This is a genomic window from Salmonella sp. 741265116_PST (assembly GCF_046567715.1).
GTDB classification, from domain to species: domain Bacteria; phylum Pseudomonadota; class Gammaproteobacteria; order Enterobacterales; family Enterobacteriaceae; genus Salmonella; species Salmonella enterica.
This window is the reverse complement of sequence record NZ_JBKFPH010000015.1, coordinates 56318-113114: the sequence shown is the minus strand read 5'-3', so window position 1 is coordinate 113114 and position 56797 is coordinate 56318. Positions and strand designations below refer to the sequence as shown.

Annotated in this window: 53 protein-coding genes and 3 pseudogenes; 28 read left to right on the top strand and 28 right to left on the bottom strand. The window is 50.8% G+C overall.

Going from position 1 to position 56797, the window contains the following annotated elements; all coding sequences use genetic code 11:
* Positions 1–8: 8 nt before the first annotated feature.
* Positions 9–494 (top strand): ricin-type beta-trefoil lectin domain protein, encoded by a 486-nt coding sequence (locus ACLD11_RS12790; RefSeq protein ID WP_411014976.1) that lies wholly within the window; start codon positions 9–11, stop codon positions 492–494.
* Between the two features lie 190 nt (positions 495–684).
* Positions 685–924 carry a virulence protein MsgA gene (msgA, locus tag ACLD11_RS12785; RefSeq protein WP_000497451.1) on the top strand — a complete coding sequence of 80 codons (240 nt, stop codon included), beginning with the start codon at positions 685–687 and terminating at the stop codon, positions 922–924.
* Positions 925–1147: 223 nt separating this feature from the next.
* Here the strand turns inward: msgA and ACLD11_RS12780 are convergent, their stop codons facing one another.
* On the bottom strand, positions 1148–1312 hold the full coding sequence (locus ACLD11_RS12780) for a hypothetical protein (protein WP_411014977.1): 165 nt from the start codon (positions 1310–1312) through the stop codon (positions 1148–1150).
* Positions 1313–1752: 440 nt separating this feature from the next.
* Between ACLD11_RS12780 and ACLD11_RS12775 the strand changes: the two genes are divergently transcribed.
* Both ACLD11_RS12775 and ACLD11_RS12770 read left to right on the top strand, forming a co-directional pair.
* On the top strand, positions 1753–2562 hold the full coding sequence (locus ACLD11_RS12775) for a cytolethal distending toxin subunit B family protein (RefSeq protein WP_411014975.1): 810 nt from the start codon (positions 1753–1755) through the stop codon (positions 2560–2562).
* A gap of 72 nt (positions 2563–2634) precedes the next feature.
* Positions 2635–3012, top strand: a complete 378-nt coding sequence (locus tag ACLD11_RS12770; protein WP_076935134.1) for a DUF1353 domain-containing protein — start codon at positions 2635–2637, stop codon at positions 3010–3012.
* Between the two features lie 147 nt (positions 3013–3159).
* Here ACLD11_RS12770 and ACLD11_RS12765 read toward each other — a convergent pair whose 3' ends face one another.
* The 3 genes and pseudogenes from ACLD11_RS12765 to ACLD11_RS12755 all read right to left on the bottom strand — a co-directional run bounded on the left by ACLD11_RS12765 (position 3160) and on the right by ACLD11_RS12755 (position 4485).
* Positions 3160–3702, bottom strand: coding sequence for a glycoside hydrolase family 108 protein (locus ACLD11_RS12765; protein ID WP_411011671.1), 543 nt, complete (start codon positions 3700–3702; stop codon positions 3160–3162).
* 68 nt (positions 3703–3770) lie between these two features.
* Positions 3771–4055 (bottom strand): annotated as a pseudogene (locus ACLD11_RS12760) (pertussis toxin-like subunit ArtA); the annotation flags it as partial.
* Between the two features lie 16 nt (positions 4056–4071).
* Positions 4072–4485 (bottom strand): annotated as a pseudogene (locus tag ACLD11_RS12755) (subtilase cytotoxin subunit B).
* A 613-nt stretch (positions 4486–5098) separates the two neighbouring features.
* Here ACLD11_RS12755 and ACLD11_RS12750 point away from each other — a divergent pair.
* Positions 5099–5244 (top strand): annotated as a pseudogene (locus tag ACLD11_RS12750) (hypothetical protein); the annotation flags it as partial.
* Between the two features lie 286 nt (positions 5245–5530).
* Here the strand turns inward: ACLD11_RS12750 and sopF are convergent.
* Together sopF and icd are read right to left on the bottom strand one after the other, a co-directional pair.
* On the bottom strand, positions 5531–6655 hold the full coding sequence (gene sopF, locus ACLD11_RS12745) for a type III secretion system effector SopF (RefSeq protein ID WP_411014974.1): 1125 nt from the start codon (positions 6653–6655) through the stop codon (positions 5531–5533).
* Between the two features lie 458 nt (positions 6656–7113).
* On the bottom strand, positions 7114–8364 hold the full coding sequence (gene icd, locus ACLD11_RS12740) for an NADP-dependent isocitrate dehydrogenase (RefSeq protein WP_000444508.1): 1251 nt from the start codon (positions 8362–8364) through the stop codon (positions 7114–7116).
* 171 nt (positions 8365–8535) lie between these two features.
* Here icd and rluE point away from each other — a divergent pair, with 171 nt between their 5' ends.
* From rluE to ACLD11_RS12695, 9 genes are all read left to right on the top strand, one after another.
* Positions 8536–9201, top strand: a complete 666-nt coding sequence (gene rluE / locus ACLD11_RS12735) for a 23S rRNA pseudouridine(2457) synthase RluE (protein WP_001249415.1) — start codon at positions 8536–8538, stop codon at positions 9199–9201.
* A complete protein-coding gene (locus ACLD11_RS12730; protein ID WP_000825956.1) occupies positions 9198–9527 on the top strand; it encodes a lysozyme inhibitor LprI family protein in 330 nt (109 codons plus the stop codon). Before rluE ends, ACLD11_RS12730 begins: the two co-directional genes overlap by 4 nt.
* An 11-nt stretch (positions 9528–9538) precedes the next feature.
* Positions 9539–10000 (top strand): NUDIX hydrolase, encoded by a 462-nt coding sequence (locus ACLD11_RS12725; protein WP_000476066.1) that lies wholly within the window; start codon positions 9539–9541, stop codon positions 9998–10000.
* Positions 10001–10053: 53 nt separating this feature from the next.
* Positions 10054–11160: a tRNA 2-thiouridine(34) synthase MnmA gene (gene mnmA, locus ACLD11_RS12720; protein WP_411011668.1), complete on the top strand. Its 1107-nt coding sequence runs from the start codon at positions 10054–10056 to the stop codon at positions 11158–11160.
* A gap of 86 nt (positions 11161–11246) precedes the next feature.
* On the top strand, positions 11247–11888 hold the full coding sequence (gene hflD, locus ACLD11_RS12715; protein WP_001519653.1) for a high frequency lysogenization protein HflD: 642 nt from the start codon (positions 11247–11249) through the stop codon (positions 11886–11888).
* Positions 11889–11891: 3 nt separating this feature from the next.
* The gene (gene purB / locus ACLD11_RS12710) at positions 11892–13262 is read left to right on the top strand and encodes an adenylosuccinate lyase (RefSeq protein ID WP_000423763.1); all 1371 of its coding nucleotides are present in this window, start codon (positions 11892–11894) and stop codon (positions 13260–13262) included.
* 126 nt (positions 13263–13388) lie between these two features.
* A complete protein-coding gene (gene phoP / locus ACLD11_RS12705) occupies positions 13389–14060 on the top strand; it encodes a two-component system response regulator PhoP (protein ID WP_183060587.1) in 672 nt (223 codons plus the stop codon).
* A complete protein-coding gene (gene phoQ / locus ACLD11_RS12700; RefSeq protein WP_411014973.1) occupies positions 14060–15523 on the top strand; it encodes a two-component system sensor histidine kinase PhoQ in 1464 nt (487 codons plus the stop codon). Before phoP ends, phoQ begins: the two co-directional genes overlap by 1 nt.
* A gap of 80 nt (positions 15524–15603) precedes the next feature.
* Positions 15604–16725, top strand: coding sequence for a cupin domain-containing protein (locus ACLD11_RS12695; RefSeq protein WP_183060517.1), 1122 nt, complete (start codon positions 15604–15606; stop codon positions 16723–16725).
* A gap of 39 nt (positions 16726–16764) precedes the next feature.
* Here ACLD11_RS12695 and ACLD11_RS12690 read toward each other — a convergent pair whose 3' ends face one another.
* Both ACLD11_RS12690 and pepT read right to left on the bottom strand, forming a co-directional pair.
* On the bottom strand, positions 16765–18099 hold the full coding sequence (locus ACLD11_RS12690) for a hypothetical protein (protein WP_411014972.1): 1335 nt from the start codon (positions 18097–18099) through the stop codon (positions 16765–16767).
* A 3-nt stretch (positions 18100–18102) separates the two neighbouring features.
* Positions 18103–19332, bottom strand: coding sequence for a peptidase T (pepT, locus tag ACLD11_RS12685; RefSeq protein WP_000359410.1), 1230 nt, complete (start codon positions 19330–19332; stop codon positions 18103–18105).
* A gap of 250 nt (positions 19333–19582) precedes the next feature.
* On the opposite strand from pepT, the gene potA reads away from it, so the two are divergent.
* The 5 genes from potA to potD all read left to right on the top strand — a co-directional run bounded on the left by potA (position 19583) and on the right by potD (position 25071).
* A complete protein-coding gene (gene potA, locus ACLD11_RS12680) occupies positions 19583–20719 on the top strand; it encodes a spermidine/putrescine ABC transporter ATP-binding protein PotA (RefSeq protein WP_000531607.1) in 1137 nt (378 codons plus the stop codon).
* Entirely contained in the window at positions 20703–21566 is an 864-nt protein-coding gene (gene potB, locus ACLD11_RS12675; protein WP_183060521.1) for a spermidine/putrescine ABC transporter permease PotB, read from the top strand. Before potA ends, potB begins: the two co-directional genes overlap by 17 nt.
* 328 nt (positions 21567–21894) lie before the next feature.
* Positions 21895–22905, top strand: coding sequence for an SPI-2 type III secretion system effector SifA (gene sifA / locus ACLD11_RS12670; protein ID WP_411014971.1), 1011 nt, complete (start codon positions 21895–21897; stop codon positions 22903–22905).
* A gap of 315 nt (positions 22906–23220) precedes the next feature.
* Positions 23221–24000 (top strand): spermidine/putrescine ABC transporter permease PotC, encoded by a 780-nt coding sequence (gene potC / locus ACLD11_RS12665; RefSeq protein WP_342180933.1) that lies wholly within the window; start codon positions 23221–23223, stop codon positions 23998–24000.
* A 24-nt stretch (positions 24001–24024) separates the two neighbouring features.
* Entirely contained in the window at positions 24025–25071 is a 1047-nt protein-coding gene (gene potD, locus ACLD11_RS12660; RefSeq protein WP_000759329.1) for a spermidine/putrescine ABC transporter substrate-binding protein PotD, read from the top strand.
* Between the two features lie 81 nt (positions 25072–25152).
* Here the strand turns inward: potD and cobB are convergent, their stop codons facing one another.
* Genes cobB through lolC form a run of 5 tightly spaced genes read right to left on the bottom strand, consistent with a single transcriptional unit; the run spans position 25153 to position 30070 of the window.
* A complete protein-coding gene (gene cobB / locus ACLD11_RS12655) occupies positions 25153–25974 on the bottom strand; it encodes a Sir2 family NAD+-dependent deacetylase (RefSeq protein ID WP_001191856.1) in 822 nt (273 codons plus the stop codon).
* Positions 25975–25992: 18 nt separating this feature from the next.
* Entirely contained in the window at positions 25993–26904 is a 912-nt protein-coding gene (nagK, locus tag ACLD11_RS12650) for an N-acetylglucosamine kinase (protein WP_000291338.1), read from the bottom strand.
* Between the two features lie 28 nt (positions 26905–26932).
* On the bottom strand, positions 26933–28177 hold the full coding sequence (gene lolE, locus ACLD11_RS12645; protein WP_411014970.1) for a lipoprotein-releasing ABC transporter permease subunit LolE: 1245 nt from the start codon (positions 28175–28177) through the stop codon (positions 26933–26935).
* Positions 28177–28878, bottom strand: a complete 702-nt coding sequence (gene lolD / locus ACLD11_RS12640) for a lipoprotein-releasing ABC transporter ATP-binding protein LolD (RefSeq protein ID WP_001033714.1) — start codon at positions 28876–28878, stop codon at positions 28177–28179. Before lolD ends, lolE begins: the two co-directional genes overlap by 1 nt.
* Positions 28871–30070, bottom strand: coding sequence for a lipoprotein-releasing ABC transporter permease subunit LolC (gene lolC / locus ACLD11_RS12635; RefSeq protein WP_001518787.1), 1200 nt, complete (start codon positions 30068–30070; stop codon positions 28871–28873). Before lolC ends, lolD begins: the two co-directional genes overlap by 8 nt.
* 337 nt (positions 30071–30407) lie before the next feature.
* Between lolC and mfd the strand changes: the two genes are divergently transcribed.
* Together mfd and ACLD11_RS12625 are read left to right on the top strand one after the other, a co-directional pair.
* On the top strand, positions 30408–33854 hold the full coding sequence (gene mfd / locus ACLD11_RS12630; protein WP_411014969.1) for a transcription-repair coupling factor: 3447 nt from the start codon (positions 30408–30410) through the stop codon (positions 33852–33854).
* Between the two features lie 147 nt (positions 33855–34001).
* Positions 34002–34967, top strand: coding sequence for a L,D-transpeptidase family protein (locus ACLD11_RS12625; RefSeq protein WP_183060531.1), 966 nt, complete (start codon positions 34002–34004; stop codon positions 34965–34967).
* A gap of 96 nt (positions 34968–35063) precedes the next feature.
* Here the strand turns inward: ACLD11_RS12625 and bhsA are convergent, their stop codons facing one another.
* Positions 35064–35321, bottom strand: a complete 258-nt coding sequence (bhsA, locus tag ACLD11_RS12620; RefSeq protein WP_000800161.1) for a multiple stress resistance protein BhsA — start codon at positions 35319–35321, stop codon at positions 35064–35066.
* A gap of 241 nt (positions 35322–35562) precedes the next feature.
* On the opposite strand from bhsA, the gene comR reads away from it, so the two are divergent.
* Positions 35563–36198 (top strand): TetR family copper-responsive transcriptional repressor ComR, encoded by a 636-nt coding sequence (gene comR / locus ACLD11_RS12615; protein ID WP_411011661.1) that lies wholly within the window; start codon positions 35563–35565, stop codon positions 36196–36198.
* Between the two features lie 74 nt (positions 36199–36272).
* On the opposite strand, the gene ACLD11_RS12610 is transcribed toward comR, so the two are convergent.
* From ACLD11_RS12610 to hinT, 8 genes are all read right to left on the bottom strand, one after another.
* Positions 36273–36812 carry a glycine zipper 2TM domain-containing protein gene (locus ACLD11_RS12610; protein ID WP_183060533.1) on the bottom strand — a complete coding sequence of 180 codons (540 nt, stop codon included), beginning with the start codon at positions 36810–36812 and terminating at the stop codon, positions 36273–36275.
* A gap of 178 nt (positions 36813–36990) precedes the next feature.
* Entirely contained in the window at positions 36991–38295 is a 1305-nt protein-coding gene (gene ndh / locus ACLD11_RS12605; RefSeq protein ID WP_000211060.1) for an NADH-quinone dehydrogenase, read from the bottom strand.
* A gap of 254 nt (positions 38296–38549) precedes the next feature.
* Positions 38550–39092, bottom strand: a complete 543-nt coding sequence (gene ycfP / locus ACLD11_RS12600) for an alpha/beta hydrolase YcfP (RefSeq protein ID WP_021000185.1) — start codon at positions 39090–39092, stop codon at positions 38550–38552.
* Between the two features lie 24 nt (positions 39093–39116).
* Positions 39117–40142 carry a beta-N-acetylhexosaminidase gene (gene nagZ, locus ACLD11_RS12595; RefSeq protein WP_411011660.1) on the bottom strand — a complete coding sequence of 342 codons (1026 nt, stop codon included), beginning with the start codon at positions 40140–40142 and terminating at the stop codon, positions 39117–39119.
* Between the two features lie 10 nt (positions 40143–40152).
* Entirely contained in the window at positions 40153–40977 is an 825-nt protein-coding gene (thiK, locus tag ACLD11_RS12590) for a thiamine kinase (RefSeq protein ID WP_076935123.1), read from the bottom strand.
* Positions 40958–41596 carry a penicillin-binding protein activator LpoB gene (lpoB, locus tag ACLD11_RS12585; protein WP_000164359.1) on the bottom strand — a complete coding sequence of 213 codons (639 nt, stop codon included), beginning with the start codon at positions 41594–41596 and terminating at the stop codon, positions 40958–40960. The genes thiK and lpoB overlap by 20 nt, the downstream gene beginning before the upstream one ends.
* A 13-nt stretch (positions 41597–41609) precedes the next feature.
* Entirely contained in the window at positions 41610–41984 is a 375-nt protein-coding gene (locus tag ACLD11_RS12580; protein WP_183060537.1) for a YcfL family protein, read from the bottom strand.
* 2 nt (positions 41985–41986) lie between these two features.
* Positions 41987–42346 (bottom strand): purine nucleoside phosphoramidase, encoded by a 360-nt coding sequence (hinT, locus tag ACLD11_RS12575; protein ID WP_001532068.1) that lies wholly within the window; start codon positions 42344–42346, stop codon positions 41987–41989.
* Positions 42347–42687: 341 nt separating this feature from the next.
* Between hinT and fhuE the strand changes: the two genes are divergently transcribed.
* The gene (gene fhuE / locus ACLD11_RS12570) at positions 42688–44862 is read left to right on the top strand and encodes a ferric-rhodotorulic acid/ferric-coprogen receptor FhuE (protein ID WP_411014968.1); all 2175 of its coding nucleotides are present in this window, start codon (positions 42688–42690) and stop codon (positions 44860–44862) included.
* Positions 44863–44946: 84 nt separating this feature from the next.
* Here the strand turns inward: fhuE and ptsG are convergent, their stop codons facing one another.
* From ptsG to pabC, 6 genes are all read right to left on the bottom strand, one after another.
* Positions 44947–46380, bottom strand: a complete 1434-nt coding sequence (gene ptsG / locus ACLD11_RS12565; protein WP_000475708.1) for a PTS glucose transporter subunit IIBC — start codon at positions 46378–46380, stop codon at positions 44947–44949.
* Positions 46381–46674: 294 nt separating this feature from the next.
* Complete coding sequence (locus tag ACLD11_RS12560) at positions 46675–47472, bottom strand: metal-dependent hydrolase (RefSeq protein ID WP_183060541.1); 798 nt, start codon at positions 47470–47472, stop codon at positions 46675–46677.
* A gap of 10 nt (positions 47473–47482) precedes the next feature.
* The gene (gene holB / locus ACLD11_RS12555; protein WP_000872453.1) at positions 47483–48487 is read right to left on the bottom strand and encodes a DNA polymerase III subunit delta'; all 1005 of its coding nucleotides are present in this window, start codon (positions 48485–48487) and stop codon (positions 47483–47485) included.
* Positions 48484–49125 carry a dTMP kinase gene (gene tmk / locus ACLD11_RS12550; protein WP_000535399.1) on the bottom strand — a complete coding sequence of 214 codons (642 nt, stop codon included), beginning with the start codon at positions 49123–49125 and terminating at the stop codon, positions 48484–48486. The genes holB and tmk overlap by 4 nt, the downstream gene beginning before the upstream one ends.
* Positions 49115–50137 carry a cell division protein YceG gene (yceG, locus tag ACLD11_RS12545; protein WP_350379136.1) on the bottom strand — a complete coding sequence of 341 codons (1023 nt, stop codon included), beginning with the start codon at positions 50135–50137 and terminating at the stop codon, positions 49115–49117. Before yceG ends, tmk begins: the two co-directional genes overlap by 11 nt.
* Before the next feature lie 2 nt (positions 50138–50139).
* On the bottom strand, positions 50140–50949 hold the full coding sequence (gene pabC / locus ACLD11_RS12540; protein ID WP_183060546.1) for an aminodeoxychorismate lyase: 810 nt from the start codon (positions 50947–50949) through the stop codon (positions 50140–50142).
* A gap of 403 nt (positions 50950–51352) precedes the next feature.
* Here pabC and ACLD11_RS12535 point away from each other — a divergent pair, with 403 nt between their 5' ends.
* The 5 genes from ACLD11_RS12535 to ACLD11_RS12515 all read left to right on the top strand — a co-directional run bounded on the left by ACLD11_RS12535 (position 51353) and on the right by ACLD11_RS12515 (position 56797).
* The gene (locus ACLD11_RS12535; protein ID WP_411011656.1) at positions 51353–51895 is read left to right on the top strand and encodes a fimbrial protein; all 543 of its coding nucleotides are present in this window, start codon (positions 51353–51355) and stop codon (positions 51893–51895) included.
* Positions 51896–51970: 75 nt separating this feature from the next.
* Entirely contained in the window at positions 51971–52648 is a 678-nt protein-coding gene (locus ACLD11_RS12530; RefSeq protein WP_411011655.1) for a molecular chaperone, read from the top strand.
* A 23-nt stretch (positions 52649–52671) separates the two neighbouring features.
* Positions 52672–55227, top strand: a complete 2556-nt coding sequence (locus tag ACLD11_RS12525; protein WP_411011654.1) for a fimbria/pilus outer membrane usher protein — start codon at positions 52672–52674, stop codon at positions 55225–55227.
* Positions 55228–55264: 37 nt separating this feature from the next.
* Positions 55265–56263 carry a fimbrial protein gene (locus ACLD11_RS12520; protein ID WP_411014967.1) on the top strand — a complete coding sequence of 333 codons (999 nt, stop codon included), beginning with the start codon at positions 55265–55267 and terminating at the stop codon, positions 56261–56263.
* Between the two features lie 12 nt (positions 56264–56275).
* Positions 56276–56797, top strand: a complete 522-nt coding sequence (locus ACLD11_RS12515) for a fimbrial protein (RefSeq protein WP_411014966.1) — start codon at positions 56276–56278, stop codon at positions 56795–56797.

Genomic DNA, 56797 nt, shown 5'->3' with positions numbered 1-56797 from the left:
GCCCATGGATGGGCCGAGTAATCCGTAGCCAACACATAAGCAACTTGAAGTATGAAGGGTATAGTATTAATTTGTCGTTCCCGGTCATTACACAAAACCAAATTAATTCCGGTGGTTATTACATAAATGACGCGGAACAAATTCGGACAACTGATGGTCTGTGCCTTGATACAGGCTCAGATCAACAGAATCGTTTGACGCTGCGGGAGTGTAAGCATGTGCAATCTCAGCTTTTCTCATTTCACCGAGACAGAATCACGCAGGGTGAGAAATGTCTGGATGCTGCAGGACAGGGTACGAAAGAAGGCACGCCAATCATTCTTTATTCATGCACGGGTAATGATAACCAGCGCTGGCTCACTGATGATAACAAAATTAAGGGGAAACAGAGCCGAAAATGCCTGGGCACAAATAGCATTATTGTCAGAAAAGGCGACCCTGTTGTGTTGGCCGATTGCGATTTTAGTCGCGCCATGGAATTTACCATCAGGTAGCAGGACACCGCTGTGAAGAGAGAGCCGCTAACCTCATGACACGACAACAGGTTAGCGACCTTTACTTCCACGTGCGGTCAATTTACTTTACGTCCGCAACGTCAGGATGACAAAACGGCGGCTAAACCTTGACACCAGTTATATACCCAGCTTAAATACTGGTCATCCAACCAGTAAAAAGGAAATGGCGATGTTCGTCGAACTCGTTTATGACAAGCGAAATGTTGAAGGTTTGCCAGGCGCACGCGAAATCATCCTCAATGAACTCACAAAACGCGTACATCAACTTTTTCCCGATGCGCAAGTGAAAGTTAAGCCAATGCAGGCGAACGCATTAAACAGTGACTGTACAAAAACCGAGAAAGAACGGCTGCACCGTATGCTGGAAGAGATGTTTGAAGAGGCTGATATGTGGCTGGTCGCCGAATAACGTCCCCTCCTGCGAAAGCGACATATCCGATCGAAAACAGCGCCCTAAGGCGCTGTCTGTGACGATATAACGCAAACGCCACCACTCAGAACATGTAGCGGAAGTTGGCGTTTATCGCATGGTCAACATGCTATTTGCCAAATGCCGACTGCTCCAGCGCCAGCGCCAGTCCTTGCCACTGAACGTTTTGCCCAGTGCCACGCCTGTAAGCCCTATCAACGAATTATACGTTTTGCTGCGCATCGACACTATTGGTCACGGTTTTACAGTAAAAACGGTACCAGTTCTCAGGCTCTTCCGGCGTCAGTGCACCGGTATAATGGTGAGGTCTGACGCTGTTGTAGTCGTTCAAGATGTAACCATTAATTTGTCCGGTTTTCTTGTTCATTAAGTCACCTGTTTTGTGTTGAGGTGAGAATAGATGAAATGCTACCTTCAACACAGGGATATAATAATCCTGGTAATGAAAATTTATGTTTACTTATAAAGTACCAATGATATCGAATCTCTCTTTCCACAAATAAATCAACCCAATACAGTTACAATGAGTTAAGCGAATGGAATTTTAAATTCAGTTAGCTGTTTATCTATAGTTCTCTCTTTGGTCTTAACAATAATTAATTGTACTAAATAAACTATCATTTTGCCTCTGTAATAGACATCTATTTTAGTTTTATTGACGTTAGACTATGTATCTTACTACCTGCACAAGACATAGAACCAGAAACAAGTCAGGCGTTGCCAGAGTAAAATCAACGTTATGAAAAAATGGGTTATGAAAGCATATATCATTCAGATAAAGAAGTAATAATGGGGAGAGTAGATATCATGAAAAAACCTGCTTTTTTCCTTCTGACCATGATCATCTGCAGCTATATTTCTTTTGCCTGCGCTAATATCAGTGACTACAAAGTTATGACCTGGAATATTCAGAGTTCATCAGCCGCCACTGAAAGTAAATGGAACATCAATGTCAGTCGGCTTCTCAGTGGTAGTGACGGGGTAGATATTCTCATAGTTCAGGAGGCCGACGTTATACCTACCTCAGCGATTCCAACCGGGCGACATATTCAGCCCTTTGGAGTGGGTATTCCTGTCGAAGGATATACCTGGAATCCCGGAACTTCCAGTCATGAAGATATACGCTATATCTACTACTCACGTATTGATGTTGGAGCGCGTCGCGTTAATCTGGCCATTGTTCCCAGACAAAGAGCGGATACTGTTTATGTTTTGCGTCCGGTAACCGTCGCATCTCGCCCTATCATTGGCATCGGACTGGGTAATGATGTTTTTCTGACGACACATGCACTGGCCAGTGGAGGCCCGGATGCCGCGGCTATTGTCAGAGCGACTCATGAGTATTTTAACCAACTTTCGACACGGCATTTTTCCTGGCTTCTTGCGGGAGATTTCAACCGAGCCCCAGCCAGGCTTGAGAATGATCTCGTAACTGAAAGGCTGAATCGCGAAGCCACCATACTCGCGCCCAGTGAACCTACGCAAGTTGGTGGCGGAGTATTAGATTATGGGCTCATTGTCGATAGAGCACCTTATTCGCACCGGATAGAAGTATTACGTAATGAGACTACGCCACAATTGGCTTCTGATCATTATCCCGTAGCCTTTTTGGCATGAAGCTGTTAATGAGTAAATAGCGTTTACGGCATGTGCTTTGAGGGTGCAGAATATAGATTATAAGGTAAACTTATGAGTTGTTTTACCAGTCCAGCAATAATGGAAATGTTAGGTCATTATAAATGGCGTGTTTATAAACCATTTAGATTTTATCTCAGTGAAGATAAAAATGATGTCATTGAAGTACCGGTAGGATTTGTTACTGACCTTGCCACTGTTCCGCGTATTTTCTGGTCATTATTGCCACCGGATGGTGAATATGCCAAAGCGGCAATCATTCATGACTACCTGTATCATTATCCATTACGTAACAGAAAAGAGTCCGATCTCATATTCCTGGATGGGATGAAAGTTCTGGGCGTGCCAAAATGGAAAAGGATAATAATGTATTTAGCCGTAAGGATATTTGGCTGGAAATACTATCATTCTCATACCATACAACATAATTAATTTCTCGTTTTTTAACACACAAAGAACTATAGAAAAACCAGACCCTTAATATAGTAGTAATGAGACTTAGTGGCTTTCACCAGTTCTCTGTGTGAATATATCATTATATGCTGTCATCACAAACCGCCATAGTGGTAAGTAAGGGAATTACAACCTTACCCGTTCCTTTATCCATCCATAAACAAATGACTCATTCTCCTGGCGCTTTTCTGCTAACTCCAGGTAGCGTTGTCCCTGACTACAATTTAATGCCCGGATAAGTATCATTTCGCCCTCATCTCTCCGGTGAGAGAGAAAAAATGTTAGCGCCGAAAGCGTTCGTGGCCCAATCTGACCATCTGCTATCAAATCCGGATAAATTTTTTGCTGATCATTAAAAACATTAAGCCAACGCTGGAAGTACTTAATCGGGATTGAGGGTCCCATGTTCACACCAGTATCACAAAGCTCAGCTGCGATAGGGTGAGAGATAATGGCAACCTGATCAAGTCGTGGACCATACCAATAATCTGCCTCAAGGATTTTTAATGCTTGATTACGGGTAAGATTCCGCATATCCCCCATATAGCCATTAGCCCGGGCCGTCGTCAGGGTTATACCCCAATGCGTTGGTCCCCCCCTGTCGTCAGGGTGATCAACGTAACCGCCTTCTCTACTAAGGATAGCTGCAAAGATTTCATCTTTAGTCATAATGACTCCTTCTAATATTAATAAAATACGGGGAGCAAGCTGTAGAAATTATTATCTGCACGAATCTAATATCTGTATAAATTACCTTTGAAGGTTGAGCGAGAATAGTACGCTCTGGCTATAGCATATGTTTGATTAACACTTGAGGTTGTTGCAATATAGCGACTGTTACTACCTCCACCACTACATGACCTTCCACTGATAAATTGCTGAAAGTTGCGGTTATACCTAAGTAGTGAAAACCCATCGCGAAAAATAACGTCCGGTGGAGTTGAGTCCACACGATACACAAAATCTACTGCATAGTTATTAAAGCTAACTATAGATAATGTTAAAAATATTAAATTTTTCATTATTTCTTTTCCCCTCTTACTTGGGTCCAAAGCATTGTGTCGCACTGCACGATGATAGTCCCACAAGAGCATCTGCTGAAAAGGTATTTACAAAAAGCGAATAGGTTCAGATATTTTTTTGAACATAAATCCTTACGGATTGCCCTGTACTGTAAAAATATCTTGCCTGGTCAAGAAGTTCTTTAAAGGAGGGTGCCCATATGCTCTGCTTTGATACCGCACATGCAACAACCTGTGTACCACTACCGTTAGCTTTAACCGTTTTTATGCAAAAATAAGGACTAGTATCTATCTGACCAACATGTACATCACTGATAACTTCGTCTGAGTAACAGGCATTCGTATTATCTCCTGTCCACTCAGCGCTGGCTTTGAAAGAATAAATGAGAATTAGTAATGTATAAACAGGCACAAACTTATTCATATACACACTACTCTCCTGTACATTTAAAATAATTAACAAAACACAAATTTATTATATCTCACCACATCAAAATTCAGTCTATCATGATTTACTTCAACACAATGTTACCGACCACAACAAACACTCAAATTACTTGTAAATAGCAATTAATACATATATAAAAAATTTCATCACTGATAATAAGCACACCTATTTTATCAGTTACAGAATTCCTGCCACGGTAATAACACAGGTACTTCCGGCTCATATTGATCGCCGTCGTCTGTCTACTGGTTTTTTATTTTCAGCAAAGCATGACATAACTCATTAAGAAATTGACGGTAATTTAATAAGCCCGCCCTCTGCAAGAACGTTCTGGATAACTATCAGATCACTATTGTAGGATCAAAGAGTGGGGAATAAATCATTATCATCCAACTGAATCATGGACGACATCTTATTAACTGGCAATTTTTTTCCGGTGTAGTGATCTTATCCGCGTAATCTGTCTGTACCCTCCAGGTAAAGTGTCCGGCAATTTAGTCAGCCTATTGTTGATAACCGCCAGAAAATTAATATGTTCAGAAAGATGATCTAATAAAGTTGTGAGTTGTAGGTATCTGAGATCTAGTATAAGGCAATGATATTTCGAACATTCCCGCATCCAAGTTTGTTGCGCGAAAATTTACCTAAAGAAAAAATAATAAGCCTTAATATTTTTACAGTATTTCAACTTATAGCAGAATAAATGTTCGTAGATGGCGTAAAAACCTGATGAGCAGGAATATCGATAGCCAGTAAATCACTCCTGTGGTAATGCAGGACACCTGATGACTGTGAAGATAGCTTCATCTGTAGCTCCGGTGAAGTCCAGCGATTTAAGTGAAAAGTACCCAGCAGGCGCTTCTGCTGGTCCATATTCCTCTATTTTGCCAGGCCATACTGAAGTGCCACACAGGTATCTGCCAGAACGGTCCTAAGCTAATAAATGTAAAAGCAGTTACTGCCTACCTCAAGAAATATGCGCTCATGATCATTTAAAGCTCTTTTCAAGAAACTGATAATAAGCTTGTCAATATAATATTATACAGTCTCTATTAAGCGCCTGGTTTATTTGTTTTGCATAATCATATAGTTGACTTTTCGAGTAAGAATTTTCTTGCAAAGACAAATAAACGTGTTTTATATCTCTAAATAAGCATACATCACCATGGATATGAGCCTCTATATAATTCCCTTCATAGCCTGTACCATAATTAGAGTGAGCTAAAAACTTTTCGCCCTTAGCCATTTTAACCAAACTCTTAAAGCAATTATAACCAAAAAAATCATTTTGACAGGATGCAATCAGGTTCTCCATCTGCCAAAATGTAGATAATTTACTAATATCCAGACCAAATCTGTGGCCGTAGGTATCAAAAGGTGAGAATGTACAATTTGTTTTTACATTATCATTTAATTCAAAAAATGATTTCCCATAGGCGCTGGCACCTCCATTTTCACCGTTCAGAAAGTCCAGTGCAGCATAAATTGGTCTGCTTGTAGGGCTAAAAGTTCTACTGTTGGGAGTATATGCTACGGAAAAACCGCCTGTCTGACCATATGGGGCATAAGGTGAATCTGCAAGCTTCTCCAGTTCAAATGCTTTAGTTTCAACTGAATCACGTCCGACATTATAAGCAGGTAAATCGCCAGGTCTGCAACCTAATGCATAAGAGTTCAGATATTCTTTATTTTTTAAGAGAGAGACAAAGTCAATTTTGGCTGCATTAAAATTTATTGTCAGTCGGGCATTTTGTAAAATATCCACCATCTTATTTAGCAAAAGAGTGGAATCTATTTCGGCACCACACTCACGGCTTATCCGCCTGAGCGCTTTTTCTCTTATTATGTCAGCGTCGCGCTGACACCTGGAATGAATATGTGCAAGTACTTGTTTTCCAAAAAGGCGACCATACACCTTTTTACGCTCTTCATTGCTGAGACCGCAAAACACTTCGTCAAAAGAAAGCCTGTACGCTGCGCTTACAGAACCTACCGCCGCTCTGCTTTCTGGAAATGGCGGAATATCTTCAACAACATTTTTAACTTGCTGAATATCTGAAGACAGAGGAGTACGTCCAACATTTTTTGCCTTATCTGTTTCCAGATATTCCGGAACCTTCACACTTCCACTGTAGAAGATAGGTTTGAGCATATGTCTCCTGAATTTTTATGACTAATATAGCATTCACTTTCGCTGACGTATTCTTTACCAGGCTGATATTTCAACACCTCTTAACAGCGTTGTAGAAGTGCAAATAAAGACACTAATAATTTCATAAAATGCTTAATCTACCCACTATTGCAGGCAATAAATCATCACCTTTTATTGAAATAATACCCTGATAATAACAATAAATCTGGTAAGGCACTTTCAAAAAATAGCCAAACCACACATCATAAAGAAAACCACCACAATCAAAATCGGTAACTATCAGCTTTCAGGGGGTCTCAGGTTATCATGACGATTGGGGTAAAGAATGGGCTACTATTGCAGTCTAAATTGAGGGAGTTTTGATAAATTTTTTTGATAAAATTTTGATAACCGTTCGAATACTAATAATAAAAACGGGAACGTTAAGTCCCCGTTTTTGTTTTTAACAATTATCGTTATTACATATTCGCGATAATCGCGTCGCCAAACTCACTACATTTCAGCAGCTTAGCGCCTTCCATCAGGCGTTCAAAGTCATAGGTCACGGTCTTCGCGGCAATCGCGCCTTCCATACCTTTAACGATCAGATCCGCCGCTTCGAACCACTGCATGTGACGCAGCATCATCTCCGCAGACAGAATAATGGAGCCTGGGTTGACTTTATCCTGGCCCGCATATTTCGGCGCAGTCCCGTGAGTCGCTTCAAACAACGCGCATTCGTCGCCGATATTCGCACCCGGTGCAATACCGATACCGCCAACCTGAGCCGCCAGGGCATCGGAAATATAGTCACCGTTCAGGTTCATACAGGCGATAACGTCGTATTCCGCCGGACGCAACAGGATCTGTTGCAGGAAGGCATCGGCAATAACGTCTTTAACCACGATCTCTTTACCCGTGTTCGGGTTCTTAATTTTCAGCCACGGACCGCCGTCAATAAGCTCACCGCCGAACTCGTCGCGCGCCAACTGGTAGCCCCAGTCTTTAAACGCGCCTTCGGTGAACTTCATGATATTGCCTTTATGTACCAGCGTAACGGAATCGCGATCGTTGGTAATAGCGTATTCAATCGCCGCGCGAACCAGACGTTTAGTGCCTTCTTCAGAACACGGTTTGATACCGATACCGCAGTGCTCCGGGAAGCGAATTTTCTTCACGCCCATCTCTTCGCGCAGGAACTTGATCACTTTCTCAGCGTCTGCAGAGTCAGCTTTCCATTCAATTCCGGCGTAGATATCTTCAGAGTTTTCACGGAAGATGACCATATCGGTCAGCTCCGGATGTTTCACCGGACTTGGCGTGCCCTGATAGTAACGAACGGGACGCAGACAAACGTACAGGTCAAGCTCCTGACGCAGGGCAACGTTCAGAGAGCGAATACCGCCGCCAACCGGCGTGGTCAACGGACCTTTAATCGCTACGCGGTAATCACGAATTAAATCAAGGGTTTCAGCGGGAAGCCAGACATCCTGGCCGTAAACCTGTGTAGATTTTTCTCCGGTGTAAATTTCCATCCAGGAAATTTTACGCTCGCCTTTATAGGCTTTCTCGACGGCGGCATCGACCACTTTAAGCATGGCTGGAGTGACATCAACACCGATACCATCGCCTTCAATAAACGGGATAATCGGATTCTCAGGAACGTTGAGTTTGCCGTTTTGCAGGGTGATCTTCTTACCTTCCACCGGAACAACTACTTTGCTTTCCATTCACCTCTCCTTCGAGCGCTTCTGGTTTGCTCGTCTGTCATCGCGCTGCATGTGCAATGGCGTCCTGCTGCACGACTGCGTTAGAGCAATTTTTTGTTAATGTTTTGTAATGAGCATGTCAATACTACCCTATTGTTTGCCGCCATGAAAGACACTCATTATTGCGCTATAATGCGGCAATTAATAAGTTCTGAAAACACCATGCAAAAAACTTCTTTTAGGAATCACTACGTTAAGCGATTCAGCTCACGACAAGCATCTAAATCACGGAAAGAAAACCAGCCAAAACGCGTGGTTTTGTTCAATAAACCTTACGATGTGTTGCCGCAGTTCACGGATGAAGCAGGTCGCCGCACGTTAAAAGATTTTATTCCTGTGCAAGGCGTTTATGCCGCAGGCCGTCTGGATCGCGACAGCGAAGGGCTTTTGGTGCTGACTAATGACGGCGCGCTGCAGGCGCGCCTCACGCAACCGGGCAAGCGCACCGGCAAGATTTACTATGTGCAGGTTGAAGGCATCCCGGATAATGAAGCGCTACAGGCGCTTCGTACTGGCGTCACGCTCAACGATGGCCCTACCCTGCCCGCCGGTATTGAGATTGTCGCGGAGCCTGACTGGCTGTGGCCGCGCACCCCGCCGATTCGCGAACGGAAGAATATTCCCACCAGTTGGCTAAAAGTCACCTTATATGAAGGCCGCAACCGCCAGGTAAGACGCATGACAGCGCATGTCGGTCATCCCACTCTACGATTAATTCGTTACAGCATGGGCGACTACACGCTCAACGGCCTCGATAATGGACAGTGGCGCGAGATCGCACAGGAGAAAGACAGATGAAACGGCTTCTCATTGCTTTTGCTTTATTAACACCGTTATCCGTTAATGCGGCCAGCTTCGACTGCCAGAAAGCGCAGGCTGCGGATGAAAAGGCTATCTGCGCGCACCTGACGCTGAATGATAAAGACGTGGAAATGCACACCAAATATCAGTTTCTGAAAGGGTTGTTCGCGATGGGCAGTCGCGGCGCGCTGCAGGACGCCCAGCAGAGCTGGCTTAAACAGCGTCAGCAGTGCAAGGCCGACGTCACCTGCCTGACAAAAGCTTATAACGAGCGTCTGAAACAGCTTGACGCGATCTATGACCACATTGATAAACCGCTTTAATAAGGATGCCTATGTTCAAGCCGCACGTGACCGTTGCCTGCATCGTACATGCCGAAGATAAATTTCTGGTGGTGGAAGAGACCATCAACGGTAAATCGTTATGGAATCAACCTGCCGGACACCTGGAGGCAGATGAAACGCTGGCGCAGGCCGCCGCGCGTGAACTGTGGGAAGAGACTGGCATCACGGCGCAACCACAGTATTTTATCCGTATGCATCAGTGGATTGCGCCGGATAAGACCCCGTTCCTGCGCTTTTTATTCGCCATCAAGCTTGATCATATTTGCGCGACCGACCCCCATGACAATGACATCGATTGCTGCCGTTGGGTGAGCGCCGACGAGATTCTGAACGCGCCGAATTTACGTTCTCCGCTGGTGGCTGAAAGCATTCGCAGTTATCAAACGGGACAACGTTACCCCTTATCCATAGTGGGCGAATTTAACTGGCCGTTTACAGAGGGTGTCAAGTAAAGGGCTGCGTGGTAGAATACGCCGCCTTGAAGTTCAATGTCGCGAGTATTCCAATGTCAGAAAGCCCAAAAAAAGTGATCGTCGGCATGTCCGGCGGTGTCGATTCCTCCGTTTCCGCCTGGCTGTTGCAACAACAGGGTTATCAGGTAGAAGGCCTGTTCATGAAGAACTGGGAAGAGGACGATGGTGAGGAATACTGTACCGCGGCAGCCGATCTGGCTGACGCGCAGGCCGTGTGCGACAAGCTTGGCATTGAACTGCATACCGTTAATTTTGCCGCAGAATATTGGGATAACGTCTTTGAACTGTTCCTTGAAGAGTACAAAGCGGGCCGTACGCCGAACCCGGATATTCTGTGCAATAAAGAGATCAAATTTAAAGCCTTCCTTGAATTTGCCGCAGAAGATTTAGGCGCCGACTATATCGCCACCGGTCACTACGTCCGCCGCGCGGATGTCAACGGCAAAAGCCGGTTGTTGCGCGGGCTCGACGGCAACAAAGATCAGAGCTACTTCCTCTACACGCTTGGTCATGAGCAGATTGCGCAAAGTCTGTTCCCGGTTGGCGAGCTGGAAAAACCGCAGGTGCGTAAAATCGCCGAAGATCTGGGGCTGGTAACCGCAAAGAAAAAAGATTCTACCGGTATCTGCTTTATCGGCGAGCGCAAATTCCGCGACTTTTTAGGGCGCTATCTGCCTGCGCAGCCGGGGAAAATCATGACCGTTGACGGCGATGAAATCGGCGAGCATCAGGGTCTGATGTATCATACGCTCGGTCAGCGTAAAGGGCTGGGAATCGGCGGCACCAAAGACGGTAGCGAAGACCCCTGGTATGTGGTGGATAAAGACGTTGAAAACAATGTGTTAATTGTCGCCCAGGGACATGAGCACCCACGCCTGATGTCGGTAGGCCTCATCGCCCAGCAGCTACATTGGGTCGATCGCGAACCGTTCACCGGCACTCTGCGCTGTACGGTAAAAACCCGCTACCGCCAGACCGATATTCCGTGCACGATTAACGCACTGGATGACGATCGTATCGAGGTCATTTTTGATGAGCCAGTTGCCGCCGTTACGCCGGGCCAGTCCGCTGTCTTTTACAGCGGCGAAGTGTGCCTGGGCGGCGGCATTATCGAGCAGCGACTGCCGCTGACGGTCTGATTATTCAATACACAACACCATACAAGTCGCCTCAAAGCGGCTTAAAAGATGAAGTGTATTTTATTTGATACAAGGAAGCAGTGATTGTGGCAAAGAATTATTATGACATCACCCTCGCGCTGTCTGGCATTTGCCAGTCGGCACGCCTGGTGCAACAACTGGCGCACCAGGGGCACTGTGATGCCGACGCGTTGCACGTTTCACTCAACAGTGTCATTGATATGAATCCCAGTTCTACTCTGGGCGTGTTCGGCGGCAGCGAAGCTAACCTGCGTCTTGGTCTGGAAACACTGCTCGGCGTGCTGAATGCCAGCAGCCGACAAGGACTTAACGCCGAACTGACGCGTTACACGCTTAGCCTGATGGTGCTGGAGCGCAAGCTGTCATCCGCCAAAGGCGCGTTGAATACGTTAGGCGATCGCATTAACGGCCTGCAGCGCCAGCTTGACCATTTTGATTTGCAGTCAGACACGCTAATGAGCGCCATGGCGGGTATCTACGTGGATGTGATTAGCCCATTGGGCCCGCGCATTCAGGTGACGGGCTCCCCGGCCGTTCTGCAAAGTCCGCAGGTGCAGGCCAAAGTCCGCGCTTCGCTACTGGCAGGCATCCGTGCAGCCGTGCTCTGGCATCAGGTAGGCGGTGGTCGCCTACAGCTTATGTTTTCTCGTCATCGCCTGACGACTCAGGCAAAACAAATTCTTGCTCATTTAACCCCGGAGTTATGATCTATGGAATTATCCTCACTGACCGCCGTTTCCCCTGTCGATGGACGCTACGGCGATAAAGTCAGCGCGCTGCGCGGAATTTTTAGCGAATACGGTTTGCTGAAATTTCGTGTACAAGTCGAAGTACGTTGGCTGCAGAAATTAGCCGCGCACGCAGCGATCAAGGAAGTTCCTGCTTTTGCTGCCGACGCAAACGGTTACCTGGATACGCTTGTTGCAAACTTCAATGAAGAAGATGCCGCGCGCATTAAAACCATTGAGCGCACCACGAATCACGATGTGAAAGCGGTTGAGTATTTTCTGAAAGAAAAAGTCGCCGCGATCCCGGCGCTACATGACGTTTCCGAGTTTATCCACTTTGCCTGCACCTCTGAGGATATTAACAACCTGTCGCACGCGTTAATGCTCAAAACCGCGCGCGATGAAGTGATCCTGCCTTACTGGCGTCAGGTGATTAACGCGGTTAAAGATCTCGCCACGCAGTATCGCGACATTCCTCTGCTCTCCCGCACCCACGGCCAGCCGGCAACACCTTCCACTCTGGGTAAAGAGATGGCGAACGTGGCGTATCGTATGGAGCGTCAGTTCCGCCAGCTCAACCAAGTGGAGATCCTCGGTAAAATTAACGGCGCCGTAGGCAACTATAACGCGCATATCGCTGCCTATCCGGAAGTTGACTGGCATCAGTTCAGCGAAGAGTTCGTCACCTCGCTGGGCATCCAGTGGAACCCTTATACCACCCAGATTGAACCGCATGATTATATTGCGGAACTGTTTGACTGTATCGCGCGCTTTAACACCATCCTGATCGATTTCGATCGCGATGTCTGGGGCTATATTGCGTTGAACCATTTCAAACAGAAAACCATCGCCGGGGAGATCGGTTCTTCTACCATGCCACATAAAGTTAACCCCATTGACTTTGAAAACTCAGAAGGCAACCTCGGTCTGTCTAATGCAGTGTTGCACCATCTGGCAAACAAACTGCCGGTTTCCCGCTGGCAGCGCGATCTGACCGACTCAACCGTCCTGCGTAACCTGGGTGTCGGCATCGGCTACGCGCTTATCGCTTATCAGTCCACCCTGAAGGGCGTCAGCAAGCTGGAAGTAAACCGCGATCATCTGCTTGACGAACTGGATCACAACTGGGAAGTATTAGCCGAACCGATCCAGACCGTCATGCGCCGCTATGGTATTGAAAAACCATATGAAAAACTGAAAGAGTTGACCCGTGGCAAGCGTGTCGATGCCGAAGGAATGAAACAGTTTATTGATAGTCTGGCCCTGCCGGAAGCAGAAAAAACGCGCCTTAAAGCCATGACGCCGGCAAATTATATCGGTCGCGCTGTGACTCTGGTCGACGAACTTAAATAATGCGTGCCTCACCCTCTTTTCTTCAGAAAGAGGGTGACTATTTGTCTGGTTTATTAACTGTTTATCCCCAAAGCACCATAATCAACGCTAGACTGTTCTTATTGTTAACACAAGGGAGAAGAGATGATGCGCGTACTGGTTGTAGAGGATAATGCATTATTACGCCACCACCTGAAGGTTCAGCTCCAGGATTCAGGTCACCAGGTCGATGCCGCAGAAGATGCCAGGGAAGCTGATTACTACCTTAATGAACACCTTCCGGATATCGCTATTGTCGATTTAGGTCTGCCGGATGAAGACGGCCTTTCCTTAATACGCCGCTGGCGCAGCAGTGATGTTTCACTGCCGGTTCTGGTGTTAACCGCGCGCGAAGGCTGGCAGGATAAAGTCGAGGTTCTCAGCTCCGGGGCCGATGACTACGTGACGAAGCCATTCCACATTGAAGAGGTAATGGCGCGTATGCAGGCGTTAATGCGCCGTAATAGCGGTCTGGCCTCCCAGGTGATCAACATCCCGCCTTTCCAGGTGGATCTCTCACGCCGGGAATTATCCGTCAATGAAGAGGTCATCAAACTCACGGCGTTCGAATACACCATTATGGAAACGCTTATCCGTAACAAGGGTAAAGTGGTCAGCAAAGATTCGCTGATGCTTCAACTGTATCCGGATGCGGAACTGCGGGAAAGTCATACCATTGATGTTCTCATGGGGCGTCTGCGGAAAAAAATACAGGCCCAGTATCCGCACGATGTCATTACCACCGTACGCGGACAAGGATATCTTTTTGAATTGCGCTAATGAATAAATTTACTCGCCATTTTCTGCCGCTGTCGCTGCGGGTTCGTTTTTTGCTGGCGACAGCCGGCGTCGTGCTGGTGCTTTCTCTGGCATATGGCATAGTGGCGCTGGTCGGCTATAGCGTCAGTTTTGATAAAACCACCTTTCGTTTGCTGCGCGGCGAAAGCAACCTGTTTTATACCCTCGCCAAATGGGAAAATAATAAAATCAGCGTTGAGCTGCCTGAAAATCTGGACATGCAAAGCCCGACCATGACGCTGATTTACGATGAAACGGGCAAATTATTATGGACGCAGCGCAACATCCCCTGGCTGATTAAAAGCATTCAACCGGAATGGTTAAAAACGAACGGCTTCCATGAAATTGAAACCAACGTAGACGCCACCAGCACGCTGTTGAGCGAGGACCATTCCGCGCAGGAAAAACTCAAAGAAGTACGTGAAGATGACGATGATGCGGAGATGACCCACTCGGTAGCGGTAAATATTTATCCTGCCACGACGCGGATGCCGCAGTTAACCATCGTGGTGGTCGATACCATTCCGATAGAGCTAAAACGCTCGTATATGGTGTGGAGCTGGTTCGTATACGTGCTGGCCGCTAATTTACTGTTAGTCATTCCTTTACTGTGGATCGCCGCCTGGTGGAGCTTACGCCCTATCGAGGCGCTGGCGCGGGAAGTCCGCGAGCTTGAAGATCATCACCGCGAAATGCTTAATCCGGAGACGACGCGTGAGCTGACCAGCCTCGTGCGCAACCTTAATCAACTGCTAAAAAGCGAGCGCGAACGTTATAACAAATACCGCACGACACTGACCGACCTGACGCACAGTTTAAAAACGCCGCTCGCGGTTTTGCAGAGTACGTTACGCTCTTTACGCAACGAAAAGATGAGCGTCAGCAAAGCTGAACCGGTGATGCTGGAACAGATCAGCCGGATTTCCCAGCAGATCGGCTATTATCTGCATCGCGCCAGTGTGCGCGGTAGCGGCGTGTTGTTAAGCCGCGAACTGCATCCCGTCGCGCCATTGTTAGATAACCTGATCTCCGCGCTCAATAAAGTTTATCAGCGTAAAGGGGTGAATATCAGTATGGATATTTCACCAGAGATCAGTTTTGTCGGCGAGCAAAACGACTTTGTCGAAGTGATGGGCAACGTACTGGACAACGCTTGTAAATATTGCCTGGAGTTTGTCGAGATTTCGGCTCGCCAGACCGACGATCATTTGCATATTTTCGTCGAAGATGACGGCCCAGGCATACCCCACAGCAAACGTTCCTTGGTGTTTGATCGCGGTCAGCGCGCCGATACCCTGCGACCAGGACAAGGCGTGGGGCTGGCTGTCGCGCGCGAGATTACGGAACAATACGCCGGGCAGATCATTGCCAGCGACAGTCTGCTCGGCGGCGCCCGTATGGAGGTCGTTTTTGGCCGACAGCACCCCACACAGAAAGAGGAATAAACATTTCTGTGCGTTCTTCCACGCATCTCGTTAAGCATCCGTTATAATCGGTGTCAGATACCAGCCTGCGGATACTTAACATGGAATACCAATTAACTCTTAACTGGCCCGACTTTCTTGAACGCCACTGGCAAAAACGCCCGGTGGTCTTAAAACGTGGGTTTAGCAACTTTATCGATCCGCTCTCGCCGGATGAGCTGGCGGGGCTGGCGATGGAAAGCGAAATCGACAGCCGACTCGTTAGCCATCAGGATGGCAAATGGCAGGTCAGCCATGGCCCTTTCGAAAGCTACGATCATCTGGGTGAGAGCAACTGGTCGCTGCTGGTACAGGCGGTAAACCACTGGCACGAACCCACCGCCGCCTTGATGCGCCCGTTCCGCGCTCTGCCGGACTGGCGTATCGACGATCTGATGATCTCCTTTTCCGTGCCCGGTGGCGGCGTTGGCCCGCATCTGGATCAGTATGATGTGTTTATTATCCAGGGAACCGGTCGCCGTCGCTGGCGCGTGGGCGAAAAGCTGCAAATGCGTCAGCACTGCCCGCATCCCGACCTGTTACAAGTCGATCCATTCGAGGCCATTATTGATGAAGAGCTGGAGCCGGGCGACATTCTGTATATTCCGCCAGGATTCCCGCATGAAGGCTATGCGCTGGAAAACGCCATGAACTATTCGGTCGGTTTTCGCGCGCCCAATAGCCGTGAGCTGATCAGCGGCTTTGCCGATTACGTCCTGCAACGGGAGCTGGGCAACACATATTACAGCGATCCGGATATGCCGTCCCGCAAGCATCCGGCGGATATCCTGCCGCAGGAGATGGATAAACTGCGTAATATGATGCTCGATTTGATCAATCAACCCGCGCATTTCCAACAGTGGCTTGGCGAGTTTCTCTCTCAGTCACGCCACGAACTGGATATTGCGCCGCCGGAGCCGCCGTATCAGCCTGATGAAATTTACGATGCCTTAAAGCAAGGCGAGGTATTAGTACGTCTCGGCGGGCTTCGCGTATTGCGTATCGGCGATGAGGTCTATGCGAATGGCGAAAAAATAGACTCTCCGCATCGCCCCGCTCTGGAGGCGCTCGCCAGTCATATTGTACTGACCGCTGAAAACTTCGGCGATGCGCTGGAAGACCCGTCCTTCCTCGCGATGCTGGCGGCGCTGGTGAATAGCGGGTACTGGTTCTTCGAAGGATAAGAACATCGCAATGCCCGGCGGCGGCCGGGCTGGCGCAAACTATCCACAACGATCGCCGCCAGGGTTGGCGACATCGTTATATTGCGGATCGCCCGGATAAAGCGAGTGGGCCATTCGATGGCGAAATGATAATTGTCGGTAACGTCGCGCCAGCACGTTCTCCCCAAGACCTTCGGCAATATGAGCCAATTGCTGTAATTGTTCATACTGCATTTTTGCTGGATAAGCTGCAGTATCAAGCGCAAAGGCGCGTTCCGCAAAGTTTTTTGCTTGTTCAAGTTCTTGATTATTCTGATAAAGCAGCGAAATACCATACAACACCATTGAAACGTCAGACTGCCGACGTTTATATTCTTCCAGCAATGGGAGATAGGGGGAGGTACTGTCCAGGTCGATGTTTTCGGGCAAATAAAAGCGTAATCGTGATATTACCGTCGCCATTGGCGTTAAACGACTCTGGTAATACGCGATAAGTTTAAGGTAGAGATCTTTCGCTTCCTTATAATGATGGCCCTGTGCATAAAAGCCAGCAAGATTATTGCTGTCAACCGTCATTTCGCCGATTTCGGCACCATAAAGTGTTTGCTCAATTTTTAGCGCCTGACTTAGCGCATTAATCGCTTCGCTAATATGCCCTGCATTATAAGCAATATCCGCTTTCTGCTGCAAAAAAGAGGCGACGCGCTCACGATTATCCCAGGTTTTATCCCGTAAAATAACGCTCAGCCACTGCCGCTCCGCTGCGTCTATCTTCGCCAAATAATAGGCTTTACGCACACTATCACATTCGACATCCCGCTCTTCCAGCGCATCAGAATAAGCGTCGCGCATCCTGTTTAAGGTATAAACCAATGCCTCCGTCGATGCCTTTTTGTCTTTAAGACGCCACGTTAATGCCTGCTCTTGCCAGGCTATCTGCTGACGGTAATCAACCTTGATCTCGTATCGCCACTGCTCTGTAGGTGAATACTCTATATGGCGATCGTCACTGTAAACATAAAAGGCCGCCAGGTGTTCAAACATATCGGCCCGATCGCCCGGATAAGTGCCCGCCGGAAATGTTTTCATTATTGCCCGCGCCCGCAGCAGCATTTGCGGCGTTAACTCCGGTTTACCCAGCCATTGATAAATATCGCTTTGTAATAGCAGGCTACGAACAAGCTGTATTGAGCGTTTGCCATATTGCCGCGAGGCCAGCCTCACCGCATCATCAATAAACGTTATGCAGGTTTCATCGCCGCTCATAAAACATGCTGCAGATTGTTGCTGGCGCTGGGACCAGGAAGGCGGATATTCGGCGCTCCAGGCAGCAAAATTGATGGCGGAAAATATCCCGCCATAAATAATAAAACGCTTCACCACAATGCGTAACATCCGCTACTGGCCGCGCTTCGCCGTCAGCTCCGCGATACGCACAATCACCTGTACCGCTTTTTCCATCCCCTCCAGCGTCACAAACTCATGTTTACCATGATAGTTATATCCGCCGGTAAAGAGATTAGGACACGGCAGGCCCATAAACGACAGTTGCGCCCCGTCTGTGCCGCCGCGAATCGGTTTCATCTCCGGCGTAATATGACAGTCGCGCATGGCCTGCTGGGCGATATCGAGAATATGCGGATGCTCAACCACTTTTTCGCGCATATTGTAATAACTGTCTTCAATCACCAGTTCGATATAGCAGTCCGGATGCAGCCCCTTACCGACTTTTTTGGCAATCTCCATCATTTTGCGTTTACGCGCTTCAAACTGCTTACGGTCGAAATCGCGAATGATGTAGTGCATTTCGGCCCGGTCAACGGTGCCTTTCATGCTGGCCAGATGATAAAACCCTTCGTAACCTTCGGTGGTTTCAGGCGCTTCATCCGCCGGCACTTCCGCGTGAATCCTCGCCGCCAACGACAGCGCATTGACCATCACGCCTTTCGCCGTACCGGGATGCACGTTATTGCCGACGATTTTGATATTCACCGAAGCAGCATTGAAGTTTTCAAACTCCAGTTCGCCCACGCCGCCGCCGTCGACCGTATAGGCCCACTGCGCGCCAAAGGCCTCAACATCGAAGTGCTTCGCGCCTTTCCCTACCTCTTCGTCAGGCGTAAACGCCACTTTAATGTCGCCGTGGGGAATAGGATTACCTTTCAGCACCGCCAGCGCGGTCATGATCTCCGCAACACCGGCTTTATCGTCCGCGCCCAGCAATGTCTTACCATCGGTAGTAATCAGCGTCTGTCCCAGTAATTGATGCAGTACCGGGAACATTACGGGTGACAACACCTCATCGCCAATCCCTAATGCTATATCGCCGCCGCGATAATTCTCGACAATCTGCGGGTTAACGTTTTTACCGCTGAAATCCGGAGAGGTATCCACATGAGAGATAAAACCAATGGCGGGAATATCCCCCTCAACATTGGCCGGGAGCGTCGCCATCAACGTCCCTTTTTCACTTAATGTAATGTTAACCAGCCCCATCTCTTCGAGCTGCTGTTTGAGCAAACGTAGTAACTTCCACTGCCCCTCAGTGCTGGGAACCTGCCGAACACCCGACTTTGATTGGGTATCCAGCGATACGTAGTGTAAAAAACGCTCAAGTAGTTTATCCATGCAGTCACCCTCACTTTTCGTGACAACATTATTAATAAGCAAGAAAAGACAAATATTGCGTCAGGTCACTTTTATCCCTGCAAACAAGAATATTTCACTTTGACACGCTTTCTGACTATAAAGCTAAGTCAGTAATTCGCAACAAGGATTGGCGATTACAGTGGTTTGCCGTAGAATGGCCGCCCTCATTAAGAGTGATTAAGGTGGTTAACCACAAACCCCGCAGCGGTCAGCCATCCGTTGCGTTTACATGGGACAGAGTAAGAAATTGAATAATCAACCGCGTTCGCTTTCACCGCTGGTGCTTTTGTCGGGAATTAGCAAAAGTTTCGATGGCAAAGAGGTCATTTCGCAACTGGATTTGACCATTAACAATGGCGAATTCCTCACGCTGCTTGGCCCTTCCGGCTGCGGTAAAACAACCGTTCTTCGCCTGATTGCCGGCCTGGAAACCGTTGATGCCGGGCATATCATGTTGGATAACCAGGATATCACCCACGTTCCCGCCGAAAATCGTTATGTGAATACCGTATTTCAAAGCTACGCTTTATTTCCGCATATGACGGTGTTTGAAAATGTCGCGTTTGGCTTACGGATGCAAAAAACGCCAGCCGCCGAGATAGCGCCTCGCGTGACCGATGCGCTGCGTATGGTGCAGCTTGAAGAGTTTGCACAACGTAAACCGCACCAGCTTTCCGGCGGACAGCAGCAGCGTGTGGCTATCGCTCGCGCGGTGGTGAATAAACCTCGCCTGTTATTACTGGATGAATCGCTCTCCGCGCTGGACTATAAATTGCGCAAACAAATGCAGAACGAGCTGAAAGCATTACAGCGTAAACTCGGTATCACGTTTGTTTTTGTCACTCACGATCAGGAAGAAGCGCTCACCATGTCCGATCGTATCGTGGTAATGCGTAATGGCGTGATTGAGCAAGACGGCACGCCGCGTGAAATCTATGAAGAGCCAAAAAACCTGTTTGTCGCCGGTTTTATCGGCGAAATTAACCGCTTTGACGCGACCGTCATTGAACGACTTGATGAACAGCGCGTCCGCGCCAGCGTAGAAGGTCGGGAGTGCAATATATACGTCAATTTCGCTGTCGAACCGGGCCAAAAACTGAACGTCCTGCTGCGACCGGAAGATCTACGCGTCGAAGAGATCAACGATGATAACCACATCGAAGGGCTTATCGGCTACGTGCGCGAGCGCAATTATAAAGGTATGACGCTGGAGTCGGTGGTTGAACTGGAAAATGGCAAAATGGTGATGGTCAGCGAATTCTTCAACGAAGACGATCCTGACTTCGACCATTCACTTGACCAAAAAATGGCCATTAGTTGGGTAGAAAGCTGGGAGGTCGTACTGGCTGATGAAGAACACAAGTAAATTCCAGAATGTAGTGATTGTCACTATCGTCGGTTGGCTTGTGTTGTTTGTTTTTCTGCCCAACCTGATGATCGTTGGCACCAGCTTTCTGACCCGTGACGACGCCAGTTTCGTCAAGATGGTCTTTACGCTGGATAACTACGCACGCCTGCTCGATCCGCTCTATTTTGAAGTGCTCCTGCACTCTCTGAATATGGCGCTGATCGCCACCCTCTCCTGCCTGGTGCTGGGCTATCCTTTTGCCTGGTTTCTGGCGAAGTTACCGGAAAAGATACGTCCGTTATTGCTGTTTTTACTGATCGTTCCTTTCTGGACCAACTCACTGATCCGCATCTATGGGCTGAAAATATTCCTGAGCACTAAAGGTTATCTCAATGAATTCCTGCTGTGGCTGGGCATGATTGATACGCCGATTCGCATCATGTTCACCCCAAGCGCTGTTATTATCGGCCTGGTTTACATTTTGCTGCCGTTTATGGTCATGCCGCTCTACTCCAGCATTGAGAAGCTCGACAAACCGCTACTGGAGGCCGCACGCGATCTCGGCGCCAGTAAAATGCAAACGTTCATCCGCATCATTATTCCATTAACCATGCCGGGCATTGTCGCCGGTTGCCTGCTCGTGATGCTACCGGCAATGGGCCTGTTCTACGTCTCCGATTTAATGGGTGGCGCGAAAAACCTGCTGATTGGTAACGTCATTAAGGTACAGTTCCTGAATATTCGCGACTGGCCGTTTGGCGCGGCTACCAGCATTACGCTGACCATTGTGATGGGACTCATGCTGTTGATTTACTGGCGGGCTTCCCGCTTATTGAATAAGAAGGTGAGTGATATAAGCGATTAATTGCGCAACGCTAACAAATCTACGCGCATTCAGGCATGAAGTTTATTCAAGGGTAAACTTCATGCCTCCGGCATAAAAAACGCATGAAAGCAATTGCCGCCAGTAATGCAAATCTACAACATTATCTGCGGTAGGCCTTCTTTTACTTTTACCTGTACCGACGCTAGCACAGACAGTAATGCGTTTATACGCGAAGCTCTCAGGTTTTATACTGATTGCAAGTCTCTTTTAAAAATTATATTACATCCGATGCGCCCGCAGTTGAGATAAAAAGGGTTGATTTAATCAATTATGTAGTCATTTTTACTCCAGTTTAAGTGAGATTATTATGCCGATTACTATAGGGAATGGTTTTTTAAAAAGTGAAATCCTTATCAACTCCCCAAGGAATACGAAAGAAGCATGTTGCAAAGTTTTATGGGAAAAAATTAAAGACTTCTTTTTTTCTACTGGCAAAGCAAAAGCGGACAAGTGTCTACATGAGATGTTGTTTGCCGAACGCGCCCCCACACGAGAGCGGCTTACAGAGATCTTTTTTGAGTTAAAAGAGTTAGCCTGCGCATCGCAAAGAGATAGATTTCAGGTTCATAATCCTCATGAAAATGATGCCACTATTATTCTTCGCATCATAGATCAAAACGAAGAGAACGACTTGTTACGTATCACTCAAAATACCGATACCTTTAGCTGTGAAGTGATGGGGAATTTTTATTTTTTAATAAAAGATCGCCCGGATATTTTAAAATCGCATCCACAAATGACGGCCATGATTAATAGCAGATATAGCGAAATCGTAGGTTACCCCCTCCCTTCGACATTATGTCTCAATCTTGCTGACGTGCCGACATTATCGGTTCCATTAGACAACATAGAGGGGTTTTTATATTCTGAATGGAGAAAAGGAAATTTAGATGAGTGGAAAACGCAAGAAAAGGCAACCTACCTGGCAGCGAAAATTCAGTCTGGGATTGAAAAGACAACGTGCATTTTACAGCATGCAAATATATCCGAAAGTACTCAGCAAAACGCATTTTTAGAAACAATGGCGATGTGTGGATTAAAACAGCTTGAAATACCACCACCGCATACCCACATACCTATTGAAAAAATGGTAAAAGAGGTTTTACTGGCGGATAAGACGTTTCAGGCGTTCCTCGTAACGGATCCCAGCACCAGCCAAAGTATGTTAGCTGAGATAGTCGAAGCCATCTCTGATCAGGTTTTTCACGCCATTTTTAGAATAGCCCCCCAGGCTATACAAAAAATGGCGGAAGAACAGTTAACCACGCTACACGTTCGCTCAGAACAACAAAGCGGCTGTTTATGTTGTTTTTTATAAAATCAGACGACGCTTTCTCAGACGTCACGTTCAGGGTTTACTCACGTACTTCCTGTTTGCCTACAGAGTAACCTCTTGCCTGGCGCAATAATGCCGCATATGACCGGATCGAATGAGAATAGTCATTTAAATGGCCTTTTTTTCCCGCTTGTCTGGCAATTTGTTGTAAAATTCGCGGCTTCAAGCGGCAGCTTGCTTCTCTCTGGCTGCTGATAACCGCGAGACGTTTTGGAGAGATTTTGGAGAAGAGAAAAAATTGATCATTTTCAATACTCTAAAAGCACCCCATCCTCTGAATAAGAAGGTGGAACTTGAATGATCGGTCGGCTGCTCCGTGGCGGTTTCATGACTGCCATCTATGCGTATCTGTATATTCCCATCATTATTCTGATTGTGAACTCCTTCAACAGTTCTCGGTTCGGCATTAACTGGCAGGGTTTTACCACTAAATGGTACGAACTACTGGTCAATAACGACAGTCTGTTGCAGGCCGCTCAACATTCACTGACGATGGCTATTTTCTCAGCGACCTTCGCCACGTTGATTGGCTCGTTAACCGCGGTGGCGCTTTATCGCTACCGCTTTCGCGGGAAGCCATTCGTCAGCGGGATGCTGTTTGTGGTGATGATGTCGCCGGATATCGTGATGGCGATCTCCCTGCTGGTGCTGTTTATGTTGCTCGGCATTCAACTGGGCTTTTGGTCGTTGCTGTTCTCGCACATCACCTTTAGCCTGCCGTTTGTGGTCGTCACGGTCTATTCGCGCCTGAAAGGCTTTGATGTCAGAATGCTGGAAGCCGCAAAAGACCTGGGGGCCAGTGAGGTAACGATTTTACGCAAAATCATTCTGCCGCTGGCGATGCCGGCGGTGGCGGCGGGCTGGTTGCTGAGCTTTACGTTGTCGATGGACGATGTAGTGGTCTCGTCGTTTGTCACCGGGCCGGGCTATGAAATTTTACCCTTAAAGATTTATTCCATGGTAAAAGTCGGCGTTTCACCAGAAGTGAACGCGCTGGCGACCGTTTTATTGGTGCTGTCTCTGGTAATGGTCATTGCCAGCCAGCTTATTGCTCGTGATAAAACCAAGGGCCAATAAGGCCCGTAATTCAGGGGACGTTAAATGAAAAAATGGTCACGCCACCTGCTCGCGGCGGGCGCCCTGGCGCTGGGTATGAGTGCCGCTCATGCCTCCGACAACGACACGCTCTATTTCTATAACTGGACTGAGTATGTACCGCCGGGCTTGCTGGAACAGTTCACTAAAGAGACAGGCATTAAGGTGATTTATTCGACCTACGAGTCGAACGAAACCATGTATGCCAAACTCAAAACCTATAAAGATGGCGCGTATGACCTGGTTGTTCCTTCTACATACTATGTCGACAAAATGCGCAAAGAAGGCATGATCCAGAAGATCGATAAGTCGAAATTAACCAATTTCCACAACCTCGATCCGGAAATGCTCAACAAACCGTTTGACCCCAACAACGATTATTCTGTTCCGTATATCTGGGGCGCAACGGCGATTGGCGTGAACAGCGATGCTATCGATCCAAAAACCATTACCAGCTGGGCTGACTTGTGGAAACCGGAATATAAAAACAGCCTGCTTTTAACCGACGATGCGCGAGAAGTCTTCCAGATGGCGCTGCGCAAGCTAGGTTATTCCGGTAACACCACCGATCCGAAAGAGATCGAAGCGGCATATGAAGAGTTGAAAAAACTGATGCCGAACGTAGCGGCCTTCAACTCCGATAATCCGGCGAATCCGTATATGGAAGGGGAAGTCAACCTGGGGATGGTGTGGAACGGTTCGGCCTTCGTTGCTCGTCAGGCTGGCACGCCGCTGGAGGTCGTCTGGCCGAAGGAAGGCGGTATTTTCTGGATGGACAGCCTGGCTATTCCGGCGAATGCGAAGAATAAAGAGGGCGCGCTGAAGCTAATCAACTTCCTGCTGCGTCCTGACGTCGCGAAAGAGGTGGCAGAAACCATCGGCTACCCTACCCCCAACCTGGCGGCGCGTAAGCTGTTAAGCCCGGAGGTCGCCAATGATAAATCGCTCTATCCGGATGCGCAAACCATCAGCAAAGGCGAGTGGCAAAACGATGTCGGCGACGCCAGCGCCATTTATGAAGAGTATTATCAGAAGCTAAAAGCAGGACGCTAATTCAGCCAAAGCGCCTGTCGGGCCTACAGATGAACGTAACGTGAAATGTAGGCCGGATAAGGCGTTACCGGGCAAACAGCACTACAGCCCTTTCAGGAATTTATCAACAAATTCCGGCACAACCTGGCTTGCCGGGCCGTAGTGCTTCTCTTCAAACTCGCTGCCGACCTGGCTTGGCTCAAGATTCAGTTCCACCGTATGTGCGCCGTGCAGTTTTGCTTCATGCACAAAACCCGCAGCCGGATAGACATGACCGGATGTGCCAATGGCGATAAAAATATCCGCCATCGACAGCGCCATATAAATTTCATCCATGCCAAGCGGCATCTCGCCAAACCACACCACGTGCGGACGTAGCGGCGCCGGGAACTGGCAGCAGTGACATTTATCTTCCGGCATCACATCGCCGTTCCATTCCAGAATCTGGCCGCTTTGCGAACAGCGCACCTTCAATAGCTCGCCATGCATATGAATGATGTTGCGGTTGCCCGCGCGTTCATGCAAATTGTCGATGTTTTGCGTCACCAGCAAAAAGCGATCGCCAAGCGCTTCTTCAAGCTTCGCTAACGCCAGATGCGCCGCATTGGGTTGTATTTCTGGCTGTTGAAGCTGCTGACGGCGGGCATTATAAAATGTCTGCACCAGCCCCGGATTACGGGCGAATCCTTCCGGCGTCGCCACATCTTCAACCCGATGCTCTTCCCAAAGGCCATCCGCCGCGCGAAACGTACGAATACCAGACTCTGCAGAAATTCCTGCACCTGTAAGGACTAATACTCTTGGGTTTTCCATCATTTCCGGCACCACTCTGTCTCTGAAAAAGATCCGCTGGCGCAGACGTTCACGCAACAGACGTTTATTTTTACGAAAGCGGCTTAATCGATGAAACCGACGCGACTGCATAACAACCTCTTTTTTTGATTAGTCGGTAAGATGTAAAAAAGCAGCACCGCGCATCCCACCTGCATCCCCATGCCGCGCACGCTCAATGCGCGGCGCGCGGGCAACAGGGAGGAGATGGCGCGGCAGTCTTTCCGCCAGTTGCGTTGTTATTGCCGTAAAGTTCGATAGTCCGCCGCCGATCACCAATAAATCGGGATCGACAATCGTCAGTATATTCCCCAGACAAACCGCCAGTAAATCCAGATAGCGCTCAACATGCGCGTGCGCCTGCTCATCGCCCTGCTCCCACAACGCGATAATCTCCGGCGCCTGCAGCGATTGATCATAATAATGCTGGTATAGCCACGCAAACCCGCGCCCGGACAGATAATTCTCAATGCAGCCCATCTGGCCGCATCCACAACGGCGGAGAGGAAAATCAAACCCCATCAACGTTAGCGCGTCAACCGGCAAACGCATATGGCCAAACTCGCCGGTGATATAGCTCTGACCGGTAATCGGCTTCCCGTTTAGCACCAGGCCGCCGCCGACGCCGGTGCCGAGAATAAGCCCCATAACCAAAGGATATTGCGTGAATTCATCATCCCAGGCTTCGGACAAGGCAAAACAGTTAGCGTCATTGTCCAGACGCACATCGCGATCCAGTCGGGCGCTGAGATCGGCGCGCAACGGCTTACCGCTGGCTGCCGGGACATTCGCGGCGTACAGCGTGCCGTCTTCGGTTTCCGGCATACCGGGTATGCCAATCCCTACCGACCCTTTTACGCCAAATCGCTGGTCGGCTTCCTCGACCAGTTCGCACACGGCGTCTAAAAAGGCGCTATAGCTGGTATGGGGCGTGGGAACCCGTTTTTCCCACTGCAGCCGCCGCGTTGAGTCAAATACGCCTAACGCAATCTTTGTTCCGCCAATGTCAAACCCGTAATACATCGCCGCTCCTTGTTTTTATATTCCGCGATTACTGGCCGCTCAATACTCGCGCAGGGTCAATGTTGCTCGCCCGCCGCGCCGGATACCAGCTCGCCAGTAAGCTTAACAACAACGCCGTGACCAGTACGTAAACAACGTCCAGCCAATGTAATTCGGATGGCAGGAAGTCGATAAAATAGATATCGCCGGACAAAAACTGATGCCCGATCGCCTTTTCAATCCCATTAATAATGGCGGTAAGCTGAAGCGAAACGACAACGCCGATCGCCACGCCAATCAAACTGCCCAGCAAGCCCGCGAGTAGCCCGTACCAGACGAAAATGGCACGAATCAAACCATCTTTCGCCCCCAGCGTTCTTAATACCGCAATGTCGCCGCTTTTATCTTTTACCGCCATCACTAAGGTGGAAACGATATTAAAACAGGCCACGCCGATCACCAGAATCATCGCCAGATACATAATGGCGCGAATCATCTGGATATCGCGATACATATAGCCGTAGGTGCCGATCCAGCTCTTAATGTAGACATAGCTGTTAGTCGCTTCACCCGCGTCACGCACCAGTTTGTTCGCATTAAACACGTCGTGGACTTTAAGCGCGATACCGGAAACGCTGGACCCCATATCCAGATACTGCTGCGCATCCTCAAGCGGGATCATGGCGAAGCTGTGATCGAGCTGGCCGCTCAGTTGCAGAATCCCGATGACATGCAAACGCACGCGTTTGGGCTGGAGCAGCTTATGGTCGGCATTCGCATTGGGGATCATGATGGACACCCAGTCGCCCTGTTTCACGTTCAGAGCATCGGCGACGCCTTTGCCGATAATGATCTGCTGTTCGCCCGCTTTGAAATGATCCCAGGCGTGATTTTGCACAAATGACGGTAACGCGCTAAGCTGCTGCTCTTGCTTAGGGTCGACGCCTTTAACCTGAATGGCGCGCAAATTGGCCCCGCTCTCTACCAGGCCGGTAAAATTGATATACGGCGCGGCGGCGGCAATGCCCGGCACCTTCTGCACTTTTGCCAGCGCTTCACGCCAGTTGGTCCACGGCTGATTGACCGCTTCAATCTCCCCGTGCGGAACCACCGCCAGAATACGGTTATTCAACTCGCGTTCGAAACCGTTCATCGCGCTTAAACCGACAATCAATACCGCCACGCCCAGCGCGATACCGATGGTAGAAATGACGGAAATGAGCGAAACCATACCGCCGCGCCGCCGTCCACGGCTGAAACGCAAGCCAATTAACAATGATAAAGGCGACGCCATTACTCAGCCCCCATCAGGCTCAGTTCCGCCGTCAGGCGACCATCGCGCATCTCAAGCTGGCGGCTCATACGTTTCGCCAGTTGCAAATCGTGAGTCACCACCAAAAATGCGGTTCCCTGCAGACGATTTAACTCGCCCAGAAGCTCAAAAATACTGTCGGCATTACGCGCATCCAGATTACCGGTCGGCTCATCCGCCAGTACCAGACGCGGGTTATTCACCAACGCGCGCGCTATCGCGACACGCTGGCGCTCACCGCCTGAAAGTTCCGAAGGTCGATGGGTTGCGCGATGCTCCAGCCCTACGGCGTGCAGCATTTCTCGCGCCCGAGCGTCAATCTCCGCCGGTTTCTTTTTGCCAATTAATAATGGCATCGCCACGTTTTCCAGCGCCGTAAAATCCGGCAGGAGATGATGAAACTGATAGATAAACCCCAGTTTCTGGTTACGTAATTCCGCTTTTGCCGCAGAAGAGAGTTTGCTCATCGGCTGGCCGCTAAAAATCACATCGCCAGAGGTAGGCGTATCCAGCCCGCCTAACAGGTGCAGCAACGTACTTTTACCCGAACCGGAACTGCCGACGATCGCCATCATTTCGCCTTCGCCGATACTGAAGCTGACATCGTGCAACACGTCGGTTTGTACGGTGCCTTCCTGATAGCGTTTGCACAGGTTGTCGCATTGCAACAGGATCTTATTCATAACGTAAAGCCTCAGCGGGTTGAGTGGCGGCAGCGCGCCAGGAAGGATAAAGCGTAGAAAGCAGCGCGATGGCCATTGCCACCAGCGCGATAACGATCACCTGTAACGGCTCTATCGCCACGGGCAACGCAGCGCCATCCAGAAACGCGCCAATGATCGGCATCAGGTTATTCAGTTGGCTGGCAAGCAATGCGCCCAGCGCGGCGCCCAACAGCGCGCCGATAATCCCGGCGCTGGCGCCCTGCACCATAAAGACCATCATAATTTGTCGCGGCGTCAGCCCTTGAGTTTGTAAAATCGCCACTTCGCCCTGCTTCTCCATGACCATCAGGCCCAACGAAGTAATAATGTTAAAAGCCGCGACCGCCACGATGAGGCTCAGCAACAATCCCATCATATTCTTTTCCATGCGCACCGCCTGGAACAACTCGCCTTTGCGTTCGCGCCAGTCCTGCCACTTCGTGCCTTGCGGCAGCGTCTGTTGGCTGAGGGTATCGACTTGCAGCGGTTCATCCAGCCACAAACGCCAGCCGGTAATATTGCCTGCCGGATAGCGCATTAAACGCGACGCGTCCTGAATATTGACCAGCATTTCATAGCCATCGACCTCGCTATTGGCGGCAAATGTGCCAATCACCGTAAACAGACGCTGGCTGGGCAGGCGTCCCATTGGCGTAAACTGGCTGGCAGATGGCACCATTAGCCGAATCTGATCGCCGCGGTTGACCCCTAACTGTCCGGCGAGCTGCTCGCCGAGGATGACATTATACTTACCCGGCTGTAATTCGCTTTGCTTCACATTGACCAGATACGGCGTTAACGGATCTTTTTGCGCCGGATCGATACCCAACATCACGCCAACCGCAACGCTACGTGCGCTTTGCAGTACGACATCGCCCGTCGTCAGCGGCGCAATACGGTTAACGCCTTGCAGATTCACCGCTTTTTCCGGCATCTGATTCGGGTTAAGAGAACCATGTTCAGCAGAGAGGATGGCCTGAGGCATCAAACCAAGAATGTTATTTTGCAGTTCGCGCTCAAAACCGTTCATCACCGACAATACCGTGACCAGCGCCATCACCCCCAGGGTAATGCCGATAGTGGAAAGCCAGGAAACGAAGCGACCGAAGCGATCTGCTGCACGCCCGCGCATGTAACGCAGGCCGATGAATAGAGCGACAGGTTGATACATGTAATCCGTCTGGTTGCTGTTAGCAAAGTCCCGAGTATATAAGCGAAAGCGGAATGCGTAAATGTCTGAACCGTAAGAGTTCGTCAGCGTTATTCTGAAAAAGGCCGACAAATCAAGTCACTTACATGTTCATACTTTACCTGTTCGGCGTGTGATCCGGCGGATTCAATTTGCTAATAAACAACGATCGCGGATAATAAAGAACATTGCTTATCAGTCATATGCCCCTGAATACCTGAGTCCTTCATGCTGTCCTGGCGCGCAGCCAACCATGAAGCAGCCTGAAGGGTGACGCGTAGAGTGCGGCGTAAAACAAAAAGAGATACTGACAACCGTTATGCCTGAAAAACAACGTTACACGCTGCCGACAAAAGCGGGCGATCAGCGCCAGTTGGGCGAACTTACCGGTGCCGCCTGCGCTACGCTGGTGGCGGAGATAGCTGAACGCCATGCCGGTCCGGTGGTACTCATAGCGCCTGACATGCAAAATGCTCTGCGATTGCATGATGAAATCCGCCAGTTTACCGATCAGATGGTCATGAACCTGGCGGACTGGGAAACGCTGCCGTATGACAGCTTCTCCCCGCATCAGGAAATTATCTCTTCGCGCCTGTCCACGCTCTACCAGTTGCCGTCGATGCAGCGCGGCGTCTTAATTGTACCGGTAAACACCCTGATGCAGCGCGTTTGTCCGCATAGCTATCTGCATGGTCATGCGCTGGTGATGAAAAAAGGCCAGCGGCTGTCCCGCGACGCTCTGCGCGCGCAGCTTGACAGCGCCGGTTATCGGCATGTCGATCAGGTGATGGAGCATGGCGAATACGCGACGCGCGGCGCGCTGTTGGATCTCTTTCCGATGGGCAGCGAACAGCCTTATCGCCTCGACTTTTTTGATGATGAAATCGACAGTCTGCGTCTGTTTGACGCGGATACCCAGCGTACGCTGGAGGAGGTTGAGGCCATCAATTTGTTGCCCGCGCACGAATTTCCTACCGACAAAGCCGCTATTGAGCTTTTCCGTAGCCAGTGGCGCGATACCTTTGAGGTAAAACGCGACGCCGAGCACATCTATCAGCAGGTCAGCAAAGGCACTCTGCCCGCCGGGATCGAATACTGGCAACCGCTCTTTTTCAGCGAACCATTACCGCCATTATTTAGCTATTTCCCCGCCAATACTCTGGTGGTGAATACCGGCTCGCTGGAAACCAGCGCCGAACGCTTTCAGGCCGATACGCTGGCGCGTTTTGAAAATCGCGGCGTCGATCCTATGCGCCCGCTTTTGCCGCCGGAAGCCCTCTGGCTACGGGTAGATGAGCTCTTTTCCGAGCTTAAACGCTGGCCTCGCCTCCAGCTTAAAACCGACCATCTGCCGGAAAAAGCCGCCAATACCAATCTTGGTTTCCAGAAATTACCGGATTTGGCTATCCAGGCGCAGCAGAAAGCGCCGCTGGACGCGCTGCGTAAGTTCCTCGAATCTTTCAGCGGTCCGGTGATTTTTTCGGTGGAAAGCGAAGGGCGCCGCGAAGCGCTGGGAGAGCTCCTGGCCCGCATAAAAATCGCGCCGAAGCGAATTTTACGCCTGGACGAGGCGCAGGATGCGGGACGCTATCTGATGATTGGCGCCGCAGAACATGGTTTTATCGACACCCAACGCAATCTGGCGCTGATTTGTGAAAGCGATCTCTTGGGTGAGCGGGTTGCGCGTCGCCGCCTGGATTCCCGCCGCACGATCAACCCGGATACGTTGATTCGTAACCTGGCGGAGCTCCACGTCGGTCAACCGGTAGTGCATCTGGAGCACGGCGTCGGACGCTATGCCGGCATGACCACTCTGGAGGCTGGCGGCATCAAGGGTGAGTATCTGATGCTCACCTACGCCAATGACGCCAAACTGTATGTGCCGGTCTCCTCATTGCATCTGATTAGCCGCTATGCTGGCGGCGCGGAAGAAAGTGCGCCGCTGCATAAACTGGGCGGCGACGCCTGGTCGCGCGCCCGGCAGAAAGCGGCGGAAAAAGTGCGCGATGTCGCAGCGGAACTGTTGGATATTTATGCGCAACGGGCGGCAAAAGAGGGGTTTGCCTTTAAGCATGATCGTGAGCAGTACCAGTTATTCTGCGACAGCTTCCCGTTTGAAACGACGCCCGATCAGGCACAGGCGATTAACGCCGTATTGAGCGATATGTGCCAACCGCTGGCGATGGACAGGCTGGTGTGCGGCGACGTCGGCTTCGGCAAAACCGAAGTGGCGATGCGCGCCGCGTTCCTGGCAGTGGAAAACCATAAACAAGTAGCGGTACTGGTGCCGACCACGCTGCTGGCGCAGCAACACTATGACAACTTCCGCGACCGTTTCGCCAACTGGCCGGTACGCATTGAGATGCTGTCCCGCTTTCGCAGCGCCAAAGAGCAGACGCAAATCCTGGCGGAAGCCGCCGAGGGTAAGATCGATATTCTGATCGGTACGCATAAACTGCTACAAAGCGATGTGAAGCTGCGCGACCTCGGCCTGCTGATTGTCGATGAAGAGCACCGTTTCGGCGTGCGCCACAAAGAGCGAATTAAGGCGATGCGCGCCGATGTCGATATTCTGACGCTCACGGCGACGCCGATCCCGCGGACGCTGAATATGGCGATGAGCGGTATGCGCGATCTCTCCATTATCGCCACTCCCCCTGCCCGTCGTCTGGCGGTAAAAACCTTTGTCCGCGAGTATGATAGCCTGGTAGTAAGGGAAGCGATTCTGCGTGAAATCCTGCGCGGCGGTCAGGTTTACTATTTGTACAATGACGTCGAAAATATTCAGAAAGCCGCAGAGCGGCTGGCGGAACTGGTGCCGGAAGCGCGAATCGCTATAGGCCACGGGCAGATGCGCGAACGTGAGCTGGAACGGGTCATGAACGATTTCCATCATCAACGTTTTAACGTGCTGGCGTGTACTACCATTATCGAAACGGGGATCGACATTCCCACCGCTAACACGATCATCATTGAACGCGCGGATCATTTCGGCCTCGCGCAGTTGCACCAGTTGCGTGGCCGCGTAGGGCGCTCGCACCACCAGGCCTACGCCTGGCTATTGACGCCACATCCTAAGGCCATGACCACCGATGCGCAAAAACGGCTGGAGGCGATTGCGTCGCTGGAGGATTTAGGCGCCGGGTTTGCGCTGGCGACCCACGATCTGGAGATCCGCGGCGCGGGCGAACTGCTTGGCGAAGAGCAAAGCGGCTCAATGGAAACCATCGGCTTCTCACTCTACATGGAACTGTTGGAAAACGCCGTTGATGCGCTGAAAGCAGGCCGCGAACCCTCGCTGGAAGATCTCACCAGTCAGCAAACGGAAGTCGAGCTGCGAATGCCGTCGTTACTGCCGGATGATTTTATTCCGGATGTTAATACCCGACTGTCATTCTATAAATGCATTGCCAGCGCGAAGAACGAAAACGAGCTGGAGGAGATCAAAGTGGAATTGATCGATCGCTTCGGCCTGCTGCCCGATCCGGCGCGTAATCTGCTGGATATCGCCCGCCTGCGCCAACAGGCGCAAAAGCTCGGCATCCGAAAACTGGAGGGTAACGAGAAAGGCGGAACGATTGAGTTCGCCGAGAAAAACCACGTTGACCCCGCCTGGCTTATCGGGTTGCTGCAAAAACAGCCGCAGCATTTCCGTCTGGATGGCCCGACGCGCCTCAAGTTTATTCAGGATTTAAGCGAACGTAAAACGCGTATAGACTGGGTACGCCAGTTTATGCAGCAACTGGAAGAAAACGCTATTGCATAAGCGTCAGGCCGGGCGTCATTACTCTGCGTCCGGCCTAATCTTTACAAACTCTTTGCACTTCCCTGCAGTTCCAGACACAGCCAGCCGCCATAATTCTTATTTCCTCTTTTATAAAAATAACCATATAATAATCATGGGTTTATTATAATGTTCAACAATATGCGACTCTCTCGCTGGTGGGCGTTGCTTGCGCTTACCGCAACCATCATGCTTGCCCTTCCCGCGCAGGCGAATACGTGGCCTCTTCCGCCCCCCGGCAGTCGACTGGTGGGAGAAAATAAATTCCATGTCGTTGAAGACGACGGCGGCTCGCTGGAGGCGATCGCCAAAAAATATAACGTGGGCTTTTTAGCCCTGTTACAGGCCAACCCCGGCATTGATCCTTACGTGCCACGCGCAGGCAGCGTGCTGACGATTCCGCTGCAAACGCTGCTACCGGACGCGCCACGTGAAGGTATCGTCATTAACCTCGCGGAATTACGGCTTTACTATTATCAACCGGGGAAAAATACGGTCACGGTCTACCCTATCGGGATTGGCCAACTGGGCGGCGATACCCTGACGCCAACGATGGTGACGACCATTTCGGATAAACGCGCCAATCCAACCTGGACGCCGACCGCCAATATTCGCGCCCGTTATAAAGCACAAGGTATCGATCTCCCCGCCGTGGTGCCTGCCGGTCCCGATAACCCAATGGGGCATCACGCGATTCGTTTAGCGGCCTACGGCGGCGTCTATCTGTTACATGGCACGAATGCCGATTTTGGCATTGGTATGCGCGTCAGTTCCGGCTGTATCCGTCTGCGCGACGGTGATATAGAGACATTGTTCCGTCAGGTCACGCCGGGAACCAAAGTGAATATAATCAATACGCCGATTAAAGCCTCGGTGGAACCAGGCGGCGTGCGACTGGTGGAAGTTCATCAGCCGCTGTCTAAAAATATAGGCGACGATCCGCAGGTGCTGCCGATTGTGCTGAATGGCCCGATGCAGACCTTTAAGGACGCGCCGCAGACCGACGCCGCGGTGATGGAACATGTTATGGAAGTGCGCTCCGGAATGCCGGTAGATGTAACCCGTCAATCAGAGGCGAAACCGCAGTCGCTGTAAGCGTGAATAGCTGACCGACAAAAAAGCCTCGCTATGCATCGCGAGGCTTTCTCTTTTTATTGTGGCAATCGCAGCGGCATTAATGAGGGTTAATGCTTACTTATAGATTACCGCCGTACCGTGAAGGGTATTCGGGCCGGTAACAGAGGTAATACGGAAAGACTTCGCCCCCATCTCCTGCGCTTTTTGCGCCAGCTGATCTTCCAGCGAGCCCAGATTCGTGCCGCCATTCGCGGAAATGGTGCCGAACTTCTGTTGACCTTCTGGCGTTGCCTGAACTTCAACGGCGGCGAAGCTGGCGAATGAGAGCGAACTCAGTACCACAGCAGCGATGAGGGTTTTTACATTTTTCATAGTGATGACCTTTAGCAGATGAATGGGTGTCGTAAGCATTAACTTAACGATCGATAAATTAATCATAGATGTGATCTATATCACACGTCAACTTCTTTTTATAATGATCGTTATATAATTTATAAAGATGTTATTTTTCATGTGAATAGAATTGATTTATTTTTCTAATGAATACTCTGGAGCCAGAAGTGGTTTGTTTTTATAATAGAGAGACCGCTCTTTAAACAGGTACAACGGCATCATGACAACGGATACCACGAGTTGCGCGAAGAAAAGCCGTGGCCGACCAAAAGTGTTCGACAGGGAAGCCGCGCTTGATAAGGCCATGACTCTCTTCTGGCAGCACGGCTATGAAGCAACTTCGCTTGCCGATCTCGTAGAGGCTACCGGGGCGAAAGCGCCTACTCTCTATGCGGAATTCACTAACAAAGAAGGATTATTTCGCGCTGTCCTGGATCGCTACATCACTCGCTTTGCCTCAAAGCACGAAGCCCAGCTCTTTTGTGAAGAGAAAAGCGTGGAATCGGCGCTGGAAGATTACTTCACACAAATTGCCGCCTGCTTTACCAGTACAGACACGCCGGCTGGCTGCTTTATGATTAATACGTCCGCCACCCTCGCCGCCTCCTCGCGCGATATCGCCCGCACGGTAAAATCACGCCACGCCATGCAGGAACAGACGCTCATCCAGTTTCTGCGCCAACGTCAGGAGCGCGGTGAAATTCCGGCGCACTGTAACCCGCAGGCGCTCGCGGAATATATAAACTGTATTTTACAGGGAATGTCGATCAGCGCCCGTGAGGGAGCCACTTTCGAACAACTGATGCAAATTACGCGTACGACTCTGCGCATCTGGCCTGAACTGCTCAAGCCCTGAACAACGCGGCTTCGGATAAAAAAAAGCCCCTCAGCCTGAGCGAATGAGGGGCTAACTTGCAGAGTACAGCTTTTTTATGCTTTGTTATTCAGAACCAGTTGGCCATTGCCGTCGAGGGGAATTTGCGTTCCGGGGTCTTTATCCATGCGGATTTTGCCCTGCTGATCGCCAATTTTGTAGGTCACGTCGTAGCCAAGCATCTTTTCAGATTTGTCATACACCGTCTTACAGCGTTGCTGCGTGGTAGTGTAGGTATCACTTTCCTGCATTGATCCCTGGATTTGATTGCCAGCATAACCGCCGCCCAGCGCCCCGACGACCGTCGCCACATCTTTACCACGACCGCCGCCAAATTGATGTCCAATCACGCCGCCTGCTACTGCGCCAAGCACCGAGCCGGCAATACGGTTTTCGTCCTGAACCGGTCTGCGATGCGTGACCGTGACATTACGGCACTCCTGACGCGGCGTTTTTACCGTCTCTTTAATCGGTTTAGCCGATATCACCTGCGCATATTGCGGACTACGATTAAATACGTTGAGACTGGCCACTGCCGCCACACCCAGCGCAGCCGCTACGCCAATCCCTATACCCGCCAACATTGATTTATTCACGGGAGCTCCTCCTTCGTTGCTATTGGTAACAATTTTGCAACCAGTATGTGAACAAAGCCAATCGGAATGAGGATGAAAAATGCGGGATGAGGCGGTAAAGCTGAAGGATTCGGACAACTCCGAAGCGAGTGATGGAGAAGCGCTCACCGGCGCGAGCAGCCGGTGAGGCGCAGAAAAATTAATGCAGTTTCAGGCGCGGACGAATGACGCGGTTAATACTGCCCACCAGCATCATCAGGCCGGTTTTAAAATATCCATGCAGCGCTATCTGGTGCATACGGTATAGCGAGATATACACGAAGCGGGCGATACGTCCTTCAATCATCATTGAACCGCGGGTCAGGTTCCCCATCAGACTACCCACGGTAGAGAAGTTGGACAGGGAGACCAGCGAACCATGGTCTTTATACTGGTAAGCTTTCAGCGGTTTGCCATTCATCTGCGCCAGAATGTTATTCATTGCGCAGGTAGCCATCTGATGCGCCGCCTGAGCGCGAGGCGGCACAAAACCTCCCTCCGGACGTGCGCAGGAAGCGCAGTCGCCAATCGCATAAATATCAGGATCGCGCGTGGTTTGCAGCGTCGGTTCCACCACCAGTTGGTTAATGCGGTTCGTTTCCAGACCACCAATCTCTTTCATAAAATCTGGCGCTTTGATACCCGCCGCCCACACCATCAGATCGGCCTGAATATATTCACCTTCTTTCGTATGCAGACCGCCTTCGTCGGCGCTGGTGACCATAGTTTGCGTCAGCACGCGAACGCCCAGTTTGGTCAGTTCATTATGCGCGGCGCTGGAGATACGCGGCGGCAACGCAGGCAGAATACGCTCGCCAGCCTCAACCAACGTCACGTTCAGCGCGTCGTTGGTCAGCCCCTTATAACCATAGCTATGCAACTGTTTTACCGCATTATGCAGTTCAGCCGACAGCTCAACCCCCGTCGCACCGCCGCCAACGATGGCGATATTGACCTTACCGTTCGCGCCCAGATTAGCCGAATACTTGAGGAACAGGTTCAGCATCTCCTGGTGAAAACGGCGCGCCTGATGCGGGTTATCGAGGAAGATACAGTGCTCTTTCACGCCTGGCGTGTTGAAATCATTAGAGGTGCTGCCCAGCGCCATCACCAGCGTGTCATACGCGATTTTGCGCTCCGGCACCAGCAGTTCGCCCTTTTCATCACGCAACTCGGCAATGGTGATGGTTTTCGCTTCGCGATCGATATCCATCACCGATCCCAGTTGGAACTGGAAACCATGATTACGCGCATGAGCCAGATAGCTCAGCGCATCCACGCCTTCGTCCAGAGAGCCAGTCGCCACTTCGTGCAGCAATGGTTTCCACAGATGGCTGTGATTTCGGTCTACCAGCGTGATTTTCGCTTTTTTCTTGCGCCCCAGTTTATGGCCTAACTGCGTCGCCATTTCCAGCCCGCCAGCGCCGCCGCCGACAATCACGATCCTTTTTAATGGTGTAGTCAACGTGACCCCCTTAAATTTATTAACCAATTGTTAATTAAAAGTTATTGCAATAGCCTTTAATTAACAACAAGTTACGTTAATGAGAATAAGCTTCTGATATGAGAATAGCATGAACGGTGCATTGGTCATACCAAAATTGATGTGCATCAAGTTTTCATGCTGAAAAGATAGACAGTTTGCGAGAATTGAGCATAAAAAAACCAGCCGCAAGGCTGGTTATCCGGTCACTAATAACGCCATATTGCCGGATGGCGTTATCCCAGCGTTTTAAACGCTTTGATACGTTGCAAGTGCGGCGAAATATTTTTGAATTTGTGAGTCTGTTCCTCATCCCACACAATTTCATAATACGGGTGAAGCGCTTGCGCTGAGCGTTGGCTGTCCAGCGCTTCGTCATGACGCGAGAGGATCACCAGACAACGATCGCGATTTTTTTCGCGAAAGTTGGTCACGCACTTTGTGGCGATGTCCGCATATTCTTCCGGGCGATCGATTTTCCCCTCCATGTTTTCATAGGGGAACAAGTTCGGGTTAAAAACCACCTGACGGATATCGCACAAAAAGCCAATCCGCTCCGCCCAGTAACCGCCCAGCCCCACGCCACAGATTAAAGGGCGATCGTCCACATTCAACTGCAACATTTTGTCCACTTCTTTCAGCAGATGCTGCATATCGTGCTTAGGATGCCGCGTACTGTAGCTTACCAGCCGGACATCCGGATCGATAAACTGTAATTGCAACACTTTCTCATGGTTGCCCGGACTATTTGAATCAAAACCGTGTAAATAAATAATCATCTGGCACCCTCACGAAAACTCGAGTTAATGACCTGCTTTTTCTTCCTGCCAGCGTTCATGTAACTGATTGAGCTGGGCGCTGGCTGTTTTCCAGCGTGCTGAGTCCATGAGCTCCCGGCGTGAAAATGAACCTTTATGATACAAACGTGTAACACGTTCTGCTTTGATCGGCGACAGATTATCCAGCACGCTGACTGCGCCATTACGATTATTGCAGACCAGAATCATATCACAACCCGCATCCAGCGACGCCTGAGCGCGCTCAGCATAGCTGCCCATAATCGCCGCGCCCTCCATCGACAGATCGTCGGAGAAAATGACGCCGTCAAAGCCTAACTCCTGACGTAGCACCGTTTTCAGCCAGTACGGCGAACCGCTTGCCGGACGCGGATCGATAGCGCGGTAGATCACGTGGGCAGGCATAATCGCATCCAGTTTATTCTCGCTAATCAGCGTGCGGAACACCGACATATCTTTACCACGAATGTCCGTTTCAGGACGTGGATCGCACGGCGTCTCTTTGTGGGAGTCCGCCGTGACCGCGCCGTGGCCGGGGAAATGCTTACCGGTCGTTTTCATCCCGGCGTCATGCATGCCGTCAATAAAGCGTGTTGCCATTGCCAACGCTTTTGCGGGATCGGCATGATAAGAACGCTCGCCAATTGCCGCGCTGATATGCCCGACGTCCAGCACTGGCGCAAAACTGATATCAATATCCATCGCGATCATTTCGCTGGCCATCAGCCACCCTGCCTCCTGCGCCAGTCGTCCCCCCTCTTCCAGCCCATGCAGCGCAAAAAAAGATTGCGCCGCGGGCAGGCGGGTAAACCCTTCACGGAAACGCTGTACGCGCCCGCCTTCCTGATCGACGGCCACCACCAGATGGTTACGCGATGCCGCCCGAATCTGGCGCACTAATTCGCGCAGCTGTTCCGGGTCATGGTAATTACGCGTGAACAGAATAAGCCCGCCAACCAGCGGATGCGCCAGTATCTCGCGCTCCTCCGCATCCAGCTCACATCCTTCGACATTCAACATTACTGGGCCCACACAGCTCTCCTTATCCTTTCATACGTAGCTGGCGCCAGGTTTCATCGGCCAGCCTGATAAATTGTTGCTCGCCGGTTTGTCGCCAGCGGTATTCGAACCACCCTGCTTTTAGCATAATGACCCAGGGGTGCCATAATCGTATCTGTCGCCATAGCTGCCGGGCGTCGATTCGCGCGCGCGCGGCATAAGCGTCTGCCAGTTGTCGGTGCTGGCGTTCATCCTCAACCCATACTGCCGCCAGCTCCAACGCAATATCGCCGTCTCCGGCATACTCCCAGTCAATCAGTTTCAACCCGGCGGACGTTAATACTATATTGTCGCCATGGACATCCATATGCAAAGGCGCGAGCCGCAGCGGGCGAGGTTCACCGTTTTTTTGCAACTGTTTGAGCCGCCGCAACCAAAACGGCGTACGCCTTGCCGGATCGCAACACGACCAGTACTGCGCCAGTAGTGGCGATAGCGCAATACGCCAGCCAAAACGCGGCTGTTGATGCAAATGATACAGTAAGGCCGCCAGTTCGTCGGCATCTGGCAGAGCGGAATTTACCACACCATGCAGATATTCTACCGCCATCCAACCTGGCGTATAAAAAAGCGCTCGCGGCGCAAGACTGGCCGGCAATTGGGATAAGGCGCGGTAATGACGTAAAAAATGGGCTGGTGGAGCGTCAGGGTCGTGATGACGGCGCAGCACGACACGGTGAGTATCGTGGGCAATAATACAGCTCCCGCCGCTTAGTCCCTGTGATGCGGCGACGGCGGGACGATACTGGGGAAAATAGCGCGACAGGATCTCGTCGCGCGTTAAGGGATTATTGTTGTTGGACCGCACCTTTACCTGACCAGATTATCTCGCCAGTTTGCACCAGCATTAACTGCATCTGTAATGCAGGCGCGTTAACGTTACCGGATGCGCTGGAGTAAAGTACATATTGCGCCCCGACATTGCGCGCAATGCCAATAGCTTTACTGCGCGTTCCCAGACTATCCTGCGGAGACAATCCTAACTGCTGTTTTGCCATCGAGAGTTGCTGTACGGAGACCAGCGTAAATTTACCGTTGTTAGCCAGCGCATTACGTAACGTTTCCGTTGCCTCGTTCGCATTTAACGACCCATTCGTCCGGTTATTCACGCTGTCGACAAGCAATACGCTTCCGGCCGTCACGCCATCAGCCTGCAACATTTTGCTGACCAGCGGTTGCATCGCGCCGTTCCAGTCATAGTGGCGCACCTTAGGCGCTGGCTGGCCCGTTTGATCTTCATGTTCGATCGGCCCCGGTTGCTGTGGAATGGTTGGCACAGACGGCACAACAGGAGGCTGTGGCGGCTGCGCGGGTTGTTCTGGCGCTGGTTTTACCTCTTCAACTGGCGCAGGTTGACGTTGCGCCATACACCCGGAGAGAAATATCGCCAGCGCAGCAATGGCAGCGTAGCGATGCATTTTTGTCATCAAAGTTCACTCCTCACAAATAAAGATAAAGCCTGACCTTATGCGCCCCCAGATAATTGGCGCTGCCAAATAGCGTTACCGACGAACGCGCGGGTATGGTTACGCTACGCGGCGCCTCCAGCGGATGCATCTCCAGCCCCCGCGCGTCATACCAGTAAAACCGATAATGAACGGTAATGGGCTCTTGCCTTTCGTTATAGACACGGGAGGAGGCTGATGGCTGGATATCAGACGCCGACAGTTCAGGCGGCTCTGCGGTGACGCCCGCCGCCAGAACCGTGGACTCCATCACCAGCGACTGCGCGTCGCTTACCGGAATTTCAGGGTGTGACCGGCAGCCGGTAAGCAGCAGTAAGCCCAGAGAAACCGCGATGCATCCTTTGATCATACTTACAAGCCTTTATGCGCCAGCATCGGGCCAAGCGGGCGACCGCCCAGTAGGTGCATATGGATATGATAGACCTCCTGGCCCCCATGACGGTTGGTATTCATGATTAAACGATACCCGTCTTCGGCAATGCCTTCCTGTTCGGCGATTTTCGCCGCCACGGTGATCATCCGACCTAACGCCTGTTCATGTTCCGCCGTCACGTCATTGACGGTTGGGATCAGGATATTGGGAATAATCAAGATATGCGTCGGCGCCTGCGGTGAAATATCACGAAAGGCGGTGACCAGCTCGTCCTGATAAACGATATCCGAAGGGATTTCACGACGAATAATTTTGCTGAATATAGTTTCTTCTGCCACGACGTTTTCCTTTTTCATAATAGCCCTTGCAGCGCACATGCTACGCCGAGCCATACTGCGAGTATAGAGTATGAGCGAGTTACCGACGCTCTTTCAACTTTAACCCACGATTTATTAAGCGAAAAATGACTACATGCCGGACTTACCGCCATATCCCCCTGCCATGACGCCTTTGTACGCTTAAAAAATATTTTTAGTTTCCCTGTTTATACCGTTTTACACATTTAATACAAATGCGTATATTTCTCATTTGTATTTTTATGCGCATTTACTAGCGAAAAATGAAAAGGTTCAACGTCATACGTCCTGAACTGACCCCAATAACAAGCAAGGATTTTCAGATGTCTTTCATTCAATACCGCCGGGACAAACACCTTCAGTCCACCGCCGCACCGTCGCTGTTAGCCATGGGTATGGCGATGGCATTTATGCCTGCCGCCTTCGCGGCTGAGGATACCGTTATTGTCGAGGGCGCGACGACCGCTGACACCGTAAACCGTGAAGAACAAGATTACAGCGTGAAAACGACCGCAGCGGGCACCAAAATGCCGATGACTCAGCGCGATATCCCGCAGTCGGTCAGTATTGTCAGCCAGCAGCGTATGGAAGACCAGCAGTTGCAAACCCTGGGCGAGGTGATGACCAATACGCTGGGGATCAGTGGAAGCCAGGCCGACTCCGATCGCATCAGTTATTACTCGCGCGGGTTTGAAATTGACAACTATATGGTTGACGGTATTCCAACGTATTTTGAGTCCCGCTGGAATCTGGGCGATGCGCTAACGGATACCGCGCTGTATGAGCGCGTGGAGGTGGTTCGCGGCGCGAATGGGCTGATGACCGGAACCGGTAATCCTTCTGCCTCAATAAATATGATTCGTAAACACGCCACCAGTCGGGAGTTCAAAGGTAACGTCTCCACAGAATACGGTAGCTGGAATAAGCAGCGTTACGTCATGGATCTGCAAAGTCCGCTCACCGCAGACGGCAATGTCCGTGGGCGCATCGTGGCGGGTTATCAGAATAATGATTCCTGGCTGGACCGCTATAACAGTGAGAAAGCGTTCTTTTCCGGAATTGTCGATGCCGATCTGGGTGCAACCACTGGCCTTTCAGCCGGTTATGAATATCAAAAAATTGATGTCAATAGCCCGACCTGGGGCGGTCTGCCGCGCTGGAACACCGATGGCAGCAAAAATAGCTATGACCGCGCGCGTAGTACCGCCCCGGACTGGGCTTATAACAACAAAGAGATAAATAAATTCTTCGTCACGCTTAAGCAGCGTTTTGCCGAAAGCTGGCAGGCGACCCTGAATGCGACCCATACTGAGGTCAAATTCGACAGTAAAATGATGTATATCGATGCGTTAGTCGATAAAGAGACAGGTACGCTAGTGAGTCCTTATGGCGCAAGCTACCCCGTGGTCGGCGGTACGGGCTGGAACAGCGGCAAGCGCAAAGTAGATGCCATAGATCTCTTTGCCGATGGCGCTTATGAGCTGTTTGGCCGTCAGCACAATATGATGTTTGGCGGCAGTTATAGTAAGCAGAATAACCGCTATTTTAGCGCCTGGGCGAACGTCTTTCCGGACGACATTGGCAACTTCAGCGCCTTTAACGGTAATTTCCCCCAAACCCACTGGGCACCACAAAATCTGGCGCAGGACGATACCACGCATATGAAATCGCTGTATGCCGCTACGCGCATTTCGCTGGCCGACCCGCTGCATCTGATTCTTGGCGCTCGTTATACCAACTGGCGTGTTGATACACTGACCTACAGCATGGAGAAAAACCATACCACGCCGTATGCCGGGCTGATTTATGATATCAACGACAACTGGTCCGCTTATGCCAGTTATACCTCTATCTTTCAGCCGCAAAATAAACGCGACAAAGCGGGTCAATATCTGGCTCCGATTACCGGTAATAACTATGAAGCGGGCCTGAAGTCCGACTGGATGAACAGCCGCCTCACCACCACGTTGTCCGTGTTCCGCATTGAGCAGAATAACGTCGCTCAGGCAACCACTATTCCCATCCCTGGCAGTAATGGGGAGTTTGCCTGGAAGTCTACTGACGGAACGGTGAGCAAAGGCGTCGAATTCGAAGTGAACGGCGCAATTACCGATAACTGGCAGATGACTTTCGGGGCTACCCGATATGTTGCCGAGGACAATGAAGGTAACGCCGTGAACCCTAATCTCCCGCGCACCAGCGTGAAGTTATTCACCCGCTATCGTCTGTCGGCGATGCCGGAGCTGACGGTCGGCGGCGGCGTGAACTGGCAGAATCGGGTTTACAAAGATACCACGACGCCGTACGGCACTTTCCGCGCCGAACAGGGCAGCTATGCGCTGGTCGATCTGTTTACCCGCTATCAGGTGACGAAAAATTTCTCCGTACAGGGAAATATCAACAACCTGTTCGATAAAACCTACGACACCAATATTGATGGTTCCATTGTTTACGGCGCGCCGCGTAACGTCAGCCTCACCGCCAATTATCAGTTCTGACAGACTGTCGGAGAGCGGCATATAAAGCGCCATTAAAAAAGGCAGCCGAATGGCTGCCTTAATTCTCCCCAACATCATTACTGCTTAGCTGTTACGGATGTACTCATCCATTTCCGTTTTCAGGTTATCGGATTTCGTACCGAAAATAGCCTGAACGCCGGAACCCGCGACGACAACGCCTGCCGCGCCCAGTTTCTTCAGGCCAGCCTGATCCACTTTCGCTACATCGGCTACGCTCACGCGCAGACGCGTGATACAGGCATCCAGGTTAGTGATGTTCTCTTTACCGCCAAACGCCGCAACCAAAGCCGGCGCCATTTCGCTGGTCGCGCCCGCTTTTGCGTCATCAGTAGTGTCTTCACGACCCGGCGTTTTCAGATCCAGCGCTTTGATCAGCACGCGGAACACGGTGTAGTACACAATCGCATAACCGGCGCCAACAATCGGGAACAGCCACAATTTGCTGCTGTTACCGGACAGCACGATAAAGTCGATCAGACCGTGGGAGAACGACGTACCGTCACGCATCCCCAGCAGGATACAGATCGGGAATGCCAGACCTGCCAGAATCGCGTGAATAATGTACAGGATCGGCGCCACGAACATGAAGGAGAACTCGATAGGCTCGGTAATACCCGTCAAAAACGAGGTCAGCGCGGCGGAAATCATGATACCGCCCACCTTTGCGCGGTTTTCCGGTTTAGCAGAGTGCCAGATAGCAATAGCCGCAGCCGGCAGACCGTACATTTTGAACAGGAAGCCGCCAGACAACATACCCGCCGTCGGGTCGCCCGCCATATAGCGCGGAATGTCGCCGTGGAATACCTGGCCCGCAGCGTTGGTGTATTCGCCGATCTGCATCTGGAAAGGAACGTTCCAGATATGATGCAGACCAAACGGCACCAGGCAACGCTCGATAAAACCGTAAATGCCAAACGCGACAACCGGGTTCTGATAAGCCGCCCACTGCGAAAACGCCTGGATAGCCGTACCGACTGGCGGCCATACGAAAGACAGCACCACACCGGTAAAAATAGCGGCCAGACCCGAAATGATCGGCACGAAGCGTTTACCCGCAAAGAAGCCCAGATACTCAGGCAGTTTGATACGGTAGAAGCGGTTAAACATATACGCTGCGATCGCACCGGAGATAATCCCCCCCAGAACACCCGTATCAGCAAGGTGTTTAGCGGCGATCTCTTCAGCAGGTAAATGCAGAACCAGCGGCGCAACCACAGCCATGGTTTTCACCATGATGCCATACGCTACTACCGCCGCCAGAGCCGAAACGCCATCGTTGTTGGTGAAGCCCAGCGCCACGCCGATAGCGAAAATCAGCGGCATATTGGCAAAAACAGATCCGCCCGCTTCCGCCATAACGTGCGATACAACGGCTGGCAGCCAGCTGAAGTTAGCGGAACCGACACCCAGCAGGATACCTGCGATAGGGAGTACGGATACCGGCAGCATCAGCGATTTACCGACCTTTTGCAGGTTAGCAAATGCATTCTTAAACATAATTGAGAGTGCTCCTGAGTATTTGTGCTTTTCTACGTTCTCACGCATTGGCGAGGGGGGAGAACCCCGCCGTGGACAGGACATCTAAGTGCCCTTTTATTTATTACACAGAGTAAAATAAATACGCCTGATTTTGTTTGACGGCTATCACGTTTCAACGCCAGATAGCCTAAAAAGTATCACATTCTGCCAAAATGAGTTTCTGAATGTTTCTATAAGCTGGTTCACCGCCCATTTTGTGGCGGTGAACTTTACGCGTTTTAATTATTAATTACGAGCTTTAAAAAAACTCGTTTAACGGATTGATGACAGGCGAGACGCGTCAATATGGAACAGGCGAGCAAAGTTATCGGTGGTGGTCTGCGCCAGTTCTTCAACGGCAACCCCTTTCAATACCGCCATATATTCTGCGACGTCGCGTACCATCGCAGGCTGGTTCTCTTTACCGCGATGCGGCACCGGCGCCAGATAAGGAGAATCGGTCTCGACTAATAACCGATCCAGCGGCACATAACGCGCCGCATCACGCAACTGTTCAGCGTTACGGAACGTTACGATGCCGGAAAAAGAGATATAAAACCCCAGATCCAGCAATTTGCCGGCCGTTTCTCTGTCTTCTGTAAAACAGTGTAGTACGCCGCCGCAATCCGTCACTTTTTCTTCGCGCAGGATAGCCAGCGTATCGGCACGCGCGTCGCGAGTATGGACAATTACCGGTTTATGCAATTCGCGGCCAATCTGGATATGATGAATAAAAGACGCCTGCTGGCGGATTTTGGTCTCAGGCGTGTAAAAATAATCAAGCCCGGTCTCGCCCATCGCCACCACATCGTCTTCTGCAGCAAGGAGGCGCAGTTCTTCTACGTCATATGCTTCATCCTGATTTAACGGATGCACGCCGCAGGAAAAGACCACATTCTCGCGCTTGCCCACCAGCTCGCGCATATGGCGATACCCCGGCAGCGTCGTCGCCACCGCTAAACAGAACTTCACATCGCGCGCGGCGGCTTTCGCCAGCACATCGTCCACGTCCTTATGCAAAGATTGATAATCCAGACCATCAAGATGGCAGTGTGAGTCGACTAAAAACATAATGTCTCTCTCAAAGATGAGGAACAGGCAACAAGGTGCCTGGTTGCAGGTAATGCTCGATGCGGAGAATAAGATCGGTTAATACCAGTTCGCGGTTTAATCCGGTCACATGAAGTAATTGATCACGACAGTGGCAAACATCGTTCAGGATTGCCTGAATACGCGCCGGGGATAGCGGCCCCGCCAGCGCGGCAACAACCGCGTCCGCATCAACGTTTGTCAGGTACGACGCGCCGTGCTGACGTTTCAGCGCGTCTACCAGCAGCGTCGCCAGCCAGTGCAGGCGCGCCGGGGCTTGCTCATGATTGAGCGCCGTTAGTACCGCATACCAGTCGCCCGTATGCAAACTGTCCATTAACGCCTGACACAGCGCCTCACGCTGCGCCCAGCGTTCAGACTGCAACAGAGCCAGCGCGGCGCCGGGCGACCCCGCATTCAGGCGTAGCGCCGTGAGCAATGCTTCTTGTGACGCCGTCACTTCTCGCGACAGCCATGACATCGCATACGATTCAGACGGCGGCGCCAGATGATGCAGCCGGCAGCGGCTGCGTAATGTCGCCAACAGACGAGCAGGCTCCGGGCTGGCAAGGAAAAACCAGGTTTGCTCCGGCGGCTCTTCCAGCGTTTTGAGCAACGCATTGGCGGCGGCGTCGGTTAATAGCGCCGCATCCGCAATCCACACCACCTTCGCGCCGCCCAAACGGGAGTGCTCATACAATTTCTCGCTGACCTCGCGTACCGCATCTACGCCGAGGCTGCTTTTGCCTTTATCCGGCGTCAGCGTGTAATAGTCCGGATGCGTGCCAGCCTGCATAAGCTGACAGCCACGGCAATGCCCACAGCTTTTGTGGCCCTCAGGCTGCTGGCATAACAGATAACGGCTCAGCGCATAGCACAGCGCCTCGTCGCCCATGCCAGGTAAGGCCTGAATCAGTAGCGCATGGTGCCCACGTCCCGCCTGGTAACTTTCTACCAGTTTTTCATAGGCGGGCCGTAACCATGGATACCATTTCATGCCGCTTGCTCCTGCACCCACTTCGTCACCGTGGCGCGAATGTCGCGCATGACGGCATCCAGCGGCTGGGTCGCGTCAATGGTGCGGATACGCGAGTCTTGCGCCGCCAGTTCCAGATAGCGCGCGCGAGTCCGGTTAAAGAAATCAAAAGATTCCTGCTCAATGCGATCCAAATCGCCGCGCGCTCTGGCGCGTTTTAGCCCAACTTCCGGCGTGACATCCAGATACAGCGTCAGGTCAGGGCGAAAATCGCCCAGCACGGCATCGCGTAGTGTCGCCAGCATGGTTTGATCAATGCCGCGCCCCCCCCCCTGATACGCCTGGGTCGAGAGATCGTGGCGATCGCCGATCACCCATACGCCTTGCGCCAGCGCGGGTTTGATTACCGTTTCGACGAGCTGTACGCGAGCGGCATAAAACATCAGCACTTCCGCTTTATCGGTAATCACTTCGTCGCCTACCGATCGAATATCCAGCACCAGACTTCTTAGTTTTTCGGCAAGCTGCGTACCGCCCGGCTCACGGGTAAAAATCATGTTACGAATACCCAGTTGCTCAAGGGTCTCCACCACCACGTCGCGCGCAGTGGTTTTTCCGGCGCCTTCCAGGCCCTCGATGACGATATAATTACTGCCCATTTTTTTCCTTAAGCACTTTCAGGTACTCCTGCACTGACCGATTATGGCTGGCAAGATTGGTGTTAAATGTGTGACCGCCTTTACCGTCGGCCACAAAATAGAGATACGGCGTTTTCGCCGGATGCGCCGCCGCCTGCAATGACGCTTCACTGGGCGATGCAATCGGTCCTGGCGGCAGCCCGGTTATGGTATACGTGTTATAAGCCGTCGGCTTTTCCAGATCCGCACGCGACAAGTTACCATTATAACTCGTCCCCATCCCGTAAATCACGGTGGGATCGGTCTGAAGGCGCATACCGATTCTCAGGCGATTAATAAAGACTGAGGCCACCTGATCGCGTTCGCTGGCGACAGCCGTCTCTTTTTCAATAATCGAGGCCATTGTCACCAGTTGGTTCTGATCTTTATAAGGCAGCCCCTCGGCCCGACCTTTCCAGACAGTATCGACAGCTTTCACCATCTTTTGATGCGCTCGCTTGAGAATAGCGACATCGCTGGTGTTGGCGGTATACATCCAGGTATCGGGCCAGAACCACCCTTCTACCCATTCCGGATGCGCAAGCTTTAGTGCCTGAGCGACAGTGACGTAGTCATCATCCGGCAATGTATGGCGAATATACGGCGCCTCTCGTAACTGTTTCAGGTAATCGCTAAGGCGCATCCCTTCCACAAACCGCAACGGGAATTGCGCTTCTTTGCCGCTCTCCAGCAACTCAAGCATCTCCCGTACGGTCATCCCCGGCGTAAAACGGTAAGTTCCCGCTTTAAAGTGCGATAACTCAGGCTCCACGCGCAGCAGCCACTGAAATACCCGGGGGCGATTAATGATTTTTTCATCATAAAGCTGGTCGCCAAGCGCCAGCCGCCCCGTTCCCGCCTTGAGCGTAAAGATAGTCTCGTTTTTAATAAGTAACGTGCTGTTCGCCAGATGGCGAACTTTCCACATCCCCACGCCCGCGGCAATACCCAGCACAACCAACAGCAGAAGGAAAACGCCTGACAATTTTTTCATAACTAATTCGGATGCTCACAAAATGGGGCTAAAAATTGAAACAGTGTTCGCGAAGAATACGACGTCCCGTGATAGGCGCGTATGGGAATAATCGGCATTAGCGCGTTGCAAATGATAATCTCATCCGCCTGCCTGACCGCCTCCTCTCTCGCCTGTACTTCAAGAACCTGGAAAGGAGATTGCGCCAGTTGGCGTAAACAAAATTGTCGCATAATGCCGTTCACCCCAGCCTGATCCAGACGCGGCGTAAAAACAATGTCGCCTGTACGCCAGAACAAATTAGCCGCACAGCATTCCGTAACCCATCCCTCGCTGTCAAGAACCAGCGCCTCATCGGCGTCCGTCTGCTCAAGATGAGAGCGAATCAACACCTGTTCGAGGCGGTTCAGATGTTTTAATCCGGCAAGATAAGGATTGCGCCCAAGCGGTATGGGACTAAGGGTAAGAGTAATCCCCTCGTCTTTCCAGCGGGCGTAGTGGGCAGGATAAGGCGACACGCTAAGAATCCGTGTGGGTGATTGACAACTGGCGGCGCTGTAACCGCGTCCGCCTGCGCCGCGGGTAATTATCACTTTCAGCACGCCTTCCCGATGCGGTTGTGCCAGGTGGCGCATCTCTTTTGCTAATACATCCCAATCGTTAAAGGGGATCGCCAAACGAGAGCACGTTTCTTCCAGGCGAGCCAGATGACGGGAAAACAGGGTAATCTCCCCCGCCGCGATCCGAGCAGTGGTAAAGCAACCGTCTCCGAACTGCACCCCCCGATCATTCACCGCGAGTCGTTCAGTGGATTGGCCGTTAATCAGATACATTCATCCTCCAGATAACCGCCCATCAGAGTGTCAGGGGAATGGCCTGCGCGCAAGGACTTTGCCAGCAAGATAACACGTTATTTCTCAGGTTTTCCTTATTTTAATAAGAAAAGGCATATTTATGTTAATCATAACAATAATATTAATCACAACATCTTAAATGACACAGTTAATTTATTTGGTGAATATATTTAGCAAAACAAAAAGCATTAATTAGATATTATTTATGGTCATAACTTTCACAGGTAGTCAGAATGTAATCGAGTATCGTCTGACGTTACCCTATCATATTTAATATTACAATTAGAAAGTCATGAATTAATATATTTATTACTCAAAGCCATATTTATCGTGCGCTGAGTAATATCTACGTATCGTAGTCAACCATGAAAGGATATTTTTAATGAAAGGAAAATTTGCCGCTACCGTATTATTCACCGCAATGGGGCTTGCTTCGACTGCAATGGCTCAGGATGGCCAGGTTAATTTTACCGGCAAAATCATCGAAGCAGGTTGCGAAATTAACGGCAGTGTCACCAGTTCTCAGGATGTCAAGCTGGGCGAGGTCTCTAAAACAGCGTTTACCAACGCTGGTTCAACGGCAGCAACCACCAAATTTTCACTGGTATTAACCGCCTGCCCTGCAGAGCTGCTGGGAAAACCGGTTTCCGTAAAATATGACGGTATGCCGGACACCCTGAATAACGACTATCTACAAATCACCGGTTACGGTACTACTGGCGTCGCTAAAGGTGTCGCTATCCAGTTGTTGAATAGCGATACCAGCGAACTGCCGCTGGGTACTGCGTCTAAATCCGTTACCATTGCCTCCGATGCGGCAGAAGAAACGAACCTCGACTTTTTCGCCCGTTATATCGCGACAGAAGATAGCGTATCAGGCGGCGAAGCCAACGGCGTCGTTAACTTTACCCTGACCTACAACTAATCGCGCGGAATTTATTCTCTCGTTTTAGTAAACCAATAAAGCCGGATGGACCCGGCTTTGCTTCAGAGATACTCCATGAATAAATATAGTTTACTCACTGCCGCCACGCTTATATTCACTACGGCAACCGTACAGGCTGGTGTTATTATCGGTGGAACCCGTATTATTTATAACGGCGATAAAAAAGAAACGTCGATTAGCGTTAAAAATCCGGACCAATCTTCTTATCTCATTCAGTCATGGAGTGACGCCGGGGAAAAAAGCAGCGATAAATCGCCGTTTATGGTCACGCCGCCGCTCTTTCGTTTAGGCGCAGGGCAGGAAAATAATCTGAGAATTCTCCGTACTGGCAGCAATCTGCCGGAAGATCGTGAGTCCCTCTACTGGATGAATATTAAGTCGATCCCATCGACGACGGAAAAGCAGGATAACGTTAACACTCTGCAAATTGCGGTGAAAACCCGCATTAAATTAATTTACCGTCCGCAGGCGTTGACGGAGCAACCGGAAAACGTCACCGCGAAGCTGACCTGGCAGCACAGCGGTAACCGTCTTACCGTGACCAATCCTACAGCCTACTATATGAACTTCAGCACGGTGAAGATAGGAACCAGCACCGTGAAAGACGCTACCTATGTCGCGCCGATGAGCTCCGCCAGCTTTACCGCGCCCGCCGAGGCCAGCGGCGACGTAACCTGGACACTTATTAACGATTTCGGCTCTATCGGGTCTGAACACCGCACTCGCCTGTGAGACCACATCGAAAGGATATCGGGATGAATGCAGACGCATACAAAAAAATAATGACGCTCAGTCGAATCGCCTGCTTTATCGCCCTGCAGTGCGCACTGCCAGCCAGTAACACTGCGTTTGCCCGCGAATATTTTAACCCAGCGCTGTTGGGGATCGACGGGCCGGGAAAAGAACTTACCGATCTTTCCGCTTTTGAAGAAGGCATCGGCCAAATGCCTGGCACCTATCGCGTTGACGTCATTGTGAATAAAACGTCCGCTGGCGTGCATGACGTTAATTTTGTTATGCAAAAAGATACGACAGGCAACACCACTCTGCAGCCCTGCTTCAGCGTTGACTCACTGCGCGAGTTCGGTATTCGTACCGACGCGTTTCCAAATCTTGCTGATCACGGCGACTGCGCTAACCTGGCGGCGATCCCGCAGGCCAGCGCCGAGTTCGCCTTTGAACGCCAGCAGCTACGGCTGTCTATTCCGCAGGCCGCCGTAGACAGCCATGCCCGCGGCTACGTCGCCCCGGAACGGCTCAATGAAGGCATTAACGCCCTGCTGCTCAACTATAGTTTTTCCGGCGCCAACACCGAAGCGCGCCGCGGCGATATGATCGACTCTGACAGCTATTATCTGAGCCTGCGTCCGGGCCTGAATATCGGCCCCTGGCGCATTCGCAACTACAGCACCTGGAATCGCAACGTCAACGGCGATAGCGCCGATGAAAGCTGGGATTCGCTCTACACCTACGCCCAGCGCAATATTATCGCGCTGAAAAGTCAGCTAACGCTCGGCGACAGCACCGCGCCCTCCGAGCTGTTTGATAGCGTGCCGTTCCGCGGCGCGCAGTTGGCCTCCGACGATGATATGTTGCCTGATAGCCTGCGCGGCTACGCGCCGGTGGTGCGCGGTATCGCCCGTACTAACGCGCAGGTAATTATCAAACAGAATGGTTACACCATTTATCAAAGCTATGTTTCGCCGGGCGCATTTGAGATTACCGATATGTACCCGACTGGTAGCAGCGGCGATCTTGACGTCACAATTAAAGAGGCCGACGGTAGCGAACAGCATCAGACGGTGGCCTTCGCCTCTCTGCCTATTCTGCAGCGCGAAGGGCGGCTGAAGTACAGCGTGACCAGCGGCCAGTATCGCCCCTATGAGAGCGATATCGACAAAAAAATGTTTACCCAGGCCACCCTGATTTACGGCCTGCCAGCCGGGTTTACGGTATATGGCGGAGGCCAGCTCTCACAACACTACAAGTCCCTGCTCACCGGGCTTGGAAAAAACCTCGGCGAGTTGGGTGCCGTCTCGGTGGATGGCACTCAGGCATGGTCAACGCAAAAAGATCAGGATAAAGAGAGCGGCCAGTCCTGGCGCATCCGTTACAGTAAAAATATTCTCGAAACCGGCACCAATATCTCTATTTCGGGTTATCGCTACTCTACATCGGGCTACTACACCCTCCAGGAGGTGCTGGATACCTGGCGTGACGACGAGTCGCAAAATAATAACGACCGCCGCCGCAACCGTGCTGAATTTCAGCTTAACCAGAGCATCGGTGAGAGTCTGGGGTCACTGTCGCTCAATGCCATTAGCGAAGATTACTGGAACAGTGACCGGAAGATGCGCTCTCTCGGTGTGGGTTACAGCAATAACTGGAGCGGCGTGACGTACAACATCAACTACAGCTATAACCGCAATACCACCGACAGTAACGACAGCGACAAAATCTACGATGAAGATCAGGTCTTCTCACTGAGCATAAATATCCCGCTCGACCGCTGGTTGAGCCACAGTTACGCCACCTACAACCTGAATACCAGCAAACGGGGCAATACCAACCATACCGTCGGGTTAAACGGGTCAGCGTTGGAAGACAATAACCTGAACTGGAGTCTCCAGCAGAGCGAAACGAATCACGGTGAAGGCAATGGCGGTTACGCCAGCCTCGATTATCAGGGGACCTACGCACGAATGAATGGTGCCTACAGCTATGACAACGACCAGAAACGCGTTAACTACGGCATGGAAGGTGGCATTGTTGCCCACGCACATGGCGTCACACTTAGCCAGTCGTTGGGCGAAACCTCAGCACTGGTAGAAGCCCCTGGGGCGAATGGGGTTACGATAGGCAACCAGACGGGTGTAAAAACTGACTTCCGCGGTTACACCGTGGTGCCTTACGTGACGCCGTACCGTGAAACCGCCGTCTCACTGGATACCGAAACGCTGCCTGATGGTGCTGACGTCGACTTGACCAGCCAGATGATTACCCCCACGCGCGGCGCAATTGTACGCGCACATTTTGATACCCGTATCGGTAAAAGGGTACTCATGAATTTGTCGCGACCCCCTACGGAGATGGTGCCATTTGGAGCGCTGGCAACGATAGAGGGTCAATCTGCGGATAAGAGCTTCATCGTGGGTGACCACGGGCAAGTCTACCTTACCGGTGCGCCCGAACGCGGAACCTTAAAGGTAACGTGGGGCCGTACAGCGAATGACACCTGTCACGTAACATTCAATTTAACAGAAATGAATGCTGCTGATGGTGTGATGGAAACGCAAGAATCATGTCGTTAATAACGATGACCATAATCGTCATAAGGAAAACGCATTCGTGAAAAAAACAGTCGGCCTTGCGTTGTTAATATCTGTGTGCCCGTTGATAACGTCCGTTGATGCTCTTGCAGGTATCATAAATACAAAGAATGCAAATACATCAACTAAACCTTATAAATTCAGCTCATTTACTATGCCGAGTTCGGCCGGGGGGACAACCTGGTTTGATGACTGGGGGGAACACTGGGTATTGCCAATAATAGCTAGCAGCGAAAAAGGTTATATTGATTTTACTGTGAATGGCGAACCGACAGGGGGAACGACTACTAATGACGCAACGGTATATAAAACCAGTAACCCGGGTGTAGGCATTGCCTATCAAATGACTTACACCCCTGCGGGCGTAGTAGATCCGGATAAAGATTATACGGCGCCATTTCGTTTAGACATCAATAGTAATGTCAACTCGTCCGGCGACCTAATTATTCGCTACATGCTGGTGCGTTTAACGGATGAACTACCGGCGGGCCCCATTACTGAAGTGCCAAGCGTTACTGTTTCTTATCATAACCCAGCGGGTAGCGGGTATGGAGATGTGACTTTCGTGGCCCGTTCTGGTGTGGCCAGTCAGCCAAAGTATACGGCTTGTGGAATTAACGCACCAACAGAAATTAAACTCAACCCACTTTATGGGAATAGCCTAAAAACGGGTGCACAAAATAGTATTCAGGCACCGACGATAACGCTCACAAACTGCCCAGGGGCCATCAATGGTATCTCTTATAATTTTTCCGCAGTCTATGGAGCCCACGACGAGGCCAATGGGGTTCTTAATACTGTAACGGGTGATACCTACGCGAAAAATGTTTATGTGCAGATACAGAATACCGATGGTACGCCTCATACAATTAATTCAGCGGTCGCGATTCAGAATTATAACGGCTCCGGGGATTATGCATTGCCTGACTTTAAAGTGTCTTATTTTATAGATGATGCTGAAAGCGTAACTGCGGGTAAGGTCAAAACAGCCATTGAGCTTAAAGTTACTTACAACTAATAGGGACTATATATGATCGTTACAAACAGGAAAAAAATAGTGGTATTCATCATTGCGCTTGGTGGGTTATTTTCCTCATCCAGCCAGGCGGTCAATATTGATATTACCGGTACCGTTATCGCCTCACCTTGTGTGGTTAACGGCGGCGATGAATCTCTCGCTATTAATTTGGGGACCGAGATTCAGGCCAATACTCTGGAAACAAGTGGCAGCACTACCCCATGGGCTGAAAAGACATTGACGCTCACTGATTGTCCGGCCTCCACCACCTCATTTAGCGTAGCCTTTGCTGGTACCGCCGACACGGATACAGACTTCTACAAAAATACCGGCACGGCCACCAACCTGAAGCTTGAGTTGACGGATGACAAAAGCGAGCACGCCTATAAAAATGGTGCTGCTCTGAAGAACATCGCAATCTCATCCGACACGCATGCCTATGACCTGAAACTGCGCTCCCGTGCAGTGGCAACAGGCCTCGTGATGCCAGGCACCATCGAGGGCCAGGTACAGGCAACTTTCACCTACCAGTAA

Coding starts and splice junctions, on each gene's coding strand:
- ACLD11_RS12790 (WP_411014976.1), top strand. CDS start 9: ATGGGCCGAGTAATCCGTAGCCAACACATAAGCAACTTGAAGTATGAA.
- msgA (WP_000497451.1), top strand. CDS start 685: ATGTTCGTCGAACTCGTTTATGACAAGCGAAATGTTGAAGGTTTGCCA.
- ACLD11_RS12780 (WP_411014977.1), bottom strand. CDS start 1,312: ATGAACAAGAAAACCGGACAAATTAATGGTTACATCTTGAACGACTAC.
- ACLD11_RS12775 (WP_411014975.1), top strand. CDS start 1,753: ATGAAAAAACCTGCTTTTTTCCTTCTGACCATGATCATCTGCAGCTAT.
- ACLD11_RS12770 (WP_076935134.1), top strand. CDS start 2,635: ATGAGTTGTTTTACCAGTCCAGCAATAATGGAAATGTTAGGTCATTAT.
- ACLD11_RS12765 (WP_411011671.1), bottom strand. CDS start 3,702: ATGACTAAAGATGAAATCTTTGCAGCTATCCTTAGTAGAGAAGGCGGT.
- sopF (WP_411014974.1), bottom strand. CDS start 6,655: ATGCTCAAACCTATCTTCTACAGTGGAAGTGTGAAGGTTCCGGAATAT.
- icd (WP_000444508.1), bottom strand. CDS start 8,364: ATGGAAAGCAAAGTAGTTGTTCCGGTGGAAGGTAAGAAGATCACCCTG.
- rluE (WP_001249415.1), top strand. CDS start 8,536: ATGCGGCAATTAATAAGTTCTGAAAACACCATGCAAAAAACTTCTTTT.
- ACLD11_RS12730 (WP_000825956.1), top strand. CDS start 9,198: ATGAAACGGCTTCTCATTGCTTTTGCTTTATTAACACCGTTATCCGTT.
- ACLD11_RS12725 (WP_000476066.1), top strand. CDS start 9,539: ATGTTCAAGCCGCACGTGACCGTTGCCTGCATCGTACATGCCGAAGAT.
- mnmA (WP_411011668.1), top strand. CDS start 10,054: ATGTCAGAAAGCCCAAAAAAAGTGATCGTCGGCATGTCCGGCGGTGTC.
- purB (WP_000423763.1), top strand. CDS start 11,892: ATGGAATTATCCTCACTGACCGCCGTTTCCCCTGTCGATGGACGCTAC.
- phoP (WP_183060587.1), top strand. CDS start 13,389: ATGCGCGTACTGGTTGTAGAGGATAATGCATTATTACGCCACCACCTG.
- phoQ (WP_411014973.1), top strand. CDS start 14,060: ATGAATAAATTTACTCGCCATTTTCTGCCGCTGTCGCTGCGGGTTCGT.
- ACLD11_RS12695 (WP_183060517.1), top strand. CDS start 15,604: ATGGAATACCAATTAACTCTTAACTGGCCCGACTTTCTTGAACGCCAC.
- ACLD11_RS12690 (WP_411014972.1), bottom strand. CDS start 18,099: ATGTTACGCATTGTGGTGAAGCGTTTTATTATTTATGGCGGGATATTT.
- pepT (WP_000359410.1), bottom strand. CDS start 19,332: ATGGATAAACTACTTGAGCGTTTTTTACACTACGTATCGCTGGATACC.
- potA (WP_000531607.1), top strand. CDS start 19,583: ATGGGACAGAGTAAGAAATTGAATAATCAACCGCGTTCGCTTTCACCG.
- potB (WP_183060521.1), top strand. CDS start 20,703: ATGAAGAACACAAGTAAATTCCAGAATGTAGTGATTGTCACTATCGTC.
- sifA (WP_411014971.1), top strand. CDS start 21,895: ATGCCGATTACTATAGGGAATGGTTTTTTAAAAAGTGAAATCCTTATC.
- potC (WP_342180933.1), top strand. CDS start 23,221: ATGATCGGTCGGCTGCTCCGTGGCGGTTTCATGACTGCCATCTATGCG.
- potD (WP_000759329.1), top strand. CDS start 24,025: ATGAAAAAATGGTCACGCCACCTGCTCGCGGCGGGCGCCCTGGCGCTG.
- cobB (WP_001191856.1), bottom strand. CDS start 25,974: ATGCAGTCGCGTCGGTTTCATCGATTAAGCCGCTTTCGTAAAAATAAA.
- nagK (WP_000291338.1), bottom strand. CDS start 26,904: ATGTATTACGGGTTTGACATTGGCGGAACAAAGATTGCGTTAGGCGTA.
- lolE (WP_411014970.1), bottom strand. CDS start 28,177: ATGGCGTCGCCTTTATCATTGTTAATTGGCTTGCGTTTCAGCCGTGGA.
- lolD (WP_001033714.1), bottom strand. CDS start 28,878: ATGAATAAGATCCTGTTGCAATGCGACAACCTGTGCAAACGCTATCAG.
- lolC (WP_001518787.1), bottom strand. CDS start 30,070: ATGTATCAACCTGTCGCTCTATTCATCGGCCTGCGTTACATGCGCGGG.
- mfd (WP_411014969.1), top strand. CDS start 30,408: ATGCCTGAAAAACAACGTTACACGCTGCCGACAAAAGCGGGCGATCAG.
- ACLD11_RS12625 (WP_183060531.1), top strand. CDS start 34,002: ATGTTCAACAATATGCGACTCTCTCGCTGGTGGGCGTTGCTTGCGCTT.
- bhsA (WP_000800161.1), bottom strand. CDS start 35,321: ATGAAAAATGTAAAAACCCTCATCGCTGCTGTGGTACTGAGTTCGCTC.
- comR (WP_411011661.1), top strand. CDS start 35,563: ATGACAACGGATACCACGAGTTGCGCGAAGAAAAGCCGTGGCCGACCA.
- ycfP (WP_021000185.1), bottom strand. CDS start 39,092: ATGATTATTTATTTACACGGTTTTGATTCAAATAGTCCGGGCAACCAT.
- lpoB (WP_000164359.1), bottom strand. CDS start 41,596: ATGACAAAAATGCATCGCTACGCTGCCATTGCTGCGCTGGCGATATTT.
- ACLD11_RS12580 (WP_183060537.1), bottom strand. CDS start 41,984: ATGATCAAAGGATGCATCGCGGTTTCTCTGGGCTTACTGCTGCTTACC.
- fhuE (WP_411014968.1), top strand. CDS start 42,688: ATGTCTTTCATTCAATACCGCCGGGACAAACACCTTCAGTCCACCGCC.
- ptsG (WP_000475708.1), bottom strand. CDS start 46,380: ATGTTTAAGAATGCATTTGCTAACCTGCAAAAGGTCGGTAAATCGCTG.
- ACLD11_RS12560 (WP_183060541.1), bottom strand. CDS start 47,472: ATGTTTTTAGTCGACTCACACTGCCATCTTGATGGTCTGGATTATCAA.
- holB (WP_000872453.1), bottom strand. CDS start 48,487: ATGAAATGGTATCCATGGTTACGGCCCGCCTATGAAAAACTGGTAGAA.
- tmk (WP_000535399.1), bottom strand. CDS start 49,125: ATGGGCAGTAATTATATCGTCATCGAGGGCCTGGAAGGCGCCGGAAAA.
- yceG (WP_350379136.1), bottom strand. CDS start 50,137: ATGAAAAAATTGTCAGGCGTTTTCCTTCTGCTGTTGGTTGTGCTGGGT.
- pabC (WP_183060546.1), bottom strand. CDS start 50,949: ATGTATCTGATTAACGGCCAATCCACTGAACGACTCGCGGTGAATGAT.
- ACLD11_RS12535 (WP_411011656.1), top strand. CDS start 51,353: ATGAAAGGAAAATTTGCCGCTACCGTATTATTCACCGCAATGGGGCTT.
- ACLD11_RS12530 (WP_411011655.1), top strand. CDS start 51,971: ATGAATAAATATAGTTTACTCACTGCCGCCACGCTTATATTCACTACG.
- ACLD11_RS12525 (WP_411011654.1), top strand. CDS start 52,672: ATGAATGCAGACGCATACAAAAAAATAATGACGCTCAGTCGAATCGCC.
- ACLD11_RS12515 (WP_411014966.1), top strand. CDS start 56,276: ATGATCGTTACAAACAGGAAAAAAATAGTGGTATTCATCATTGCGCTT.